This is a genomic window from Treponema maltophilum ATCC 51939 (assembly GCF_000413055.1).
GTDB classification, from domain to species: Bacteria; Spirochaetota; Spirochaetia; order Treponematales; family Treponemataceae; genus Treponema_C; species Treponema_C maltophilum.
The window spans coordinates 1710896-1768566 of the sequence record NZ_KE332518.1 but is presented as its reverse complement, the minus strand read 5'-3'; the positions used below and the strand labels follow the sequence as shown (position 1 = coordinate 1768566).

The window sequence follows — 57671 nt, the reverse complement described above, 5'->3', positions numbered from 1 at the left end:
TGCGCTTTCGGTGGAACGAAACGAATGCGGTGCGCTCGGCCTTTTTTTCGCAGCCGTGCTTTTGTCATAAAACGATTGCATCCGTCGAATTGATTCATTCGCACATTGTGTTCGCGGCCGACCGTGCCGAGCAAACGATTCTGCAAAGCGGCGACGGCATTATCAGCCGCAACCGCGCCTTGGTGCCTGTTATAACCGTTGCCGACTGTATGCCGATTTTTATGTATGAAAGCGAAAGCGGCGTTTTCGGCGTGCTGCATTCCGGCTGGAAGGGAACGGGCATTGCGCTTGAAGCCTTGCGCACAGCCGAAAAAGCATACGGCGTCCGCGCGGATAATTTCCGCTTTATTTTAGGCCCTTCGATCGGAAGCTGCTGTTATACGGTGGACGAAGAGCGCGCCCGCTATTTTCAAAAAGAATTTTGTACCGATTGCGCATTCCGTTCCGAACGGGACGGCTTATTCCGCCTGTCGCTCGAAAAGGCGAACCGCGCTTTGCTTGTAAAGGCGGGAATTCCCGACGAACATATTTTAAGCGTAAACGAATGTACGTGCTGTACAAAAACCGAAGACGGTGCATATACGTACGGATCGTTCCGCCGGCAAGCCTCGGGCCTTCCGCCTTCGATGCCGCTCGAAGAAAAAACGAAGCGCTTTACGCCGATGGCCGCTTTTATCGGTTTTGAAGACGCCGGCTTTACACGCGAAAACCTTCACGCCGCCGGTGCGCAAACCTATTCTTTCCCATGACCTCAGTATGAAAAAAAGTGAGCGCGAATGGCTTATGAGCGAAGCGAATTACCTGAGTTGTCACTCTTTTTCACGCCTTATCGCTTGTACGCTGTTTTTTTTGCCCGCATGTGCTATACTTTTCGCATGAACGTTTACGTAAAGTCCTGCCGCTCTATAAAGGCACAACATATACCTGCCGCCTCGTCGGCTTTTTCCGCATCCGCGCGGCGCTCCGTTGCCGCCGCGCCGATTCTTGTTTTGTTCGCGCTTTTCTTTTTTTTCGGCTGCACGCGAGCACGCACATCATCGCTGATGCTTGCCGTCGGTTCCGAGGACGGGCGCGGCCGTTCTCAAAACGGCGGTGCGGCGGGGCGGGACGGTACAATCGTTCAAGCCGGTGCCGGCGCTTCCGCCGCGGTCTTTTTGCCGTTGGATGCGCTTAACGCGAATGCCCGAAGCGCCCGTATCGGTGAAGGTGCGAAAAGCCCGTATATGTTCTTTGCATTTACCGCAGGCGCCGGCTCAAACGGAAAACAAGCCGCTTTTGCGCGAAAAGGATGCGCCCTTGAACTTGAATTGATCGTTCATGCGGCCGAAGCGCTTTCCCGAAACGGAGAAAACGGAGAGCCGTGTTTTATCGCGTTTTTATACGCCGACGATTTTTCGTCTTCGCGTTCGTTAAAAAAGAATTTGACCGGCCGCAGCGGTGTAAAAGCCTTTATAAAAAAGAACGTGCATTTTAAAGTTTCTCTCGGTTTTGAAGGCGGCGGAACTTTTCCCGATCCCGAATCCGTTAAAGGTTTTATGATCTATTCGGCCGTTCCCGTCGAGCTGAAAAGCGCCGCCGTAACGAAAGCGTACTGCGGCTGGGCGGCCGAGGGTACAATGTGCCGTTTCGGTTTTTCCGCAAACGGCGGCACCGTCGACAGCGCTCTTTTAAATGAAGGAAAAATCCCCGAGCAAACGCTTTTTTCCCAAGTGCCGGTACTTTTGCAAGACGGTGCCCGTGCCGTGCGCATAATGCTGCGGACGCAAAGCGAAGCGGAACCTTCGGTTTCGGCGGCTTCGGCTTTAAGTGCGTCCGACGTGCGCATTGCCTGCGCTTCTGATACGCTGCGCATACGCCGCTCTCCTGCAATCCGTTCCGTTTCAATCGACGAGCGTTCGCTTTCTTCGGCATGCGATTCGGTAAAAATCATTTCGGGCGCCGATTCCGTAGAAGGGATTTTGCTCGAACAAAGAGTGTCGGATGCTTTTACCCCGATTACGGCCGATCCGGGACTTATAACGGCATGGCCGCAAAAAAGATGGCGGAATAAAAATTTCGAATTCTTTTCGTGGGAACAATTCCCTTCGGTACTTATATTCGACTTTGTCGATTATAATGTGCAAAACGCCTTCCTTAAACGGCTTGCTTTTTTTGTCGAAAAAAAAGGCTTTATCGGCAAACTTTTAACCGATGCGCAAATGGCGTCTTCGCACGGATTTAACGCGCACGATTACCGCGCCGAAAGTTTGGCCGCGTTTTTCGATAAAGCGGAAAAAGAGCATTTTGCGCTCAACGAATCGGAACTGCTTTTGCGCGACATTCTCTTTGCAAACGGCGTCATCCTGCGATCCGCTTCCGGTATTACAGCGGGGAGGGGAGCCGTCGTTTCGATCAGCCGCGAATCGCCGCGTTTTTTGCGCGAACGGCTGCTTGTGCACGAAGGGCTGCACGGCGTATATTTTACCGAAGAGTCGTTCCGCCGCGAAGTCGACGAGGTTTTTTATGCGACGGATCCGGTTTCGCTGCGCTTTCTCAAACGCTATTTTGAAGTAAATCCTTCTTTAAATTACAATACGGACGACAGCTATTTGTTTAAAAACGAATTTATGGCGTACACGCTCCAGCAAAGCGTCGGCGAAGTTAAAAATTATTATATCGACAGGCTTGCGCGGATTATCAATTCGGCCGAGCCTGAACTGTGCGCGTACATACGCGATACGGAGGCCGCCGCCTTTACGCAAGCCGCCGAAAAAATGAGCGCGTTTTTAGCCGAAAACTGGGGCATAAACGGCGGCAGAATTTCGCTTATTTCGTTCGAATAGGTGGGGCGGCTTCCGTTTACATATCCAAATTGAATTGCCGTTCGGCGCCGACGGTCGAAGGCGGTCCGTGGCCCGGAAGGATAACCGTGTTTTCCTGCTGCGACAAAATCTTCGATGCGATGTTGGCTACGAGCGTTTTTTTCGCGTAGCTGCTGTTCGTCGGTCCGGCTTGTCCTGCAAACAACACGTCGCCGGTAAACAGGCACTGGCCGATTTTATATACCATCGAGTCGGCGGTGTGCCCGGGAACCGACATGTAGCTTACGTTCAATCCCGCGGCCTTTATAATTCCGTCGCCTTTTAAAACGGACGTTTCGGCTTTTGCCACTTCGTAATCCGCCGCGTAAATCTTGGGCGTGTATATTTTTTGCAGCGTCGTTAAGCCGCGCGTATGGCTTTTGTGATTGTGCGTTATAAAAACGGCGGTTAAAGCGTATTTGTTTTGTTCGATTTGATCGATCATCTTTGTCGTGATTTTTCCCGGATCTATAATGAGCGCTTCTTTTACCGCGGGATTTACAATCAGGTAGGCATTCGAAAAACCTTCAATGTTCAAATGAAAATACACTTTCATTGGTATATCTCCGCAAGTGTTTCGGGGCTGAATAAGGCTTCCCGCGTATTCGACAATTTGAATGAAATATTGTCCTGCACGCTTTCGTAAAAACACACGCGTTTTATATTGCAGTTGCGGAAAGATGTTTGCGAAAGTTTTGCGCGTATAAAGCGCGAATTGTATAAGTCGGAATCGTCGAACGAAGACTGAACGGCGGTTATTCCGTTAAAATTATTGTGAACGAGTTCGGAGTTTGTAAACAGCGCGTGCGAAAAGGCGGCGCCCGCAAACGACGAAAACTGAATGTTCGAGCCGGTCATATTGCAGTCCGAAAAAATCGAAAAATCGAATATCGATATGCGTATTTTGCATTGTTCTGCATGAACGTCGGCAAAGGTACAGTTTTGAAAATTGCATCCGTAAAAGCGCTTGCCGGAAAAATCGCTGTCTTTAAAGTGCATGCCCGAAACCGAAAGTCCGACGATAACGTCGTGCTGCGCGATATAGTCGGCTACAAAGCGGTGAACTTCTTCCGGATTTTTGCAATGCTCGTAGCAATACGATGAAAAAAGTCGTTTTTCGTACGACGTATCGAGATTGTCTTCCGAAGCGCAAAAAACGACCGGTTTATTGCAGTGTTTGTATGCGCATAAATCAAAACTGAACATACGGCTATCCTAAGTTATTGCACTCATTATGTCAAATGGGTATGATGTAATCATGTGTTGGAAATGCGGAACGGAACTCGATTTTACGCCTCCGGTAAGCCGCTCGGAACGGTGCCCGTCGTGCGGAGCCGATGTGCGCTGCTGCCTGAATTGTCTCTTTTACGAAAAGGGCGCGCCCTACGATTGCCGCGAATCGATTGAAGAGCCGGTAACGGACAAAGAACGCTCGTGTTTTTGCGTATGGTTTTCGCTTAACCCTTCATCAGGCGGCGCGTTTTCCGCATCGTCTGCGCGCCTTAAAGCGGAACACGCGAGCGCAAGCCAAAAAGCAAAAGCGGCTTTTAACAGCTTGTTCGGAGATTGAGCGTGAACCTTGTTGCAATCGATAAACCGACAGCGGAACACAAACCGGGCGCGGAACGGAAATCGGCCGCAAAAAAAATACAAAATAAAGAAAATGAAACTTCGCTTGTTCCGAAAAACCGCGTCGATTTTGCCTTTTTGGATTCGGGGACCGGCGGACTTCCGTACTTACTGCATTTAAAAGAAAAAAGTCCGTATTCAAACTGCGTCTATGTCGCCGACACGAAAAACTTTCCCTACGGTGAAAAAGATACGCGCCGGATAATAGAGGCCGCCTGTTCGGCAGCCGAATCGATTATCAAACGCTTTAAGCCTGCCGCCTTTGTCATCGGATGCAACACTATATCGGTTACCGCTCTCGAAGAACTTCGCCGCCGCTTTTTCCCCGTGCCCTTTGTCGGCACTGTTCCCGCAATAAAGCGTGCGGCTTCGCTTACAAAAAACGGCAGGATCGGCTTGCTTGCAACCCGGCGCACGATAGAAGAGCCGTACACCGCCGAACTTGCCGAACGCTATGCGGCAAACTGTACGCTCATAAGCCGCGCCGATCCCGATTTGGTTGATTTTGTGGAACACGGCTTTTTTACCGCATCGGATGCCGAAAAAGAAGAGGCGGTGCGTCCCGCGCTCGACTTTTTTTTGAAACACGATGCCGATACCGTTGTACTCGGCTGTACGCATTTTTTGCATATCGCCGCCGTGTTGGAAAAGCTTGCCGGCGCCGGTATCCGCTTTGTCGATTCCAAAGAAGGCGTTGTGAACCAAGCGCTTCGCATAGTCCGTCCCGCCGCCCCTTCCGCTTCTTCCGAAAGCGCCGCCTCCGAGCCCGCACCGAGCCCTTCGGCCTTTTTTATTACCGGCCCTTTCGGCATCGACGAAGCGCCCTACAAAACACTGTGTGAAGGGTCGGACCTTGTGTACGGCGGTATACTTTAAAGTTGAAATTTGCGGGAAAGCCGGAGTATATCGGTTGCTTATAGTAAATGCAGGTGCACGTTTATGAAAGAGCCGGTTTAATCGGTATCAAATCAAGTTCCGCTATTTGCTTGAATTCTCTATCGGCAGTAACTAACTGAAGATTGTTTTCAATTGCAGTTGCCGCAATGATAGCATCCGGAAGTTTTATTTTGTATGTACGGCGCAATATAACAGCTTTGTTTTTTATATTTTCGGTTAAAAATAAAACGGTACAATCGTTTATGAGAAGCCTTACCCGCTGTTCTTCGGAAGCCGTTATTTCAGGAAAAGAAAGCAATTCCATTTCGGAAATAACGGAGAGACCGATGCGCTTTGATAAATAAGGCTTCATACAAGGATCTCCTGAAAGGAGATAAATGAGCGCATTTGTATCGGCGATACAGTCAGTTCCATTCATTCCGCATTTCCTTTTGTATTGCAAGAGCATCATGTGGTATTTTTATGCTGCCAAAATATTTTGATAAATCGTATGAGGAACTTTTTTCGGTATTTTTCTTGTAACGATACAAAATATATTCAACGTAATTTTCAATATCCGTAAGATATTCCTGCGGTATCGTTTTTATCTGTTCAAAAAGTGTTTCGTATGCCACATTTTACCTCCGGTATTAAAATAATCCATACTTATTATATTATACTTCAAATTTTTATTTTTCGCTACTATGTTGTTTTTACTTTAAGGCGCTTTTGTACCGCGGCGATAAAGTCCTGCGAGTTTAAGACTTCCGTTGCGGCGGGGGAAGCGATACGCGCAAGGTCGGCGGTCATAATGCCGTCTTCAATCGTGTGAAGCGTTGCAGTTTCAAGAGTGCGGGCAAAATTGCCAAGCTCTCGGGTTCCGTCAAGTTCGGCGCGCTTTGCCAAAGCTCCCGTCCACGCAAAGATAAGGGCGCAGGGATTGGTCGATGTTTTTTCGCCGGCCAAATAACGGTAGTAGTGTTTTTGAACGGTACCGTGTGCGGCTTCGTATTCGTATGCGCCCGACGGGGAAACCAAAACGCTGGTCATCATCGCAAGGCTTCCGCAGGCGGACGCGATCATGTCGCTCATAACGTCGCCGTCGTAATTTTTACACGCCCATAAAAAGCCGCCTTCCGACTGCATAATGCGCGCGACCGCATCGTCGATGAGTGTGTAAAAATATTCGATTCCGTTTTCGGCAAAGGCCGTTTTGAATTCCGTCTCAAAAATACCGTGAAAAATCTCTTTAAAACGCCCGTCGTAGGTTTTGCTGATGGTGTCTTTTGCGGCAAACCATACGTTCAGTTTTTCGTTTACGGCGTACAAAAAACAGGCGCGCGCAAAGGCGGTAATGGACGCATCCGTATTGTGTACGCCCTGCAAAATACCCGGTCCCTTCATGTCGGCGATCGTTTTGCGCGTTTCTTTGCCGTCCGCTCCGGTGAACACGAGTTCGGCCGTGCCCGGCCCTTCGACGTAGAGTTCGCAGTTTTTATAAATGTCGCCGTATGCGTGGCGGCCCAAAACGATGGGTTTTTTCCAACAGCTTACGGTGCCGCGTACATTTTTTAAAAGAATGGGTTTTCGGAACACGGTTCCGTCCAATTCGGCGCGGATAATCGCGTTCGGGCTGGGCGTTAAGCGCTGCAATTTATATTCTTCCATGCGCGCTTTGTTTGAAGTAATTGTCGCGCATTTTACGCCGACGCCCAATCGCCGTATCGCGCGGGCGGCTTCATAGGTTACCGCGTCGTTCGTATCGTCTCTGTTTTTTAAGCCCAAATCGTAATATTCGGTTTTTAATTCCACAAAGGGTTCCAAAAGCCGCTCTTTTATAAGGGCCCACAGAACGCGGGTCATCTCATCGCCGTCGAGCTCGGCCACGGCGTTTTTCATCAGTATCTTTGCCATGGCACGATTATACTTTCGATTTCAGGCTCTGTCAAACGAAAGTTAAAAACCTTATCGTTGGTTTAACATCCTAAGCACCAATCCTTCCTGTTCGACACAATTAAATACATCGTTTATATTGCCCCTTTTGTTTGTTTTAATGCTTAGATTTATTATGTTGTCTTTGTTTTTATACAGATATTCCAAGCCTTTTTCGATTTCGTTATTTTTATAATAGTTTTCCGCTATGTTGATATATGCAAGCGATGAAGGACTTTTTTTTAACTCCCGCTCGAGGCGACTGATTTCCTCGGCTGGATCAGCAGTTGAATCTTCTTTATCGATGTCGCGATATGATATAAGTCTTCCGTTTACAATGTAGTACAGCATTGCCCATGAATCGGCAAAGTCTCCGTTTTTTTGAATGATAACTTTTTTGTTAACGTCAAAATTGGAAGTTATCAATAAGGTTTTGTTGTCATCTTCAAATTGTCCGAACGAAAAATATAAATCGGCGTCGTCCATATAATCTTTTACAATAAATTGAACCCTATATTTTTCTTTTAAAGAATCATAGATTATTTTGCACGCTTGCCTGAGCTGCCCTTTGTCAACTTTATTGATTAAATCGAAATTAAAACAAATGCTTTGATAAAAAGCGGCAACGTATTCATACCCGAAGTCTATTTCGGGTATTTGTAGGGATGGTCTGCGTTCTTTGTCGATTTCTATTTGCAGTTTTTCTTCCGAAGATTCCCGTACCAAAACAGGGGACGCTCCTTTTGTGCTTTCACAGCCGCTCGGCGCCAAGAGTGCGGTTATGACAGCCGTCGCGATTGTAAAAATCAACGTTTTTTTCATAATTCCTCCAGTTTTGCGTTATTGTAATATTTCAATCCTCGCTTATCGCCGGCAGTACGCGCAGGCTGTTAAGGTCGAACAGAATTCCCGCCGTATTGCCCGGGCTGTATATTTTTATGCCCTGCGGACAATAGGATTCGACTTTAAGCTGCTGTTCTCCGACCCGGATATCGTATTGAATATAGTTGCCGTAAAAAACGGCTTTTTCGATACGGGCGTCGACAATGCCTTTGCCGCTGTCGCACAGTTTTATATATTCCGGCCGCACGATGATAACCGTATTTTTCGCCGTATCGAAATGCGTTCCCGGATTCGGCAGCGTCATCTTTTTACCGAACACTTCAATATCGGCGCTTCCGTTTTCGTGCGAAAAGACGGTGCAGTTTATAAAGTTCGACTTTCCGATAAATCCGGCAACAAAACGCGATACGGGATTTTCGTAAATATCTTTCGGACTTCCCGTCTGCACAAGCTTGCCCTTGTTCATAAGAACTACATTGTCGGATATTGACATGGCTTCGCTTTGGTCGTGCGTAACGTACAAACTGGTAATGCCGAGCCGCTTTTGCAGGCTGCGCAGTTCGTCGCGCATGTATTCGCGCAGCTTTGCGTCAAGATTGGAAAGCGGTTCGTCGAACAGCAGTACCCGCGGATTTATGACAACCGCCCGCGCGAGTGCAACGCGCTGTTGCTGTCCGCCCGATATTTGCGAAGGAATGCGGTCTTCCATGCCCTGTATTTGCATCAACTCGATAATTTGTCTTGTGCGCTCTTCCAATTCGGGCTTGGGAACTTTTTTTATTTTTAAGCCGTATGCGATATTGTCGAACACGCTCATGTGCGGGAAAAGCGCGTAGCTTTGAAACATCATCGACATATCGCGTTTGTTCGGCGGCACCGATTCTATCGGTCGGTCGCCGAGCAGGAGCGTTCCGGAGGTGATGCTTTCGAAGCCGGCGATCATTCTGAGCGTAGTGGTTTTGCCGCAACCGGACGGTCCCAAAAGCGTCGTCAGTTCTCCGGATTTTATGTCGAGATTCAATTTATCGACCGCGATAAATTCTTCTTTGCCGTCATGGCTTAAAAATTTTTTCGTTATATCAATGAGTTTAAGGCTGCTTGAACGCGCCTTCAGTTTTTCTTCGAGTTTTTTCGTATCGATACTCATCTTTTTCCCCTTTTTGCTTTTTGTCGGTTTTTGCCGAGCGTGTTGACCGCTCTGTCGAGAATAAAAACGGCCGCCATAATCACGATAATCATGACGACGATGTACGCGGCGGCGTCGCTGTATTGGCTCACTTCAAAGAGCGAAAAAATCCGTGTCGTTACGACATTCCACCGCGCGGAAATTAAAAAGATAACGGCGCTGACTGCGGTCATCGATCGTACAAACGAATACACGAGGCCGGAAAAAAACGCGCCTCGTATGAGCGGCAGCGTTATGTCTTTAAAAGTTTGGAAACTGTTTGCGCCCAAAGACGTCGACGCTTCTTCTATCGAAGGATCGATTTGGGCGAGGGCCGACATACCCCCTTCTATTCCGACCGGAATGTTCCTGAATACGAAAACGGCGATAAGGATGACGGCCGTTCCCGTAAGCAAAAAGGGCTTTGCGTTAAAGGCGAGAATGTAGCCTATGCCGATGACGGTTCCCGGCAACGCAAAGGTTAAAAGGGAAGCGAGGCTCATGTATTTTTTCCCGATAAAATCTTTCCGTACCGTAAGGAAGGCGATTACCATACCCAAGATGCCGGCTATCGGCGTTGCGATGATTGCAAGCGTTACGGCGTTTTTAAGCGGTTTTATGCCGATTGAAAAAATATAGCGGAAGTGATTGAGCGTAATCGAATTGTCGACACCCCATACTTTTACAAAAGCGCCGCAGAGCACGGTGCCGTAAAAAAGCAAAATGACGGCGCAAAAAAACAAACACAGCGCAAACAGCGGGTACACGATGTGTTTTTCCGCTATCTTGCCTCTGTTTTGCGTCGGTTTACCCGTAACCGTAATAAAACTTTTTCCGCGTACCCAATAACGCTGGAGCAAAAACGCGATTAAACTCGGCATAAGCAGCATAATCGACAAAAGCGTTCCACGTTTTAAGTCGTATAAACCCGTGATGATTCTGTACGATTCCACACCGAGCGTTGCAAAGTCGCCGCCTATGACGGCAGGATTGCTGAAATCCTGCAGCGATTGAATAAACACGAGCAGCATTGCGCTTACGATTCCCGGAATCGAAAGCGGCAGCGTAATCGTCGTAAATATTTTCAAACGCGAAGCGCCGAGGTTCAGCGCGGCGTCTTCGACCGACGTATCGATCGATTCGAGAATACCCGAAAGCGTCAGGTACGCGATCGGAAAAAACGACATAACCTGAATGACGATAAGGCTTTTCATGCCGTACACGTCAAAGTTCGTAATACCGAGCAGACTGTTGGTAATAAGCCCCTTGCGTCCGAACAAAAATATAATCGAAAGCGAAAGCACAAACGGCGGCGATATTATGGGAAGGGTCGCCATCGTTTTAAAAAACGGTTTCCACGGCATGTTCGTTCGCGTAATCGCGTATGCATACATATAGCCGATAATCGTGCCGATTATTGCCGTGATTACACCGAGTTTCATGCTGTTAAAAAAAGTCGTTCGGTAACTTTTATTTGTAAAAGCCGATACGAGCGTTGAAACGGTGAGTTTTCCGTCTTCCGTCGTAAGGCTGTAATAAAGCATTTTTACAAACGGAAAAATAACAAACAAAGTAAGAAAGAAAAGAAGAATGAGAATAAGCAAAAACAGCAACGGTTCTTTAAGCAGCAGTTTCAGCTTCCATAGAAATTCTTTAAATCTGTTGGTCATAGTTATTCCTGTGTGCCGATTTTTGAAAGAGCCGACCGACTCCCGCCGGAGCCGATCGGACATTCTTTATTTGAGATTATCTTTTGAAGCGATTACTTCGGTGAATTTTTCTATAAGACGGGTTCTGTTGTCGCCGGCCCATATAAAATCGTAATCGATAACTTTTAATTCGCTGATGCTTACCGCTTCGGGCGGGGCGGCCGAAAGCGTGTTTACGGGCAGCCGGTACGAATTGTTTTTTGAATACACGTCCTGCGCCGATTTGCTGAGACACCAGTCGATAAACTTTTCGGCATTTTTGCGCTCGGCCGCAGGCCCGTTTTTAATAAGGGCGACGCCGCCGATTTCGTAGCCGGTACCTTCCTGCGGGAAGGAAAGGGCGACCGGATACCCTTCGCCTGCGGGTTTAAGATTGTCGTGCGAAAATCCTATGCCGATTGCCGCTTCACCGAGTGCCACGTTTTTTGCGGGCGCCGCGCCCGCTTTCGTGTATTGGCGGATATTGTTGTTGAGCTTTTTAAAATATTCAAAGGCTTGGTCTTCGCCCATAAGCTGAACAACCGTTGCAAGAATCGTATAAGCGGCTCCCGACGTTCCCGGGTGCGCCATCGAAATCTCGCCGCGGAATTCGTCTTTTAATAAATCGTTCCATGATGCGGGATAGGCGAGGTTTCTTTCGGCAAACCAGTTTTTGTCGACGACAAAGCTCAGTGCGCCGATATAGATGGGTGACCAATAATTATCGGGATCTTTGTACCTGTCGGGGGTGTTTTTAAGCTCGGGGGAAGCATAGGGTTCAAGCAAGCCCGCTTTCGATGCGGCGATAAAAGTGTCGCAGTTGCCGCCGTGCCAAATGCTTGCCTGCGGATTGTTTTTTTCGACTTTCAGTTTTGAAAAAATCTCGCCGGCCGAAAGCCGCACGAAATTGACCGTAATGCCCGTTTCGTTTTTGAATGCCTCGAAATACATGGGCAGTTCGGTTTCGGGCAACGCGCTGTAAATGTTGAGTTCCTTGGATTCTTTTTGCGCGCAGCCGCTGAAGGCCAAAACGGCGGCCAAAGTTCCCGACGCGATTGCAAAAATCAACGATTTTTTCATAATTCCTCCTGTTGTGCGATTGTAATATTTTGGTAATTTGTGCAGCAAACATACCCACAATACGCATAAATGTTTATTATATTATGATAGGTCATAAAATCCGATTTGTAAACTAAAATATTGTTAAATTCCTCTTTTTGCGCTATGCTGTGTTTCTCTATGAACGGATTATGTGCGGATGCGATAACCGATATCGCTTTAAAAGCGGGCTGCATTGTGCTCGAAAACGGAGGCGAAACCTACCGTACCGAAGATACGATTATGCGTATCGCTTCTTCTTTGGGGGCGTGTTCGCCGTCGTCGTTTGTAACGCCGACGGTGGTAATGCTTTCGTTTACCGATACCGACGGAAAACACTACAGCGCAACGCGCCGCATAATCAGGCGGGGCGTCAATTTGCGCAAAGTCGCCCTCATAAACGAATTGTCGCGCCGGATCGAAAGACGCAAAAAAGAAGGGAGAACCCAAGATCTTTCGCAGATAGAATACGTGCTCAGGCGCGTACATTGTTCAAAGACATACGCTCCCTGGGCGGTTCTTTTATGCGCCGCGTGCAGTTCGTTCGTTTTTGCCCTTATGTTTGCCGGCTCGTTTAAAGATGCCTTGGGCGCTTCGGCGGTCGGATTTGTGCTGCGCCTTATCGTTATGCGGCTCGAAAAAACATCGCTGAACGGTTTTATTTTGTCGCTGGTTTACGGAGCCGCCGTTTCGGTGCTTAGCGAACTTGCTTTTTGCTTGGGCGGCGTCGATTCGGCCTTGACCGTTACGACGGCCGTGCTCATGCAGGTTGTTCCCGGCCTTGCGATTGTAAACGCCATCCGCGATATTATTGCGGGCGATTTGGTTTCCGGAGCGGCGCGCACGCTGGAAGCTTTTATGGTTGCCGCAGGTCTTTCGGCCGGATCGGTTTTGGGTTTGCTCGTTTTTTCGCGCCTTACCGGAGTGCTGCTGTGAACGTTGTAACCTTTGTATTGCCTTTTGTGTGGGGGGCGGCCGCATCCTTTTGTTACGCGCTTATTTTTAACGCCGATTTTAAAGGACTTTTATGGACGCCCTTTGTCGGCGCGTGCGGCTGGGGTTTGTACATGCTTTTATCGACGCTTACCGGATCGGCGGCAACCGCGTATTTTGCCGCCTCCTTTTGCGTCGCCGCTTTTTCGGAGCTGTGCGCCGTTTTGTCGCGGACGCCCGCAACCGTTTTTTTGATTCCCGGCTTGATTCCCCTCGTGCCCGGCGGCGGGATGTTCCAAACCATGCGGGCTTTTGTGCAGGGCGATCCGGATACGGCCGCGCATATCGGCTTTACGACCCTCAGCGCAGCCGGCGCTATCGTTTTGGGAATCGCGATTTCTTCATCCTGCGCCCACATCGTCTTCGTCCTCATAAAAAACGCAAAAATCCGAAAGGCAAAGCGCAATTCGACTTAAAAAATTCTCCGTTTTCTTGTTTTTTCTCATATTTTATGTTATAATACGCATATAACAAAATAACTTTTATTTTTAAATATTCAGGAGTCCTCATGAAAAAGAACAATGCCCGCCGTTTTATATTATTGTGCGCGTTTATTTTGCCGTTATATGCGCTGTCGCTAAGCGGCTGCCGGCAGCCGAGTGCATCTACCGCGCCGGGGAAAAAAGGCGCCGGTTCTTCGTTTCGAAAAAAGCCGCAGGTAAATCACGCCGTCCCGCAAAATCCGTATGAATTGGTTGAAGCGGACGTGCTTGAGGCGTTCGGTTTAACAAAGGGAAAGCAATCCCCGTTTGAAGCCGCCGAAAAAATTGATTCGGGAAATTCAATTCTTCCTTCAATTGTATTTACGCAAAAAGAAGTTACCGCCTACGACGATGAAGCGGGAGCGTTTACCGTAAAAGTAAAAGGAACAAAAAACGGCAAATCTTTTGAAAAAGAAATGACGGTCAGCGGCTTTTCCAATCCCTATGTAGCCAATCCGCAAAGCATAGATACAACCGGCGGCAAGGGCGCGTTAAAGCTCGATGAGGGCATCGAACACAATCATTCAATTGAAAAATATACGGAAAAAGCGAATGCAAATATTGCAGACTTTTTTAAAGCACCGCTTACCGTTTTACTTGAAAACGGAACTTCCGTTACACTCGGCGATTTTCCCGGCTATACATTGACCGCCACCCTTGAAAAAAGGGGAGAGAATAAAATTAAAATCGTGCCTGTGTATACGGCAAAAAGCCATAAAAAGTCAGCCGATGGGACGGAGACGGTAACACCGACACCGCATTATTCGAATTTTACCCGTTTGTCGGAGCTGTTGACAAAAGATTATTTTACCGAAAAAGACGTGTTTGAGTATGTATTAAGCAAAACGGACGACAGTGTTATAAAAGCGTATCCTAATGAATTCGCTTCGTCTTTTTATGCGCTTGCAAAACAGACCGGGGGTTCTCCCGAAGCTCTTTTTGACGATAGTCGCCTTGAACCTTATAAAATACGGTATCAAACTAAAGATGCCGATGAATACATGCAGCTTGATATTACATGCGGTATAAGCAATCCCAAAAACGGCGGCATTAACGCGGACGATTATAAAGGTGAATTGACGGTAAAGTTTTGCATTGCAACACAGGAACAATTGGCAAACCAAGGAGAAATTACGGCGATAAAAACGATAAAAAGGTTAGGTTATGCAAAGATAACAAATGCAGCGGAATTAAAAAATCAACTTTTTTTTGATATGTCATCGAAACCGAATCCGTCAGCTGAGGCTATAAAAACTTGGAAAAGGAAAAAGTTTGACCGCGTGCCTTTATTGCGTATAGGCGATGACGGGGCTGTTGTACTTGCCGCCAATCCGCTTCCCGACGGCCCCGATAAACCGTTTTGTTTATGCATAAACGGCGAGGCAACGCTTTCAAACTACTTGGGCTGCAAAGCATACGGTGCGTCAAAAACAAGAAACAATAAAGTTATTTTTATTGAAAATATTCAGCTGCAAAAAAAATTCGACGAAACCGATCTTCAAGTGAAAGTTCAATTAATGGGTTCCGGTTCCGTATTGACGCTGACAATGAATCCCGGAGGAGCATATAGATAAAATTTGCCTGTTTGTCCATAAAGACGGAGGCTTATTTTAGATAATGCAGTTGGCATTGTCTAAAAACGCTGCGAGTTTCGGTTTGGATATTTAGTTGCCGAAACATCGCATGATTATATACCGTTTCTCGTTTCACTGCGAAACGGCGAATTGAACAGCTTCCAAAATTGATATTTTGTTCAGCTGTTCAATTTTAAGGGACTTTTGTGTAGAAATTATGGAGGCATGATAAATTATGAAAAAGATATTCTTGATCACAACGGCTGTTATAACGTTTGCCGCATTTTTTGCAGGCTGCAAAAACCCGGCAGGGCATAATCCTGTGCCGTCTTCACCGCAGCAAGGGGGCGGAAGCGGCGGCGGATCAACGCCCGCACAAATAACGATAACGGTTGCGGGGGATGAACATGTTATACTCAAACCCGAGCACACATTTGAAGTTGAAAAGGGCAAAAGATGGGATGAAATTGAGTCGCTCGCAAAAACTAAAATTAAAAAATATAAAGACAACTATAAATTTAAAGAATGGCGTCTTACGGATGCTTCAGGTACGCCTTTGAATAATAGCTATACGACTCCGTTTGACAATAATGAAACTGTTTTTGTTGTGTCTGAGCCTGTAATGATAACGCTCTCTATTACCGGCGATCATGTCGATATAGATCCTCCTGCTTCCATTACGGTTCAAAAGGGAAAAACATGGGGCGAGGTTAAGGATCTGGCAAAAGGTCTGCTTCGTTACCACCCAAATTATGAATTCAAACAATGGAGAAGAAATGGCCCAAGCGGAGCGGTATTGTCAGCGGACAATCTTCCTTTAGGAAGCGATATGACAATATATGCGGAAGCAAAACAGATAAACGTTACTATCACGATAAAAAGCGGCGGTCATGTTCAGCTGGCAGCAGATCCTAAAATTACAAAGCCGTATGGTGTAACGTGGGGAGCAATAAAAAACGAAGCAAAGAAAAAAATAACCGGTTACGATACGGGGTTCGTATTTGCCTCATGGAAAAAAGGGAGTACGGACGGAGTCGAATTGGCAAACAGTGATGAATTTGAGGAAGATACGGATGTCTATGTAACAACGCAAGCCGTTCCGGTTTCCGTCGGTGTAAAAGTGCCTGCGGCAACTATTACCGGACAAAATGCTGCTTATGCACTGCCTAAGAAAAACGGTTCGGATACCCTCTGGCGGGGTGTGTTCCCTAGTGGCCGCACAGTCAATTTAAGCGAATATACAATCGGAAAATATGAAGTGACAGTCGAACTATGGAAATCGGTATACGAGTGGGCAAAAGAAAACGGCTATACATTCGAATATGATGATGAAGAAAAACACTATAACGATGCTAAGCAACCAATGACGGATATGAGTTGGCGTGACTGTATAACGTGGTGCAACGCATACACCGAAATGAAATTCGGAAGTACAGAGCAATGCGTATACCGCAAAGATTCTGAAACCGGTGCTGCCGTAAAAGACGCCTATACCGAAGCCGATGATGCTTATTGCAATCTTGCAAAAAAAGGCTATCGGCTGCCTACCGAAGCCGAATGGGAATATGCCGCGCGTTATCAAAACAACAACACCAATGCCGAACAATACGGCGCAGTCTACCTAACCAAATTGGATTCGGCAAGCGGTGCAATAAAACCTATCGGCTTTAAGGGTATGACAGGGTCCCCAGACTACTTTGCCGACTTACGCAAGGAAACGGCACGGGTTGCGGTTTTTAACAAATATTACAACGGTACGACGTTTGTAGAACAGTCTCCGGCTGTAACCGGCTTAGCAGATGTCGGAACCAAAGACGCGAACGCGCTCGGTATTTTCGATATGAGCGGCAACGCTATGGAGTGGTGCTGGGATAGGTATTCTATAACACTGTCTTCCGGTGCAGTAACGGATCCGACCGGCTCCGCATCGTCGGCCGATACTGAACGCGTTTTGCGCGGCGGAAACTGGTCATTATCAGACAAGCCGGTAACTGAAAATGCCGTCTACGGCTGTATGACCGGTAAACGGGATAGCGATAGTTCTCATAATAGTTACGATATCGTAGGCTTCCGCTTAGTGTGGAAAGAATAGCCGATACTCTACGTAACGCAGTTTTGGTTTTTGTCGGTGTGCCGTTTTTACGCGGTGCACCGGCTTTGCGCGGCAGGACGGCAAAGACTTCCGGCTGTTTGCTGAAATTCAACAGGAAATTCTTTTCAATGAATTTATAAACAATTTAAAAATAGTAGGAAAAGTTATAGCTAAACGTATCAACCTGTGCTATAATCAATATGTCAGAAAAATACGGCAGCTTAATTACAAGGAGAGTGCTATGTCGTATGAAGCGCTTGTTGAAAAAGTAAAAGCTTTACCGGAAGTATGCTTGGAAGATGCTTATAAATATATGCAGTTTTTACTTTATCAATATGAACAGGAAAAAATGGTTGCTTTACATGAATCAGATGAAGAATTCGAAACACGCATGAATGAAGGTTTTAACGATATGATTGAAGGACGGGTAACTCCTTTAAAAGAAACCTTTGAAGACATAAAAAAACGCTTTGCCTGATGAATTACAATGTTGTTATTTCAGATCAAGCAAAAAAAGATTTATGTCGTATTTATTCTTATATATCTACTGTTTTAAAATCGAAAGTCAGTGCGAATTCTATACTTAAACGTCTTTATGAAGCAATAGAAAAATTGAATTTTATGCCTAATAGATATCACCGGTATCAAAGTAAACCATGGTTTTCACGAGGAGTAAGGTTTTTTTCTGTAAATAATTATTCCATTTTTTATGTGATTAATGAAAGTACCGCAACCGTTATTGTTATTCATATTATCTATGGAAAGCGAGATTTTGATAAGGTTTTATTTCCTTCAGAATAAACTAAATTAATATCACCGAAGATTGCAGACAATCCGTTTTTATGCTACTATTGCCCATTCGGAGAATATATGCTGACATTAAAATTCGGCGGTACCTCTATGGGCAGCGCCGCACGTATACTTAATTCCGCGGATATTATTATCGACCGCGCAAAAAAAGACCGCGTAAGCGTTGTCGTATCCGCCGTTGCAGGCGTGTCCAATTTGCTTATGGACAGTATAAACGGCTGCTGCGCGGGAGGCGATGCAAAGTCGTTTGTTTCCGCGGTAAAAAAAATCCATTCGGCCGTCTGCGCCGACATTGCCAAAAAGTGCACAGGCTTTGACGCTTCCGGCGTGCTCAAGGGCTTGCAGCCGCTTTTTGCCGATTATGAAAAAATGCTGAATGCGGTTGCCGCGTTCGGCGAATGCCCGCTTTCGGTCCACTGCCGCATTATGGGTTTGGGCGAACTTTTAAGTTCGCCGATTATGGAAGCGGTTTTAAAGGCGAAAAAGCAAAAGGTGTGCCTCATCGATTCGCGCACGCTGATTTTTACAACCGGCTTGCAGCAGGAAGGGGACCCGAATTACAAAAAAACGATGGACGCGTTTGCGCCCTATGTGGACGGCGAAAAGGCCGCCGACGCGCGCATTTTACTGTTTCCCGGTTTTGTGTGTACGTGGGAAAACGGTCAGCCGGGCCTGCTCGGCAGAAACGGTTCGGATTTTTCGGCGGCCATCGTTGCCGTAGGTTTGCGCGCTTCAAAGGTTGAATTTTGGACCGACGTTGACGGTATTTTTACCGCGGATCCGCGCATTGTAAGCGATGCCATTTTGGTCGACGATATGAGCTACGAAGAAGCGATGGAACTTTCGTTTTTCGGCTCGAAGGTGTTGTACCCCAAAACGCTTGCGCCGCTTTCGGCACGCGGCATAGAAGCGTGGAGTTTAAACAGCCACAATCCGTCCGCACGCGGAACGCGAATCGGTGTCGGGCCTTTTCCCTCGGCGGGTGCGGTACGCGGCATAACCTGCCTTAAAAAAACCGCCATGATAAGCGTGTCCGGTTCGGGTATGAAAGACAAACACGGTATTGCCGCGCGCATATTCGCCGCAGTTGCGCGCACGGGCATTTCCATGCTCCTCATTACCCAATCCAGTTCCGAATATACAATCAGTTTTTGCGTTAAGCAGGAATACAGCGCTTCGGTGGAAAAATCCTTGAATGACGAATTCGAATACGAAATCCGCACCGGCGACATTAACACCGTAGAAGTCGTCAACGACTGTGCTATCGTGTCGATTGTCGGCGACGGCATGAAAGAAAAACGCGGCGTTGCCGGAACCTTCTTTAACGCGCTCGCCTGTCAGGATATAAATATTTTGGCGATTGCGCAAGGTTCTTCGGAGCGTTCGATAAGTGCGGTTATAAACGGAACCGACGGCGATACGGCCGTGCGTTCCGCACACCGCTTCTTTTTCAATACCGCGCAAACGATCGAATTATTCATCTTCGGTACCGGTACTATCGGCGGCTGCCTCATCGAACAAATCCGCAGCCGGCAAAAAAAACTTGCCGCCCAGAATATCGACATAAAAGTTATGGGAATCGCGTCTGCGGACGGCATGATGCTCAGCGAAGCGGGCATCGATTTGGCTTCGTGGAAAAAGTCGTTCCCGAAAAAAAAGACGAACGTATCGGTTGACGGCATGCTCGATTTTGTATCGCGCGTTAAACCGCTGAATCCGGTGTTCGTCGATTGTACGGCATCTTCGGAACTTCCGCTGAGATACCTCGACATATTCAAAGCGGGCATGCATATTGCAACGCCGAATAAGCGCGCCAATTCCATGGACATGAACTTTTATAAAGAACTGCGCCGAACGGCGAACGCCATGCACCGCCGCTTTTTATACGAAACGAATGTGGGCGCAGGACTTCCGGTTATGGATACGCTGCAAAACCTTATTAAAAGCGGCGACAAACTTGTCGGCTTTTCCGGCATTATGTCCGGCTCGCTTTCGTACATATTCGGCCGATTGGACGAAGGCGTTCCGTTCAGCCGCGCGGTTGCCGAAGCGAAGAAAAAGGGCTTTACCGAACCCGACCCGCGCGACGATTTGGCGGGCAAAGACGTTGAGCGCAAAGTACTCATCATCGCGCGTGAAGCGGGAATTTCCTGCGAGCCTGCCGATATCAAAACCGAATGCATCTTTCCGGCCGGCTTTGACGATTCCGGTTCGGTAGACGAGTTTTTGCAAAAGCTCGCCGGGCTTGACGATTATTTTAAAGATAAAATCGAAAAACTGAAAGCGAAGGGCAGGGTGCTGCGCATGGCCGCTTCCATCGAAAAGGGCGTGTGCCGCGTCGGCCTTGTCGAAGTTGGCGCTTCGGATCCTTTGTACGGCATACGCGACGGAGAAAACGCGTTCGTGTTCCGCACCGAGCGCTACGCTCCCATTCCGCTGACCGTTCACGGCTACGGAGCGGGGGCCGAAGTAACGGCTGCCGGTGTGTTCGGCGATATTTTGCGTACGGTTTCGTGGAATCCCGAAGCCTAAGGACAGCATATGGTTATCGTTCTTGAAAAAAATATTTCGGCAAAGCAAAAAGAAAGCCTTCGTTCTTTCCTTGAAGAGAAGGGCTTCCGCGTAAACGAAATACGCGGCGAAGAAGATACGATTTTCGGTGCGGTCGGCAAACTTTCGATCGATCCGCGTGAAGTTGAAATTTTAAACGGAGTCGAGCGCGTCATTCCGATTTCCAAGCCGTATAAAATGGCGAGCCGGGAATTCAAAAAAGAAAATACCGTCGTCGAAATCGTGAACAACCGCGGTCAGGTTATCCGCATCGGCGGCTCGCGCTTTGTGAGCATTGCCGGCCCCTGTGCGGTTGAAAACCGCGAGCAAATGTTCGACGTTGCCCGCCGCGTTGCGCAAGCCGGAGCGGTTATGCTCAGAGGCGGTGCGTATAAGCCGCGTACGAGTCCCTATGCGTTTCAAGGCTTGGGAGCCGAAGGCGTAAAGCTTTTAAAAGAGGCGGGAAACGCATTCGGTCTTCCCGTCGTTACGGAAATCGTTTCGGCCGACCACATTCCCGATATGATCGATTACGTGGACGTCTACCAAATCGGCGCGCGCAATATGCAGAATTTCGAACTTTTAAAAAAGGTCGGCGCCTTGGGAAAGCCGGTTATTCTTAAGCGCGGCCTTTCGGCAACGATCGAAGAATGGCTTATGGCGGCCGAATACCTGCTTTCTTCGGGAACCGATGACGTTATTTTATGCGAGCGCGGAATCCGTACTTTTGAGCGGGCGACAAGAAATACGCTCGACCTTTCGGCCATTCCGATTGTCCGCTCGCTGACCCACTTACCGGTTATAGTAGACCCCAGCCATGCGGTCGGAATCCGCGACAAGGTGCCGCCGATGGCGCTTGCGGCGGTTGCCGCCGGTGCCGACGGCATTATCGTCGAAGTGCACTGCAATCCCGATAAGGCGCTTTCCGACGGTGCCCAATCGCTGTATCCGGAACAGTTCGAAAAGCTTATGCGCGACATAGACGTGCTTGCTCCCCTTACCGGAAAAGAAACGCTTCGCATAAGGCCGCAAGCCGACCGCGGCGAGCACTCGGCGGATTCAAAAAATCGGTGCGGCACAAAAATGTCCGCCGGCGGACAAAACGCTTGTATCGATTGCGCCTTTGCAGGCTCTCACGGCGCATATGCCGAACAAGCCGCCCGCCGTTATTTTGACGCTCGGGTTGAAACCGTTCCGTATCCGAATTTCCGCAGTTTGTTCCAAGCCGTAAGCGAAGGGCGGGTTTCGTGCGCAATCGTTCCGATCGAAAACAGCCTTGCCGGTTCCGTATACGAAAATTACGACAACCTCATCCGTTTTTCGGATGTCGCCGTTGCAGGCGGCATTAAAATGCGGGTCGAACATTCCCTGCTTGCCTGTAGCGGTGCAAGCTTCGATACGATACAAACGGTGTATTCTCATCCGCAAGCGCTTGCCCAGTGTTCCGACTTTTTGGCATCGCACCCCGATTGGCGCCTTGTTGAATGTTCTTCAACGTCCGATGCGGCCGAAACGGTCGAACGTAAAGGAAGCGTACACGATGCCGCAATCGCTTCGCAGGATGCGCTTCGCTGCGTTAAGGGCGGCGCAAAACTGGAAGTGCTTAAAACGGGTATAGAAAACAATCCGCGCAATTATACGCGCTTTTTGATTATCTGCGCGCGCGACGCCGCTCAGGCAAAAGACGGCACGGAGCTTTACCGGCTTTCGCTGCAAAACAGCGGCGTTTTAACGGCAAGTTTTGCCTTTGTCGCAAAAAATGAAAGCGGCGCCTTGTACCGCTGTCTCGGCGTCTTTGATCGTTTGCGCGTAAACCTTACGCGTCTTGAATCGCGTCCCGTACAGGGGCAGCCGTGGCGCTATATGTTTTACGCCGATGCGGAATTGACGCGCGGCGGAACGAACATCGACGAAAAAGAGGCGCAAGCGGTTGTTGCCGATGCGCTTTCGGGCTTGCAGGAATTTTCCGATGAAGTCCATCTTTTGGGTCTGTATACCGAATCCTTTTGAACGGGGAGGGCGTTTATGAATTCCGATACTATGAATCAGGATAACGTAAAGCGCTATGTTTTGTCCGTGTTGGTTGAAAATCATACCGGCGTTCTCAGCCGTGTTGCGGGCCTGTTCAGCAGACGCGGTTATAATATCGACAGCCTTACCGTCGGCGAAACTTCCAATCCCGGAAAATCGCGCATGACGATTGTCGTTCGCGGCGACGAGTACATTTTGGAACAAATCGAAAAACAGCTGGCAAAGTTGGTGGAAGTTATCTCGATTCGCCACTGTAATCCCGCTCGTACCGTTATGCGCGAAACGGCGCTCATTAAAGTGGCGGCCGTCGGCGAAAAACGGCTCGGAGTTATCGAAACGGCGAATATTTTCAGAGCGCGGATTGTCGATGTCGCTGCTGATTCCCTTATTATGGAAGCGACCGGAAGTGAAGATAAAATAACGAGCCTTATCGGCTTGCTCGAACCCTTCGGTATTATAGAAATGGTATGTACGGGGCTTACCGCAATGAGCAGAGGAGCCGAGGTTTTATGAACGATACTGCAGCCGTAGAAATTCTCGATTCGACTTTGCGCGACGGAGCGCAGGGAGAAGGAATCAGTTTTTCCGTTCAGGATAAACTGCACATTGTGTCGGCGCTGGATGAACTCGGCGTCGCCTACATCGAAGCGGGCAATCCCGGCTCGAACCCGAAAGATTTGGAATTCTTTCAGCAGGTAAAAAAGCTGAAGCTTAAGCACTCGGCCGTGTGCGCATTCGGCGCGACGCGGCGCAAAGATATAAACTGTGCCGAAGACGCCAACCTGCAAAGCCTTTTGGCTGCGGGAACCGATACCGTCGTCATCTTCGGCAAAACATGGGATTTTCAGGTAACCGAAATTCTGAAGGCGACACTTGAAGAAAATCTTTTAATGATAGAAGAAACCTGCGCGTATTTGTGCGAAGCGGGCCGTTCCGTTATATACGACGCCGAGCATTTTTTTGACGGTTATAAAGCGAATGCCGATTATGCGCTTAAAACGCTTCGCGCCGCCGCAAAAGGAGGCGCCCGCACCTTAGTGCTTTGCGACACAAAAGGCGGCACCATGCCCGCCGATGTTGAAAGCGCCGTAAAAACCGTCTGTGACATTTTTAAAGATACCAAAACGCCGGATAAAAAGTCCGTGCGTATCGGCATTCACACGCACAACGATTGCGCTCTTGCCGTCGCAAATTCGCTTTTAGCCGTAACGGCGGGCGCCTCTCACGTGCAGGGTACGCTGCTCGGTTTCGGGGAGCGCACCGGCAACGCGGAACTGTCTTCCGTTATCGCCGACTTGCAGCTTAAAATGGAAAAGGTGTGTATTCCCGAAGAAAACATAAAAAAACTTACGCCCCTGTGCCGCAAGGTTGCCGAAGTCGCAAATATTTCGCTTCCCGCGGGCGCGCCGTACATCGGTTCGAGTGCCTTCGCGCACAAAGCGGGCATGCATATAGACGGCGTTACGAAAAATCCCGCCGCATACGAACATATTAAGCCCGAAGACGTCGGCAACGAACGTGTATTTTTAATGAGCGAAGTTGCCGGCCGTTCGATGATTATCGAAAAAATCCGCAAGTTTGAACCGTCGATACAAAAAGACAGCCCGCTTGTTTCCGAAATTACGCGGCAGGTAAAAGAGCTTGAACACGCCGGCTATCAGTTTGAAGGAGCCGACGGCAGCTTTGAACTTTTGGTGCGCAAAATAATCGGAAAATACAAGCCGTTTTTTAACCTGCGCTATTATAAAACGCTCGGCGAGCAGCCCCGCCTTGATGAAACGCTGTGTTCTTATGCGCAGCTGAAGATTGAAGTGGACGGCCAGCTTGAAGTAACGGCGGGCGAGGGAGACGGTCCCGTTCACGCGCTCGATACCGCTTTACGCAAAGCGCTGGAACGCTTTTATCCTGCCGTAAAATCCATACGCTTAACCGATTATAAAGTGCGCGTATTGGATTCGCAAAGCGCGACCGCCGCAAAGGTGCGCGTTTTAATCGAAAGCTCGGACGGAAACGATTCGTGGACGACGGTCGGCGTCTCGGCCGATATTATGGAAGCCTCGTGGCTGGCCTTGGTCGATTCGTTCGAATACAAATTCATCCGCGATATGGAAAAAAAGTACAAACCTTTTTTATAAAAAAGGTTCTATAAAATCTATAAAAGATGAACGATTGGAGAGAGTATGAATAAAAAAATAGCGCTTATTCCCGGCGACGGAATCGGCCCCGATATTGTTGAACAAGCCGTACACGTTATGGATGCCGCGGCAAAAAAATATTCGCACCGCTTTGAGTATACAAGCGTTTTGGCCGGCGGAGTCGCGATCGATTCTTGCGGCAAACCCCTGCCCGAAAAAACGCTTGAAGTATGTCTTGCATCCGATGCGGTGCTGTTGGGAGCGGTCGGGGGTCCCAAGTGGGACAATATTCCCGGCATACGCCCCGAACAGGCTTTGCTCGGTTTGAGAAGCGGCATGAACGTGTATGCAAACTTGCGTCCGGCCCTTATCTTTGAACAGTTAAAAAACGCCTGCCCCTTAAAAGATGAAATTACCGAAGGCGGTTTGGACCTTCTTATCGTGCGCGAACTGACCGGCGGCATTTATTTCGGCGAACGCGGACGCAGCGCCGACGGAAGCGAAGTGTGGGACACGGAACGCTACAGTGTGCATGAAATCGAGCGCATAGTCAGGCTCGGTTTTGAAGCTGCCGAAAAAAGGCGTCAAAAGCTGTGCCTTGTCGATAAAGCGAATATTCTCGAATCGAGCCGCTTGTGGCGCGAAGTTGCCGAGCGCGTAAAAAAAGAATACCTTTCGGTTGTGCTCTCTTATTTGTATGTCGATAATGCCGCAATGCAGCTTGTGCGCAATCCGCGCCAATTCGACGTTATCGTTACAAGCAATATGTTCGGCGATATTTTGTCCGACGAAGCGAGCCAGATAACCGGCTCGATCGGCATGCTCGCATCGGCTTCGCTCGGAAAACCCGGAACGCCCGGCTTATACGAACCCATTCACGGCTCGGCGCCCGACATTGCCGGAAAAGATATTGCAAATCCTTTGGCGACGATTTTATCCTGCGCTCTTATGTTCCGCTACAGTTTCGGCGCCGAAAAAGAAGCGTGCGCAATCGAAAAAGCCGTAAATGCCGTCCTCGACGAAGGCTGGCGTACCGCCGACATAGTGGGAAGCGATGCCGACTCCTTAAAAGCGGCCGGCAAACTGGTCGGCACAACGGCGATGGGAAAGCTTGTCGCCGAAGCGCTGGAAAATATCTGAAAATTCAACAGCCGCATAAAAACAATTTGACAGCGCATTTTTTATCGTATATAATGGTTGCATAAAATAAATTTTAGGAGGCTTTGAGCAATGGCTAAAGTTGAACTCAAAGGTATCGGAAAAGTATACGACGGAAACGTGCGCGCGGTAGATAATGCGAACATCGTCGTAGACGACAAAGAATTTGTGGTTTTCGTAGGCCCGTCAGGCTGCGGTAAATCCACAACATTACGAATGATTGCCGGATTGGAAGACATTACCGAAGGCGAGCTGTACATCGACGGCGAATTGATGAACGACGTTCCGCCGAAAGACCGGAACATCGCGATGGTTTTTCAAAACTACGCTTTGTACCCGCACATGTCCGTGTATGACAACATGGCGTTCGGTCTTAAAATCCGCAAAGTAGATAAAGCCGAAATCGACCGGCGCGTTCATGAAGCCGCCCGCATTTTGGATATTGAAAAACTGCTCGACCGCAAACCCAAAGCGCTTTCCGGCGGACAGCGCCAGCGCGTCGCCGTAGGCCGCGCCATCGTGCGCAATCCGAAAGTATTCCTTTTCGACGAACCCTTGTCGAACTTGGACGCAAAACTGCGCGTTCAAATGCGTGCCGAAATTTCGGATTTGCACCACCGCTTAAACGCGACGATGATTTACGTTACGCACGATCAAATCGAAGCTATGACGATGTCCGACAAAATCGTCGTTATGAAAGACGGTAAAGTGCAGCAAATCGGTTCGCCTTTGTATTTGTACAATCACCCGATCAATAAATTCGTCGCGGGCTTTATCGGTTCTCCGCCCATGAACTTTTTGAACGTTAAAATCGGTGAAAAAGGCGGCAAGATTATTGCCGACGAAGGAACTTTCGAATTGACCGTTACCGACGATCAGGCGAAGATTTTGAAAAATTATGTCGGAAAAGAAGTGTTTTTCGGAATCCGTCCGGAGGATATGGAATACAGTTCCTCACCCGCCGCCGCAAACAATATGCAGCTTAAAGTGTCGGTTATCGAACCGCTGGGCGCCGAAACGCACTTGTTCCTCAACACGAAAACCCAGTCCATGGTTGTGCGCACGGCTCCGGACGTTACGTTCCAAATCGGCGATACGGCAAACTTTGTTCCGGTTATGGCAAAGGCCAAATTCTTCGACAAAGATACCGAATTGAGCATTTGCGACGACGTAAAAGCGCAGTAAATTGAGTGGCTGCAAAGCCGGCATATTCAATTAAAAAGAAACTGCCGAAAAGCGGCCGTACACGCGGCCTTTTGCGGCGGTCTTTGGGAACCCTTTTAAGAGTCGTTTTACGGCTTCTTAAAAGGGTTTTTTGTTTTTAGGACAGTTTATAAAGGGCGTATTGATTGAGCGATACCCCTTCTTTTTCGGCAGCTAATGCAAGTTTTTTGTGCAGCGTTTTGGGGATACGTAAGACAAATTTACCGCTGTAGTTATTTTCTCCTAGAGGTTTGGGGACTTCGAATCCGTTTTCAAGTTTTGTTTCTATCCAGCCTTCCATTGCTTCATAAATGTTTGTATAGGCTTCTTCAAAAGAATCGGCGGTACTTTGGCAGCCTTCAAGTTCCTGAACGGCAGCGTGGTAATAGGTGCCGCTTTCATCGGTGATTTTCTTAATAATAATAGAATACGGTAAATCCAAATAATCTTGTACTTTCATTTAGTACTCCTTACATACGCTTTAAAATATCTTTTATATAGCAGGCTTTTAGTGTATTGTCGGCCTTTATCGTGATAACATCTCCTTCGGTATTGATGTATTGTCGATGAGACCCCTTTTGTCTGTCAAATCTATAGCCGATAAAATGCAAAACTTTATCGGCTTCTTGTAAACGAATACCGTTAGGCTGGTTTTTCATTTTGTCGATTATTTTCTCTATGGTTGACATAAATAAATGATACTGCATTTAGTACTGCCAGTCAACTGTTTTTTTCACTATTCTGTGGTTTTATGTGAATCGTATGCCGAAAAAAAACGATTGAAAATTGTTTGCGCTACGCTTCTTTTACCGGGACATAGGTTGCAGTCAATTCGGGAATGTTGATGCCGGCTGGCTGTACGTATACGGTGTCGTTGAGCGTTTTGCCCGGAACAAGGGGAATGAGGGCTTCCTGAGCCAGCGCGGGGATGATGACGACGGCTTGATTTTCCTTTATGTCCACAATAACGGCTTCGAAGCGGCTGTCTTTATGCTGCAAAAGATATACGAGCGTCCAATGCAGGTTGCTTTTGCGCTCGGCTTTTACGGCTGCCGAAGCTGCGGCATCTCCTTCGCTTATGCGTTCAAGAAGGCTGTCTTTGCTTAAAAGCGGCCGCCCGTCCAAAAACGCGTGCAGCTGCTCGTGCGCTGCAAGGTCGCTGTAGCGGCGCAGGGGACTTGTTACCTGGCTGTACATACCGAGCCCCAACCCGGCGTGTGCAAGAGGCGAGGTACTTATCGTGCGGCTTTTCATGCAGCGGCGCAGCCGGTACTGCCCCGCTAAACCTTCGCTCAGGCTGCGCGGTATTTCGGGCTTTTCCTGACACACGAAGGGGAAGGGGATGGCGTTTTTAAACGCGAAACGGGCGGCCGCTTCACCGGCTAAAAGCATAAATTCGCGTACGAGTTCCGTCGAGCGGCAGCGCATAATCGGTTCGATACGTACGGCGGGTTCGCCGTTTGCCGCACTTGCCGAATATTCCAGAGAAATATGGACTTCAGGCATTTGAATAAACACCGCGCCCGCCGCTTTGCGCCGTTCGATATTTTTATCCGCAATTTTAAAAAGCGCCGCCAAATTGCCGGAGCTTTGAGCGTCCGCCTGAGCATAGGTGAGCCTTTGTACGCGCACCTTTGTTTTTAAAACCGCCGTTTCTTCTATTGCGCCATCATCATTCAATTTGATGCGGAAAGAAAGCGCGCGCGAATATGCGCCGCCTGTTGCGGCTTCTCCGTTTTCAGGCAAACCGAGCGCGTAATCGGACAAGGATTCTTCGGCAAGCATGCGCGAAGCTCCTTCGGGAATATACAGCGTTGCGCCGCGTTCCCGCGCCGCCTTGTCTATGGCCGAGTCGGGCAGCACCGTGTCGGCAGGGTCGGCGATATGTACCCACACATAGGTTCCGTCGAATGCGATCGCATCGTCGGGGTCGGTGCTCCATTCGCTGTCTATCGCGTATGCGATATGGTCGACTTTTGTGCGTTTGCTTTCCTGCGGACATCTCAAGCGTTCGGTTGCCGACTGCGTCGATAAGCCCCATCGCGACGGATGGGGGTTGCGGTATATTGTCCATATACCGCAGTCGAGCAGCAATTTGTGAGCTTTTTCGGGGGAAGCGCTCATTCCGGCTTCCTGCATGATTTTCGATTTATCCGTTTTGCCCAAGGCGAGGGCTTCCACTTCGCCCATAAAAACGCCGTCCTGCGGCAAAAGGAGCCGCTTTTTACGCAGCCGTTCTATAAAGGCTGAACGTTCTTCTTTTTCGCGTTTTTTTTCGTCCTGCTTTGCGAGCAGCTTTTGCGCTTCTTCGCTGCTGCGCAGGGAAAAGCGCGGCTGTTCGGGAGGATTCGGCGGCACAAGCGAAAAATGCGGATGTTTTGCAAGCGCGTCATATATGCGCCATGATTTTTCAGGCACAAAACCGCCGAAAGCCAATTCGGCAATTTCGGCAAGCGAAAACGACGGACGGTTTTCGTCTTGTAAAAGTTCCCACGCTTCGTTTAGAGCGGCGTTCAGTACATCGCGCTCTTCATCCTTTTGTGCAGACGGCAAGAGGGCGGACAGGGAAGGAAGCGGGCCTTCGTGAAGCAGGCAAATATCTTTTTCGCGCACTTTTTGCGTTCCGATCGCGTATTCGATCGTATATTTATCGGCACATTCACGGATGAGAGCGGGCCTGTCTTTATATAAAACGATGTTTCCGATTTTCAGCATGAGCGAAGTCTAATGTATATTGTAGCGATCGACAATACGTCTGAATAACAGTTTATAAAATTTTGTATACTTTTTAGCGGAAAAATATAAAATTAGCGAAAAATTAACTTTCTTTTTTTGACATATGGGTTATAATATACGATGGAGAGTGTTTATGGACTTACAAAAGATACTGCCGCTTTTTTTTTATGTCTTATTCACAATCTACGTTACCATAGGTTCTTACGTAATCTTTTTTAACGTTAAATCGCTGCCTAAATATCTGTTTTTTATTATTTGTATGATTTTATCGTTGTGGTGCTTTGCCTATGCATTTACGATAACTTCATACGATCCTGATAAAGTTTATTTTTGGCAGTATTTTTCGGTTCTCGGCTTCGGCACTTTGTATTTTGCGTACTTTTTGTTTGCGGCGGCATCGGTTCAAGATACGCTTATGCTTAAAAAGCGCGCGTATATACTGATGTCGATTCCGTTCTTGTTTACGGGATTGCTCGTTTGTTTGTATCCCCAAGTTTTTCATGCCGCGTATGATGCACGAAACACCGCATTCGGTTACCTTTTTTTTGTACATACGGGAAAGGGCTCGCTGTATTTAACCGCATATTATCTTTTATATTTGCTTACAACCATAGTGCTGCTTTTTAGCGCAGTTAAAAAAACGCGTTCACCCGTGCAAAAAAAAGAGCGGCTTTTATTGCTTACGGCATTTTCCGTAAGTTTGCTTCTCAACATCCTAAGCAATGCTATTTTATTGATCTTTCATTCGCGAATTTTATATTCGGTACATTTGATAACGTCGCTTGTGCCCGTATTGGCGATACTGTACAATTTCAGAGGCTACTATCTTGTCCAGCGACAATTCGACTCGATTGACGACAACGTTTTTTACAACAATAAATTGTCGTCAAAAAAACAAATATTTTTTACGCTTGCCTTTTTGTACATCCTATTCGGCTTGCTGCATTTGGGCATGGCCTATATTATCGTTAAAGTGTTTGTTGAGGAGGGAATTTTTGCCGGCACATATGCGCTTATTTCGGGATTGGTGATTTTCGCGTTTCAGCGAAGCAAAAAATTGGAGCGCTATGCGGATACGGTTTCGGTTGTACTTATCGTTTTATCCGTTCCGGTTATTTTATTTGCGTTCCGCGCTCTTGCGGCCGTTACGGTGTGGGTATTCCCGCTGGTTTTGCTGTTTATCAGTATTTTATTTAAAAGAACGCTTTTGCTGCGGCTCATTGCAGTTGTATCTCTTTTATGCTATGTATTTATCGCCGCAACTCATTCGACGATAGTAATCCCGCTGCATAAGGACGATCACGTATTCAGAATTCTGTTTTTTTTGGTAAGTACTTATGTCGCGTATTACATTCAGCAATCGTATCTTGCGCGCTTTGTGGAAATTCAAAGAAAAAACGACAATCAGCGCACTATTTCCGAGATTTCAAACATTCTGCTTCGCGGCAACGCATCAAACATAGAAGAACATATTTTGTCGGCTTTAAAAGTTGTCGGAAATTTTTTCGGTGTAGACCGGGTTTTTTTATACCGATTTTCGGAGGATAAAAAGAAAGCGCTTTTCGTACATGCGTGGGACAATCCCGACTCAGCCGTTCAAAACGGCAAGGGCGCTTCCTTCGGCGATTTGCCGCCTTTTTGCGTTACGCAGCTGAAAGCGAAAAAAAAGATTGTGTATTCGGATATAAAAACTCATGTTTCTTTAACCGATCGCGAAAAAAAGTTTTTCGGCAAACGCGAAATCCTTTCCACTCTTTGTTTTCCGCTCATAGAAAACGAAGCCGTCGCGGGCTTTTTGGGCATTCATGATTTTCGGCACAAAAAGGCGTGGACGGAAGACGATTTGCAGATATTCAGAATTTTTACCAACCTGTTTTCTACGGCCATCTTGAAAATCGAAAATGAAAGATACATCGAACATATGGCCTTCCATGACGTTTTAACCGGTTTGCCGAACCGTATGTATTTTAACCGGTTTGTATCGCGTCAGATAAAAAACAATGCGCCCGATTTTGCGGTTCTTTTTATCGATTTGGATTCTTTTAAAAATATAAACGATTCCAAAGGTCATGAGTACGGCGATAAGGTTTTGCTGCAAACGAGCCAGCGTTTAAAAAAAGAGCTGCCGTCTTCGGCGGTCATATGCCGATTCGGCGGCGACGAGTTTTTGATTTTTTTACCTGCGGTAAAAACGAATGACGAAATTAAGGTTATCGTTAAGCGGCTTATGAAAGGGCTGGGCCAACCGATGGGCATAAACGATGACGTGTTGTACGTAACGTTCAGCTGCGGCATTGCGCTGTTCCCGAAAGACGGCAAAACGGTAAATACGCTTATAAAGTACGCCGACAGCGCCATGTACGTAGCGAAGTCGAAAGGGAAAAACGGCTTTACGTTTTGCAATCCCACGTTGAAAAAAAACATCGCAAAAAATATAGCAATGCACCAGCGGCTGTATACCGCCGTCGAAAAAAACGAATTGGTTTTGTATTATCAGCCGCAAATCGATTTGAGTACCGGAGAAATATTCGGAGTGGAAGCATTGCTGCATTGGGCGAATAAAGATTTCGGGATTGTTTCTCCGAACATTTTCGTTCCGCTGAGTGAGCAAACCGGCTTAATAGAAATAATCGGGAATTGGGTGCTGAATAAAGCCTGCGAACAGCTGCACTTGTGGCGTGAAAAAGGCATTGAAGGAATTTCGATGGCGGTAAATATTTCTCCGCGCCAATTCGAAAATTCGCAGCTGAATTCTCTTATCGGCGGTTTGTTGGAAAAATACGATTTGCCGCCTTCTTATTTGAATTTGGAAATCACCGAAGGCGTGTATTTGTCGCAAAATGTCGGTGTTGAAAAAATCATGACCGATTTGAAAAAACTCGGCGTAAAAATTTCAATAGACGATTTCGCTACGGAATATTCCTGCCTGATGCGCTTAAAACATACGCCCATCGATAAAATCAAGCTGAGCGACACCTTTGTAAAAGGAATCGGCCAAGACAAAACGGACGAAGCGATTATACGCAGTATGATTATCCTTGCCGAAAATCTGCACGTAAAAGTCGTCGCCGACGGCGTTGAAAAAAAAGAGCAGTCCGATTTTTTAAAACAAAACGGATGCACTTTGGTGCAGGGCTTTTATTTTTACAAACCGATGTCGGCCGATGATACCGAACGGATTTTGAAGTCGAACCCGTTACCCCCCCCCCCCCCCCTAAAAAAAGTCGGCGCAGGTACTACGGCATAGGCCGGGAAAGTAAATCCACTTATGATAAAAGCGTGAAAAAAGAGGACGTGAACGGCTTGTGAGCAAAGCGAACTGCCTGAACGGCCTCTTTTTTTCACGGCGGTTGATTCGTGCGGAGGGTTTAATACCCCGGCGCGCTGCGCCGTAATAAAGGGTATTAAACCCGACTGCAACCGCCTTATGAGAACAACAACCCCGATGCTCTGCGTCGGGGTTGTTGATTTTCCTTCGTTCATTCGATACAATCGGTTGCATGATTGTAATGAAATTCGGAGGCTCTTCCGTCGCTTCGGCCGAACGTATCCGGCACGTTGCGTCGATTATCGGAGCGTACAAAGACAAAAAGCCGGTTGTCGTATTGTCGGCAATGGGCGACACAACCGATCATCTTTTGCGCGCAGCCGATGAAGCGCTTGAGGGCAAGGCCGATATCCGCAGCATTCAAAAACTGTATACCGATACCGCGCGCGATTTGGGTTTGGACGAACAGACGCGGAAAAATATAAAAGAACTTTTCGACGAACTGAAAGCGCTGTTAACCGGAATTTCCATGCTGCGCGAATTGACCAAGCGTACCCGCGATTATTTAGTGTCGTTCGGAGAACGCTTGAGCGTGCGGATTGTCGCTTCTTTTTTGAACGTGCAGGGAATAAAGGCGCGCTTTTACGACGCATGGGATGTCGGTTTTATATCCGATTCTTCTTTTATGAATGCGGAACTTTTAAAAGACGTGTGGCAAAGAATTCCCCAAGCGCTCGGTAACTACCGCGACGGAAAGGATGGTGCAATTCCCGTCGTAACCGGTTTTATCGCAAAAGATGCGGACGGCTGCATTACGACGCTGGGCCGCGGCGGAAGCGATTTAACTGCAACCATGATCGGAGCCGCGATGAAGACCGACGAAATCCAAACGTGGAAAGACGTTGACGGTATTTTAACCGCCGATCCGCGCATTGTAAAAAATGCAAAAACCGTTCCGTTCGTAACTTATGAAGAAGCCGCCGAACTCGCATATTTCGGCGCACAGATTTTGCATCCGCGTTCCATGGCGCCCTGCCGCAAAGCCGGCGTTCCCGTGCGCGTAAAAAATTCGTATAACATACAATCGGAAGGTTCCCTTATTACGGAAAAACACCGCAAAAAACCTTCGCCCGTGCGCGCCCTTACCGCGGTAAAAAACAGCACGCTCATCGACATCGTTTCGACGCGCATGCTCGGCGCTTCCGGTTTTTTGGCGCATATTTTTAACGTGTTCCTTAAATACGGCATAAGCATCGATGTTATCGCGACAAGCGAAGTGTCCGTTTCGCTTACGGTACATACGGACGCCGATTTGTCGGGCTTGCTGCACGAACTGAACGGAATTGCCGAAACGAAGATAAAAACGGGAAAATCCATTATTGCGATTATCTGCGATGCGGCACATTCAAGTTCCATTCTTGCATCGGCTTTCGGCGCGCTGGCAAAAGAAAATATAAACCCCGAAATGATAAGCCAGGGGGCGTCAAAGGTGAACATAAGTTTTATCTGCGATGACGCCGTTGCCGATAAAACCGTGAAAACCCTTCACGCCGCTTTTTTTGAATAAAGGATTAATAAAGAATTTTTTTACGGGAGAAGTTTGTGAAAATTGCATTATCCGGTTACGGAAAGATGGGACGCATGGTTGAACGCGCGGCAATCGATCGCGGCCATACGATTGTGCTGAAAGCCGATACAAACGCCGCCGATGCCGACAAAATATCGTCCGCTGCGGAACTTGAGCGGGCGGTAAGCGCAAGCGGCGCCGACGGAGTAATCGATTTTACGCATCCTTCCTGCGCTGCCGAGAATATTTTTTCTCTTGCGCCGTTGGGGCTTCCGATTGTCGTCGGTACCACCGGCTGGTACGATAAACTGGAAGAGGTGCGTGCCGCTTTAACGGAGGGCGGAAGTACGCTTTTTTATTCGCCGAATTTTTCGATCGGCGTTAATTTGTTTTACCGCATAGCCGAATACGCTTCACGCTTGATTTCCGCTTATGACGAATACGATACGGCTGTCCTCGAAACGCACCATCGGCACAAAGCCGACAGTCCGTCCGGCACCGCGCTGGAAATAGCCCGCGCCCTTATGCGCGCAAATCCGGCAAAAAAAGAAATTACGCTCGACGTTCTGCACGGCGCGCCGAAAAGCGAACAGCTTCACGTTGCGTCTCTGCGCGTCGGCAGCGTTCCCGGAACGCACAGCGTGTTTTTCGATTCGCCCGCCGATACTATTGAATTAAAGCATTGCGCGCGCAGCCGCGAAGGTTTTGCTTCCGGAGCGGTACGCGCCTTTGAATGGCTCGTCGGCAGCCTTAAAAACGGCAGTGTGCAAAAAGGGCGCGCGTACACGATGGACGACATGCTTTCGTCCCTGTAAGGGCAAAATGACGGAAGGCGGCGGAACGGAATATGCTTGCAAAAATATTTTTACGGCCCAAAGAAGAAGTCGAAATCAGACAGGGCTTTCCCTGGGTTTTCGATAACGAAATAGCTTATATAAAAGAAAACAAAGATGGCGGAAAAATTCCCCTCGCCGAAAGTTCCGTTGCCGACGGGTGCGCGGTGAATGTATTTTCATCGTCGGGGCAATATGAAGGAACCGGCATTTTAAATAAAAAATCGAAAATCGCCGTGCGCTTTTTAGCCAAAGATTCCTCTTCGACCGGTGTTTTTGACCGCGCGTTTTTTGAAAAAAAAATCAACGATGCGCTTTCCCTTCGTGCGCCGTTTTTTGCAAGCGAAGATTCCTGCCGTTTGATTTTCGGTGAAGCGGATTTTTTGCCCGGTCTCATCGTCGAGCGCTATGTCGATATCCAAAACCGCATATACCTTGTCGTTCAGTTCTTGGCGTTGTGCACGGAAACATATCGGGATATTATTATCGATATTTTGAACGAAACCTGTCGCCCCTTCGGCATATACGAGCGCAGCGATGCGAACATACGTTTAAAGGAAGGCTTACCGCTTCGTGCCGGCTGGATAGGCGATGAAAGAAGCGGCGTCATTACGATTCGCGAAAACGGCGTTCTGCTGAACGTCGATATTGCCGCCGGACAAAAAACGGGATATTTTTTGGATCAAAAGTTTAACCGTCAACGCGCCGCAGTTTTGGCAAAGGATAGGGAAGTGCTCGACACCTTTACGCACACGGGTGCTTTCGGTTTAAACGCCGTTGCAGGCGGTGCAAAAAGTGTAACCGCCGTCGACATATCCGAAGATGCCGTTAAAACGGTAAAAGAAAATATCGCCCTGAATAAGGCCGAAAGCCGTATGAACGTTATTCAAGCAGACGTATTCGACATTCTCAAAGAATACGAACAAAACGGCCGCTTGTTCGATATGATTATTTTGGATCCGCCCGCTTTTGCAAAAAATGCAAAGGCGCTCGATAAAGCGTACGGCGGCTATAAAGAAATAAATTTGCGCGCGATGAAGATTTTACGCTCCGGCGGCATATTGATAAGCTGTTCGTGTTCGCAGTTTATGGATTCGGCTTTGTTTTATTCCATGCTTACGCATGCCGCATCCGATGCAAAACGGACGGTACAAATTGCGGAAAAGCGCGGCGCGGGCCCCGACCATCCCGTTCCCTTGGGCTATCCGAAAGCCGAATATCTTACGTGCGCAATATGCCGGGTGCTTTGACGTGGACAGGCCGATTTTGCCCGAAGGCGCCGATTGCATCGCCGTTTTGGGACCTACCGCAGTCGGAAAAACTCCGCTTGCCGTCCGCCTTGCCGAGCATTTAAACGGGGAAATCCTTTCGGCCGATTCAAGGCAAGTGTACAAGGGCTTGGACATCGGTTCCGGAAAAGATTTGGACGAGTACACGGTGCCCTATCATCTTATAGATATAACCGATCTTTCGCATGAATATTCCGTTTTCGATTATCAAAAAGATTTTTTCCCCGCCTTTACCGATACGCTTTCGCGCGCAAAAATTCCGGTCATTGCCGGCGGTACGGGGCTTTATTTGGATTCGGTTGTGCGCTCTTATGCGATGCGCCGCGTTCCCGAAAATCCGGCCCTGCGCGAAAAACTTGCCGCTCTTTCCATGGACGATTTGACCGCGCTCCTTTATAAACTGAAGGCTGCTGCGGGAAGCAAGGTTCACAACAGCACCGACACCCTTAACCGACCCCGCCTTGTGCGCGCCGTGGAAATCGAAACCTATAACGCGGAGCAAACTGCTTTGCGACAAGTTCCGCAGCCTGGACCGCAGCGGGCAATACATCCCTTTGTCGTCGGTACGACCTTTCCGCGCGATATGCTGCGTTCCCGCATACGCAAGCGCTTAAAAAGCCGGCTTGAAAACGGCATGATAGAAGAAACCGAAGCGCTTCACCGTTGCGCTCCCGGCTTGAGCGAGGGCGCAAGTTGGGAACGCTTGGAGCGCTTGGGCTTGGAATACCGCTTTGTATCGCAGTACCTCCGCGGCCTTATAGCTTCCCGTGAAGAATTGGAAACGAAACTCGGCATTGCGATCGGACAGTTCGCCAAACGGCAGGAAACATGGTTCCGCGGTATGGAAAAAAAAGGCGTGCCCATTCATTGGCTCGAGCACGACGGAAGCGAAAAAGATTGTTCCGTCGAACGCCGCTTTGAGCAAATCGTCCGGCTGCTGCAAACCGGTTCCGGCGGCGCACTTTAGCCGATACGTTCGGGAAATGACGGGAAGAGAGTGAAAGACGTTATCGCCTTATACAACAAAAAGCGCTCCGTATTCGCATCCGGTGCGGCACCGTGTGTCCCGTGTGCGCCCGCACAGGATACGGCCGCGCCTGCGCAAAAAATGCGCCCCGTTGCGATCGTCATTCCCGCGTGTGCCGAATATCCCGATATACTCGACACCTTTGACAGCATAGAACGCTCTATTGAGTGCGCGCGCGGCGAATCGGACGGAACTCGCAGCGGTGCGGCCAATGGCGGCTGCACTGTCATCTGCGTTGTAAACAACCGCACAAACGCAAGCGATGAAATAAAAGAAAACAACCGTACACTTATAAAAGCCGCAGTCGAACGCGGTATTACCGTGCTCGATGCCTGTTCGAAGGGGTACGAACTGTCCGAAAAAGAAGGCGTCGGTACGGCCCGGCGCATCGGCATGGATTATGCGCTTAAAAACGGGGCCGACGTGATTGCCTGCATGGATGCGGACACGCTCGTAAGTTCCGAATACATTTGCGCTTTGCATGATTTTCGTTTACAGTGTGCCGATGCGCTGCTTTGCGGAAAGTTGCCGCCTGCAGGAGCGATAACCGGTTTTACGCACCAAAAGGCTCCCGATTCGGATATTCAAAAGGCGATAGATTCGTATGAGTTTTTTATAAAAGAACACGGCGCGCGTTTATTCAAAACAAAAACGCCGTTTTATCCGTACGCTTTGGGTCCGTCGATTGTGTGCTCGGCGTGGGGCTATGCGGCTTCGGGCGGCATGCCGAAACTTCTTTCCGGCGAAGACTTTTATTTTTTGCAATCTCTTATAAAACTGAATATTCAGCACGCTGCAACGGCAGGTCAAAGTACTGCAACGGCGGCAGGACAAAACGATGCGCCGCCTTTTGTGTTTCCCGAACTTACCTGCACCGTGCATCCGCAAGCGCGCCTTTCGCAGCGCACGCTTTTCGGCACGGGACAAAAACTCGGCGCACTTGTCGAAGTACGTGCCCTTGTCGAAGCAAATGTCCTTGTCGGAGGCTCGGGAAAAGGCTTAAGCGCGCATACAGGGGGACAGGCGGCAGGGCAATCGGCCGACCCGACGGCTGAGCAGGTGGCCCCGCCGACGGCAAAAGGTGCGCTGCTGTATCCCGATTTTGTATATGAAAGGATTAAAGATTTTATCGGCCTGTTTTATGCGTCGGCGGATACAGCGGATAGGAGCAAAGCTTTTTTATCCGAGTGTAGGTCCGCGTTGCCCGATGTGTACGATTTTTTGGAGCGGGAACGCTTTCCCGCCGTGTGGGAAAAGATGTGCCTGCAAAACCGCAAAAACCGAATCGGGCTTGAGCGTGCCTTTCATATTTGGTTCGACGGCCTGAAGATTTTGCGGCTCATTCACTTTTTGATGCGTGCGTAATTTATGCGCTGACGACCGCGGCTTGCGGAATTTCAATTTCGGTTAAATAACCGGTTCTGATGCAGCTGTCGAAAAGTACTTTGCTTATAAAATCGGTTACGATCTCTTCGTACCCGTCTTTATCGCGGACTATGCGGATGACAAAGCCGTCGTCAAGTTCTTTTTCAACGGTTAAATAATCGTTCGAATTGTGACTTTTTAATGCGTAAGACTTTTTCATACTTCCTCCCGATATTACATTACACTTTTATTTTCGGATTTTGCGGCGCGGATGTTAGCCTTTTTTCGGTTATTTGTGATATATTCATAGTATGATTTTTGCCGATGCTCACCTTCACATTACGGATTTGGCTTTTTGGCGGCCGCTCTCGGACGGACAGGATATTTCTCCCGTATGTTCGTGCGCCCATTCGGAAGATGAATGGAATCGGCTTTTGCGCGTCGCCGAAAACTACCCCGGCCTTGTTTTGCGATCGGCCGGCGTTCATCCCCAAAATCCCGATAAAAAGCATATGGCCTTTGTACTCGGCGCGCTTGAAAAAAACGAAGCCGATGCGATAGGGGAGACGGGCTTCGATCTTTACAGCGACGAGTTTTCTTCGCGCGTGAAAGAGCAGGAAGAAGTATGGGCTTTGCAGCTTGAAGCGGCACAACGGTATGAAAAACCGATGGTGATTCATTGCAGGCGCGCGCTCGACAGGATTTTCCGCGATGCGAAAAAATTGGCAAAGTTAAAATCGGTGGTATTTCATTCGTTTGCGGGCTCCGACACCGAAGCGCTTTCTTTAATTAAGCGCGGCGTGAACGCGCATTTTTCGTTCGGCAAGCCGCTTTTAAACGGGAACAAGCGCGCCCTGCGCTGTGCGGCACACCTTCCTTTCGACTTGCTTCTTGCCGAAACGGATGCGCCGTGGCAAACTTTAAAAGGCGAAACGGCCACCGACCCTGCGGACATAAAAAAAGTGTATGAAAAAATCGCGTCTTTGCGCGGCGAAAATCCCGCAGCGGTATGCGAACGGCTGTATAAAAATTTTAAAAACGCGTACGGATTAGTTTAAATTCCTTTTCGGTAGAATCGTAGACAGACAGCAATTCTTCGATATGTTCCCGTACATTACCCTGCGTTTTGCCGCGCAAAAGATTTTCGGTTTTTTGTGCCGTTTCAAAAAGCGCGTGAGCGCCCAAAGAACCGGCCGCTCCTTTTACGCGGTGAACGTAGGCTGCGGCTTCCGACAAATCTTCCTTTTGACACAACTTTTCGAGCACCGCCTTGTCGAGCTGCATTTCCGAAAACCAGCAGTCGAGCAAATCCTTGTACAAACTTGCGTCGTTGTCCAAATCACGAATTGCCTGTTTGTAATCGACCAAAACGAATTCATCCGTCATCGGAACACCTTCCTTGATAAAATATTCTAGTATATATTCGTTTTTTTTGCTATACTCGCCTGTATGAAAACGAAGCTGATTGTTTTAAACTACACGGTGCATGCGCTGTGCGCCGTTTTCGCTCTTTTACAATTTTCTGTTGCCGCCGATATTTCCGCAGCGGCTTTTATTTTGTGTGCGACCTTTATCGCCTTTTTAACGATTACATCCTCCGCCGTGTTCACGCTCAAAAAAGTAAAAAATTATCCGATTGTATATAAATTGTATCAATACGTTCCCTTTGTGCTTTTGGCGGGCTTTATTATGCGCCGTGCGGGCGGCACGGCTTTGCCGTATGTGCAGGATGTGATTTCCGTCCTTTTGTGGCTTGCCGCTTCGATTGTATCCGTAACGATGTTGTATCATTTGAATTCCAAGCGCGTGTTTGTTCAAAATCCGGATTTTGCTCGAGCCGCAGCGGAGGCCGGTTTGATTTCCGCGAAAAACGAACTGCTGCCGAAAAAAAGGCGCGGGGGCGCGAAATTCATTTTTGAGGCGCTCGATTGGATTGACGCAATCGTGCAGGCCGTGTGCACGGTCGTTTTAATCAATATTTTTATTTTTCAACTTTACGTTATTCCGTCGGAATCCATGGTGCCCGAATTTTTAATAGGCGACCGGGTCATCGGCTTTAAAACCGCGTCCGGCCCGAAGTTTCCCGTGTCGGATGTCGGACTTCCGGTTTTGCGTTCGTACAAGCGCGGCGATATCGTCATTTTCCGCAATCCGCGCTATCCGCAGGACAATAAGTCGGAAGTCAAAACCTTTATTTCGCAGATGGTGCTTATGTTTACGTTTACAAAGGTGAATTTAAACGTCGACGAATCGGGCGAAATAAAAGCCGACCCGCTCGTAAAGCGCGTTACGGGGCTTCCGGGAGAACAGCTCGTTATGCAGGACGGCGTACTGTACAGCCGCACCGCGGCGCAGGCCGAATTCCGTCCGGTGGAAGAAGATGCGCGCCGGGCTGAATGGAACCTTGCTTCGCTTCCTGCCGGAACGCAAAAGAAAATCCGCTACATTCCTTTCAGCGCCGAAGAATACGAGCGCATGACCGCGATTGAACAAGAACGGCGGGACATGAACTATGAATCCGTTATTGAAGAAGCGCGCTCGCTGAGCCGCCGTTTTGCCGCCGAGAAAAAAAGCCTGTCTTCTCTTTCGCCTGCCGGAACGGGCGTTCCCGACCTTGTGAGCGAAAACATGATGGAAGTGCTTTCGTTTTTCAGGCAAAGCGACACGCTCATCCGAAAGCTTTTGCTTTCCGACGGCGGCGAACTGTGGTTCGATTCGTTTATGACCGACTGGGCAAACGGTTTCGATTTTGCTTCGGGCGGCACTTCCGGCGCCCGATCCGATATGTATACCGAAGCGATGTTCCGCCAAAACCTCGCGTTAAAACTGGCTTTCGGCCGCATCGCCGTGCGCACCGCCGATTTGATGAACAAGGGCGTGAGCGCCGCACAGCAGGCGAGCGATCCGGAGCGGTTGCAGTATTTAATGCATGCGCAGGATTTGGTTGTGTATATTTCGTATATCAACGATAAACGCAATATGTGCGTGTTCCCGCCGAATAAAGAAGACGGAACGGCTTCGTTTATTCCCGAAAATAATTTTTTTATGATGGGCGATAACCGCTTTAATTCGCTGGATATGCGGCATTCGCTGCAAAAAAAGCGTACGCCGATTACCGCGTTCGATGCGCGGACTTTATATTACGATTCGGATTTGGAGCCGCAATACGTTCCGCGAAAAAATATTTTGGGAACTCCCGTTTTGCGCTTTTTCCCGCTCAGCCGTTTCGGTGTACCGGGAAAGTAAAGAAAATACAATCGTATTAACACTGGTTCGGGTACCGTAAAAAAAATGCCCGGAATCTTTCGAGCCCGGGCGCACATTTTTAGCTGAGTCTCTTTTTATATTTTTCTGTACGCAAACCACCAGTCGAAGGCGTTTGCCATGCCGCGACGTTCGGCTGCAGTCGTTTCATCCGAAGCGGGCGGGATAATTACCTGATCCTGAATCAGCTCGTTGTTGGGCCAGTTTGCGGGGCAGGCAACTCCGTGCTCGTCGCTCGTTTGCAGCGCTTTAACCGAACGCAAAATTTCGTCCATATTGCGGCCGATTTCTTGCGGATAATAAATAACCAAACGAAGCACGCCGTTCGGATCGATAACAAATACGGCGCGTACGGTGTTCGTTCCTTTTCCGGGGTGAATCATTCCCAGCTTTTCGGCGACCTTTCCCATGTCGTCGGCGATAACGGGAAATTCGATTTTTGTGTGCAGCTTGTCGTTCATAAATTCGGTCCACTTAATGTGGGACTGAACCTGATCGATGGATAAGCCCAAAAGCTCGCAGTTTATCGCTCTGAAATCATCGTAGTGTTTTTGAAACGATACGAATTCGGTGGTACACACGGGCGTAAAATCCGCCGGGTGCGAAAAAAGCACGAGCCATCTTCCCTTGTAATCTTCGGGTACATGTTTTACCCCGTGCGTTGTTTTTACGATCAGCGAGGGAAGCTTATCTCCCAATAAAGGCATTCCGTTTTCCATAACATTTGACTCCTTAAAAATAGTTTGTAATAACTATATTAAAATTGTAATTAATACAAAAATAATAATATAATAAATTTTATACTATGTCAATATTTTATATGAATTTTTATAAAAATTTTTTCGAAAGACTCTTTGGTATAATGCGCAATGTGTCCCGCCGGATTACGAATACGGAATATAAGCCGTCGGTGGTTAAGTCCGGTCGTATGCTAAATCAAGGAAACAGGGATTGTCTTATCCGTGCTTATTTCCGCTGTAACCGCCGCTTCCCACCTGTTGCCTTTGCGTTCAAAAATCGTGATGTTATCGACCGGAAAATCTTCGACAAGGTTCAGCTCGTTCATAACCTGAAGCGCCTTTGTCATTACGCCTGCGGGAATATCCCGATTTGAAACGGTGACGTGAGGACGGAAAGGTCTTCGGTCTTTTTTAGTACAGCCGGGACAGGTGTTCAAAATCGCTTTTACCGTTTTATCACGGAGTTTTGTCCACGTATCGCCGGCAACTACGTTTGCAAAAAGAGTCCGGTCACCGAAAGCATCAAAATTATCGATATGTGCCGTAAAGCCCAAACGCTTAGGCAAGACTTCTTTTTCAATCGCGCTTATTAAATCGGCTGTTGCATATTCTTCCGGCAGTTTGAACGGCGGAACAAGCGTAACATGGATCGGCGTTCCGTGTCCGGACTTACAGCCGTAAACCTCGTTCATATAGCGCCGGCAATCTTCAAGAGTAAGGGTTATATCTTCCGGAAGGAGAACGCCGATAAAATGCGTTTGCTGCAGAATATTGTTTTGTTTCATGCCTGTAATTATAGCACGGATATTGCATCGGCGTCTTGTCCGCCACTTGCGCGTAACGGATAAATCGTCTACGATACAGCCGGAAGGATATTTTCGGAGGTGCGTATGAAAAAAGACGGAAGTAAGGCGCCGCATGTCGTACGCGTGCTGTGCATAAAAATCGGAGCCGCTCTTTTGTGCGCGGCGCTCATCGGCGCGGCTTTGCTGTATACGTACAAACAATACGAAAAGTATAAATTCACCGCTTTATCCGCTTTGATTTCGAGCGAACTTATGTACTGCGCCGAGCTTACGACCGTAAAGGCCGTATACAGCGACGTCGTAACCCTTAAACGGCGCCACGTACTCGGTTTGGCAAAAAGCTACAGCATCGTGCGTTATTCGGGTGTCATACGGGCGGGCATTGCGGATATGGGCGGCGTAACGTTTACGCTCGGCAGCGATCGCACGTCGGTTACCGTACGGCTTCCGAGCGTTCAAATAATCGGGAACGACATCTCTGCCATGGAAGTATTCGACGAGTATAAAAACATCTTTGCGCCGATTTCTTCGCAGGAAGTGTTTACCGAAATTCTTGCCGCAAAAGAAAAAGCCGAGCAGTCTTTTATTGCGCGCGGATTGCTTCAGGATGCGGAACTGCAATCGCTGCTTGTCGTCAGGCGGGTACTGTCGGCTATGGGTTTTAAACACATAGCGGTCGGTTTTGCGGAGTAACGATGTTTTACGCGCACCGAAAAAGCCGCTCAAGAGCGGTTTTTCGAGATGCCTTATGTTGTGTTTTTGTTCGGACTGTGTTATAGTCGGCGCCATGAACATACATAAAAGTATCGCTGCATTGATAGGAAGTACTCCCCTCGTGGAGCTTGTACGTATAAAAGAGCGGTACGGCTTTGCGGCAACCCTTGCCGTAAAGATCGAATTTTTGAATCCCGGCGGCAGCGTTAAAGACAGGGCGGCGCTTTTTATGTTGGAAGAAGCGGAAAAAAACGGAACGCTTGGCGAAGGTTCGGTTTTAATCGAACCTACCAGCGGCAATACCGGAATCGCTTTGGCGGCCCTGTGCGCCCGTAAAGGTTATAAGTTGATTTTAACTATGCCCGAAAACATGAGCCTTGAGCGGCGCATGCTGCTTAAAGCCTACGGGGCGGAACTCGTGTTAACCGACGCAGCGCAGGGAATGGGAGGCGCAATCGCAAAAGCCGAAGAATTGGTGCGTACAGTGCCGTCGGCTTTTATGCCTTCGCAGTTTACCAATCCGGCAAATCCGCGCGCGCACTTTACGACGACCGGGCCCGAAATATGGGACGATACCGACGGAAAAGTCGATATCTTTGTTGCGGGTGTCGGAACGGGCGGCACGCTGAGCGGAACCGGAAAGTACCTTAAATCGAAAAAAGATTCCGTGCGCGTATATGCGGTCGAGCCTGAAAATTCGGCCGTTCTTTCGGGAAAGCCTAGGGGAAAGCACGGCATTCAGGGAATCGGCGCGGGCTTTATTCCCGACAACCTCGACAAAGGCGTTTATACCGGCGTTATTACGGTAAGCGACGAGGATGCAAAAGCGGCCGCCTGCGAGCTTGCACAAACGGAAGGTTTGCTGTGCGGTATTTCTTCCGGAGCCGCTTTGTGCGCGGGAATTAAACTTGCCCGAAAAGAAGAAAATGCGGGGAAACTCATCGTTGCCCTCTTGCCCGACGGCGGCGAGCGCTATTTGTCGGCCGGTTTGTTCGGAGCATAATATGATTTTTCCCGACAGAAATGAGATTGTCCGTATCATAAAGGATCTAAAAACCGTTCTTTTTCCGCACCATTTTACGGAACAAAAATACGGACTTCCGGTTCTTAAAAAAAAGCTGCAAAAACAAATACAAACCGCTTTGAGCGCTGTCCCCGATTTGTGCGCTACGTCCGCCGCCTCCGGAGATTTGTCCGCCTTCGACGATGCGCCCTCTTTCGGCCGTGCGGATAACAAACAATCGGATAAAACGGATGAGCAAAATGCCGAAAAAGCGGCGCGGATAACCGATGCGTTTTTTTCGTCGCTTGATCGTACACGCGAAAAGCTTATGCTCGATGCGCAAGCCGCATTCGACGGAGACCCCGCAGCGTACAGCATAGACGAAGTTATTTTAACGTATCCGGGATTTTACGCCATTTATATATACCGCCTTGCGCACGAACTGTATAAAGCCGGCGTTCCTTATATTCCTCGTTTTATGAGCGAATATGCGCACGGAAAAACCGGCATAGATATAAATCCCGGCGCTCAAATTGGCGAATATTTTTGTATCGATCACGGAACCGGCATTGTTATCGGAGAAACGGCCGTTATAGGCAGGGGCGTAAAGATTTATCAGGGCGTTACGCTCGGCGCTTTATCCACGCGGGGAGGGCGGCAGTTAAAAAACATGCGCCGCCACCCGATAGTCGAAGATAACGTAACCGTGTACGCGGGAGCGACAATTCTCGGCGGTCAAACGCGCATCGGAGAAAATTCGGTTATCGGCGGCAATGCCTTTATAACCGAATCGGTGCCCGCGAACTCGAAAGTGTATATGAGGTAACTTTTGAATAAGCGCGTTTTGCACCGACGTTTCGCGCTGAAGCCTTGCCGATATTCGTGTGCCCGTTTTCAGCCGAAACGCTGAGCCGGGCTTACAACCCATAGGGCTTTCATAACGCCTTTTCCGACGTTCGACAGCGTATGCGGTACCGACGCCGAAAACGAAATACTGTCGCCTTCTTCGAGCGTGTAGGTTTGCGATTCGTATTTAAATCCCGCTTTGCCTTCCAGAATAAAGCCGAATTCGGTACCCAAGTGTCCGTAAGAGCCGCGGTGCGTATGGTCGCCTTCGGGAATGGTGATAACGTATGATTCTATCGAATGTATGCCGTCGGATTCGGAAGGCTTTGCAAGTTCTTCGTACCAAACGGTATCTTCTTCTATTTTGCGCCGCTGATCGCCGCGGATGATTTTTACCGGACGGCTGCGCCTGAATTCGTCAAACAGAAATTCGACGTTTATATCCAACACGTCGGCAAGGGTTAAAAGCGTATCGATTGCGGGCGACACCTTATTGCGTTCTATTTGCGACACAAGGCTTTCGCTCACGCCCGCACGCGAAGCGACGACTTTTAAAGTGTAGCCCTTGCGCTCGCGTACTTGGCGCAGTTTTTCGCCGAAGTGATAGGGTCTTTTCTTTTGCGTTTCGTTTTTTTTCAAAGTACGGCTCCCGGAGTTAACCTTGTTCCTTTTGGGTTTCCAATATAAAGCGCATGTAATGGTCTTCGAGCGTGTAGTGCGGGCCGGGCAAATTGAGCCGTAAACGCGCCCGCGCGTTGTCGCGCCGCACCGAATACAAAAGGTAAAAATCGCGCGGCTCAAACACGTCGGTTTTCGGCTTAAAAGCGTCGGCCGGCCTTCCCAAAATATGAGCCGCTTCTTTGCTGTCTATGGCACTCACTTTTTTATCGTAAATGTTTTGCTTTACCTTTTGAATCTCTTCCCATGAAATGCCGAATAAAAATTCTTCCATCGCCATGGCGGCGTCTTCGTTTCCCATGCGCGAAGAAATAAAGCGGCACCACTGGTCGTCCATTGCCATCGACAAAATCAAAAGTTCGCTTGTGCCAACCATCGTGCCGAACGCGGGGGCAAGATTGCGCCGCGCATTCCATACGGCGTCCAAAACGGGCGCCATTTCGATTACCTTTTCGTCGCTGCGGTGTTCCCACAGCATAATCAGTTCGTAAGCTATTTTTTCCCGTATGCTTATGGCGATGGTTTCGTTGTCGAGCAGGCTCAAATACACGTCTTCGGCCATTATCGTAAACAGGATGCCCAAGCACGCCCTTCGGAGTCTTTTCAGCAGGGCGTCGGGAAAATTCGAGGATGTTGCGATTTTTTCCATGGCGGCAAAGGTATGAAATTTGGCAACCGAAAATCCCTTACCCAAAATAGCCTTCGACGGCAAATGAAGCGTGCGGTCGCCTTCACGCCGTATAAGCAGGGCTTCAACCAGCGTATTCATGCTGCGCACGGCCGAACCTTGTTCCTGCGTTTGTTTTAAAGACGGAAAGTGGGCAATGTTTAAAGTGAGCTTTTCGAGGTCGGCCAGGCGGTCGGCCAATACGGCCAGCGTTTCCGGCGACACCGTTCTCAGCCGTTCGAATACGGAATTGACCAAGTCCTGTTCCGTGTTCGTAAGAACGATGATGTTTGTAGAGTTTTCCTTTTGCGTTCGGGACATTTCGTCTTCGTCGTAAAACTCCTCAAGCGGTACCCGAGTAAATCCGTCTTGTGCGGAGTTGTCTTCATGAGTTGTCACAATTATATATAGTATATCACAAATTTCAAAAAAATCACACCGCAACTGTATAAATAATACATTTTTTTACCGATAATGAAGTATGCTCCGCAATAAAAAAACGTTTTGTCTTTTTTTTCTGTTTTTTTTCGCGTGCCGCGCCGGTTTTCGAAATGACTGCGCAAACGGAGCTTTCGCACAGCCGGTAAACGCCCCGGTCGGAACGGACGGTTCTGCCGGCGAACGTTCCGGCGAAAACCCGGCATTAAAACTGAGCCTTTCCGACCTTCTTTTAAAACCCGATGCCGAGGGCTGGCACTTGTACGTGCGGCACAAAGAAGGACTTTCTTCGGTACTGCTGACCGAAACGACAAAGGATCCCGCCGGAAGGGCCGACAGCTATGCGTACCGCGCCCTTGAATTCAACGACATAAACGGAAACGAAAAGCGGCTTTTAAACGGCGTTTTTTTGGATTCCGAATACGGCCGCTACGGTATAATCGATTCGACGCCGGAAAAAGAAGCGGATTTCGGGAACGCCTTTCATCTTTTTATTCCGAAAAAAATCGTGTACGGCTATCCGTGGAGCCGAAACGGCGAAGTTAGCGTTGAAGAGGGAACCTTTATAAATATCCGTACGTTTGAAAAACCCTATGCCGATTACGGCGGCGCTTACGCGGATAATCCTTTTATGTTCGGCTTTAACGCCGCGCTCACCGACGAATACAGTCCCGCAGCCGCCGAAGCTTTTAAAGACATTGCAAGCGGCATACTGATTTATTCGCACGGCCCCGATACGATTGTAGAAGACGTTATGCGTTCGTTCAAAGAGCTGCCGAAAGATCAAAACACCGACGTCGTTTTTGCCGTCGATGCGACCGGCAGCATGTGGGACGATATACAAAAACTGCAAAAAGAATTGATTCCCGCTTTGGCTTCCGAGCTGCACGGGCGGGCCGAAGTGCGGCTGGGGCTTTTATTTTACCGCGATTATACCGACGATTTCCGTTACCGCGGGCTTCCCGTTCAGTTCAACGATTTTACACGGGATGCCGAAGCGTTTTTTTCCAAACTGAATGCGATGCACATTCCGCGGCATTCGCTTATCGGCGGCGATACGCCCGAAGCGGTGTACGAAGCTTTGTACGCGTCGCTGGAATTTTACCGCTGGAGCCCCTTTGCGCACAAGAAAATCATTTTAATAGGAGACGCCGAACCGCATCCTTCGCCGCGGGCCGGCAAGGGTATATCAAAAAAACTGGTCGAAGATACGGCGCGCAAAAAAGAGGTTACAATCGACTGCATTATTATTCCCGACGGTAAAGCCGGCACGCGTTAATCCGCGTCTTCGCACTTTTTCAAGTCGATTTGCGCAAGCTTTTTATACGCCGGCGGCAAAAGCGCGGCGTTTTGCGGATTGTTATAATACGACAGAATTTTTTCCAGCGCGGGCTTTGCTTCTTTATAGTGCCGTCTTTTAATCAAAATGTGGGCAAGCTCGTACTCGGCTTGGACCGTTGAACTTATATTCGAACCGTACAATTCTATTACTTTGTTGTAATAAAATTCGGCCGCTTTATAGTTGCCGTTGTCCAGCGAGTTTTGTCCCAGCTGCAAAAGTTCGGCTTCGCTTATGCCTTCGGCAACCTTCGTCGGAACCGAATAACACGACATAAAGCCGAACGCCGCAAACATCGATATATACAAACAAATAACAAGCGCTGTCTTTTTCATACGCGGTACTTCACAATAAACATCACACATAATTTTACCTCTTAATATTTATATTAACTCAGAGAATAAATGTTGTATATATTCCGACGGACGTTTTAATCGAGTTTTTCGGAAAAAACTTGAAAGTTGTCGAGTTTTCAGAACAGAGGTCTGCTTCTTTTGTATACTTTTTATTCAAGTGTTTTACTTGGTACAAAGAACCATTGAACTCGAAATATCCTCCGATTTTAAATCTTTTTACACAAAACTCAATTTGCGGACGAAGACCGATTCCCTGATAGAAAGTGAATGCTGAAGAGTCATATGTTGAAGCACCGGCATTCATAAATTCTTTTGTTACATTATTCCAATTATAAAAATACCCACATCTTCCAGACATTTTTGTACTATCAAAAGAAAATGTTACTGGAATTCCTAATCCTACTTTACACGTTTTATTACCGGTCATAAAAGAAGGAACGGCACGATACTCTGTAAGAAAAAGGGTAGAACTATCTATGTTTTCAACAATAAAAATTTTTTCTTGTATATAATGAGAGGTAGTAGCATAATCTTTACAGATATCTAATCCTGTTCCACTTTGAAATGAAACTTCATTTGCTATAGACCACCCAATTATAGCTTTTGGCATTTGATAATCTTTGAAAATATCAAATTTTATAAAAACACCTAAACTTGTAATATTTGGTGCAAGTATGTCTTTTTTTAACTTTGTTTTCATATTTGTACTTTTATTAAGTCTTTCTGGTATATTTTCATTTTTCAAATTTTCTTTATAAAAAGAAGACTTAAATCCTCCTCCTATAGACATTCCGATACCGTCTGCAAATGCTGCACTTAAAATAAACAATGTTACAAAAATAATAAAAATCTTTTTCATGTATAAACCTCCAAGTTTTAATTATTTTTTCAAAGATTTTTTATATCTAAGAAGAAACGTGCGTTTTTTACTCGGTAAATATACTACGTTTTATTCGGCTTGTAAATCGCGTAAAATGGTATCCTCGTTTTCTTTTACGGCCTTTAGTCATGCCGAAGCCCTGTCCTCTTATACGGGAAAGAAGAATTTCTCATTCAAAATCCACGTAATTCAGACTCAAAAAGTTCTATCCTTTTGTCTTATGCTATACCAAACTTTTCATGCTGAATCCCTGTTTATGCAATCGGATGCCCTGTACCTTTTTCGGCGTACGGTGTATAGTAGGCGAGGGGGAACATGGTGCGCTTATACTTAAAAAATATTTTCAGTCTTACATCGACATTCGTGCTTATGTATTTATCGTTGTTTTCTCTTGCGCTTACGGTTGCGCGGATTGCCTTTACGCAAAAAAACGTTTTTTTGTTTATGGTATGGAACCTCTTTTTGGCCTTCGTCCCGTGGCTGCTTTCTTCGTTTTTATACTTTCACAAAATCAAAAACAACATCGTGCTTGCCTTAATTATGTTCGTGTGGATGCTTTTTTTCCCGAATGCGCCTTATGTGCTCACCGATTTGCTGCATTTGCGCAAAGACCTTTCGGTTCCCGTGTGGTACGATTTTATCATGCTGTTAAGCTACGCTTTTACCGGTCTTTTGTACGCTTTTGTGAGCTTGAATTTTATTGAAATCAGGCTCAACGAAAAATATAAGCCGGCCGTAATTAAAATACTGGTTTGTCTTATGATATATGTGTCGTGCTTCGGCGTGTACATCGGCCGCTTTTTGCGCTGGAACAGCTGGGACGTGTTTGCAAATCCCGTTTTGCTTTTCGGCGACGTATACGAACGCATAGCCAGTCCCGTCCGGCACTTGTCCGCATGGCTGTTTACCTTTTTGCTCGGCACCCTTTTAAACCTCGTATATGCCGCGTTTAAGCAAACGGGCAGGACGCCGGACAAGCCGTAAGTGCGCGATGTTTTAGGCTGAAGCCTGAAACTTGCGATGAAAAACATACAAGGATGTACGTTTTTCATGACTCTGGACAAAAATCTTTCAGATGTATAAAATAAGGCTTTCATAAAGAGGTTTTTATGTCGGAACTGTGGCCGGCCGGTCCGTATGAGAGCGCGCTTTCGGTGCGCGAAACGGAACACGCCATTGTCATGATTAAGGATTTTTTTCAGCTTGCCTTATCGACTGAATTGAATTTAACCCGCGTTACCGCGCCGCTTTTTGTGCAGTCGGGTACGGGCTTGAACGATGATTTGAACGGCGTGGAAGAACCCGTTTCGTTTACCGCGCCGGGCATGAATAATGCGCGCATGGAAATCGTGCATTCGCTTGCAAAATGGAAGCGCATAAAACTTGCCGATTTGAAGCTGAAAGAAGGTTTCGGCATTTATACCGACATGAACGCAATCCGCGCAAGCGAAGAGCTGGACGCCGTTCATTCGCTGTACGTCGATCAATGGGATTGGGAAACGGTTATCGGCGAAAACGACCGCACGATCTTTTTTTTGCGCGATACGGTTAAAAAAATTTACCGCTGCCTTAAACGGACGGAATTTTATATTTACGACCATTTTCCCGTTATCGCGCCCGTGCTGCCCGAAAAACTTACCTTTGTGTTTTCCGAAGATTTGCAAAAACGCTATCCCGATTTGACGCCGAAAGAGCGCGAAAACGCGGTTTGCCGCGAATACGGCGCCGTTTTTATCGCCGGCATCGGAGCCCCGCTTGCCGACGGCAAACCCCACGACGGGCGCGCCCCCGACTACGACGATTGGATAACCGAAACGGGCGACGGGCACTGCGGCTTAAACGGCGACCTTTTGGTGTGGAACCCCGTTTTGCAAAACGCGCTCGAACTTTCCTCGATGGGAATTCGCGTGTCGCCCGAAACGCTGAACCTTCAGCTTGAGCAGCGCGGTTGTACCGAACGCAAAAAATTATACTTTCATAAACGCCTTTTGGCAGGAGAATTGCCCCTGTGCGCAGGCGGCGGCATCGGGCAATCGCGTCTGTGCATGTATTTTTTGCGCAAAGCTCACATCGGCGAAGTGCAAGTCAGCTCGTGGCCGGACGATATGATAAAAAAATGCAAAAAACGGGGTATTCCGCTTTTGTAGCGGAATACGGCAAAAAAATTTCGTTTGCTGTTGACGATAAGCCCTTACCGTTAGTACCTTAAAAGTATCATTATACAATAGGATTTGTAATGAGCACAAAAGAAACGAAACACAAAGAAAACGAAGAAACCGTAACCGAAAATCCGCAAACGGCCTCTGAAACGCAAAGTGCGGACGCAAACGGACAAACTTCAAAAGAACAAACCGCCGAAGAACGCATCGCCGCTCTCGAAGCGGAAAACGCCGACTTGCAGGATAAATATCTTCGTAAATCGGCCGATTTTGAAAATTACCGCAAGCGCATGGTTAAAGAAAAACAGGAAATCTTCGATTATGCGAATGCCAATCTACTTACCGACTTAATCGGCATACTCGACGATTTTGACCGCGCCCTTGCGGCCGGAGTAGACGCCGAAGGCAAACCGCTTGCCGACCTCAAGCCGGTTGTCGACGGCATCGCCATGATCAACAAGCAAATGCACAGTCTGCTCGAAACGAAGTATGACTTAAGCGTCTACGGCGAAAAGGGCGACCTGTTCGATCACGACAAACACGAAGCGATTGCGACGAACAAGGGACCTGTTGCCGAACCGGTTTGTTCGGAAGTATATTTAAAGGGATATATGTTAAAAGATCGGGTTATCCGCCACGCGAAAGTGATGGTAACGACGCCCGACGGCACGCAAAAAGAATCCGGCGCTTCCTGCGAAAGCGATTCCGCTCAAACGTCCGATTCCGATTCGGCTGCCGAATAATAAATAAAATAAACTAATTTGTAGGAGAAGAAGACTATGGGAAAAATTATCGGTATTGACTTGGGAACGACCAATTCCTGCGTAGCTGTTATGGAAGGCGGCGAGCCTGTCGTTATTCCGAATTCGGAAGGCGGAAGGACAACCCCGTCCATTGTCGGCTTTACATCAAAGGGCGAGCGCATTGTCGGTCAGCCTGCAAAAAACCAAATGATTACGAACCCCGAAAACACGGTATATTCGATAAAGCGCTTTATCGGGCATCGCTACAGCGAATTGTCCGGAGAAGCAAAACTGGTTCCGTATAAGGTTGTCGATCACGGCGAAGACGTCAGGATCGCTATTGAGGGAAAAGAATATTCGCCGCAGGAAATCAGCGCGTTTATTTTGCAAAAAATGAAAAAAACCGCCGAAGACTATTTGGGCGAACCGGTTACCGAAGCGGTAATCACCGTTCCGGCATATTTTAACGATGCGCAGCGCCAAGCGACCAAAGACGCGGGAAAAATCGCGGGTCTCGACGTTAAGCGCATTATCAACGAACCGACCGCCGCTTCTTTAGCCTACGGTTTCAGCAAAGAGCAAAAAAGCGAAAAAATAATCGCCGTTTACGACTTGGGCGGCGGTACTTTCGATATTTCCATCCTTGAATTGGGCGACGGCGTATTCGAAGTAAAATCGACAAACGGCGACACCCACTTGGGCGGCGACGATTTCGACCGCAAAATAATCAACTGGCTCACCGACGAGTTTAAAGCCGACACGGGCATCGATTTGTCGAAAGACCGCATGGCTTTGCAGCGTTTGCGCGAAGCCGCCGAAAAGGCGAAAATCGAGCTTTCGTCGCAGTCGTCGACCGAAATCAATCTGCCCTTTATTACGGCGGACGCATCCGGTCCCAAGCACTTGCAAAAAACGTTGACGCGCGCAAAATTCGAACAAATGACCGAAGATTTGCTTGAGCGCACCAAAGAACCCTGCCGCAAAGCGTTAGCCGATGCGGGAATCGACGCGTCGAAAATCGACGAAGTGCTTTTGGTCGGCGGATCTACCCGTATGCCCAAGGTTATGCAGACGGTAAAAGAGATTTTCGGCAAAGAAGGTTCAAAGGGCGTTAACCCCGACGAAGCCGTTGCCATAGGCGCTGCAATACAGGGCGGTATTTTGGGCGGCGATGTAAAAGACATTTTGCTGCTCGACGTTACGCCGCTGTCGCTCGGTATCGAAACGATGGGCGCCGTCTTTACAAAACTTATTCCGCGCAACACGACGATTCCTACGCGCAAAAGTCAAATCTTTTCGACTGCCGCCGACGGACAAACCGCCGTATCGATCCACGTATTGCAGGGCGAGCGCGAAATGGCCGCTCAAAACCGTACGCTCGGGCGCTTTGACTTGGTAGGAATTCCTCCCGCACCGCGCGGTGTTCCGCAAATTGAAGTAACCTTTGACATCGACGCGAACGGTATTGTGCACGTATCCGCAAAAGATTTGGGTACGGGTAAAGAGCAAAGCGTGCGCATCGAATCTTCGAGCGGTTTGAGCGAAAGCGAAATCGAGCGCATGGTAAAAGAAGCCGAAGCGAATGCCGAAGCGGATAAAAAAGAACGCGAAAAAGTCGATGCGCGCAACGAAGGCGATTCGATGGTGTACGCGACCGAAAAAACGCTTAAAGAATTGGGCGACAAGGTAAACGCCGCCGAAAAGCAAAAGATAGAAGATGCGGTCGCAGCCCTTAAACAAGCGCTTTCGGGCGACAATGTTGAAGATATCAAAGCCAAAACCGAAGCTTTAAAGCAGGCGTCGTATAAGATCGCCGAAGAAGTGTACAAGCAGCAGGCGGCGGCTCAGGGTGCCCAAGGGGCGGCTCAGGGTTCGTCTTCCGGTTCGAGCGATTCTTCAAGCGCGGGTTCAGGCAATAGCAATGGCGGAGCCGCTTCGGGCAAAGCCGACGATGTGGATTACGAAGTGGTAGACGACGACAAATAAATGGCAAAGCGCGATTATTACGAAGTTCTTGGCGTCCAAAAGGGCGCCACGAAAGAGGAAATTAAAAAAGGCTACCGCAAGCTGGCCGTCATGTATCATCCCGATAAAAATCCCGGCAATAAAGAAGCCGAGGATAAGTTTAAGGAAGCTACCGAAGCATACGAAGTGCTTTCGGACGACCAAAAACGTCAGATATATGATCAATACGGCTTTGCGGGGCTTGAAGGCATGGCGGGCGGAAGCGGCGGAAATCAGGGATATTCGCACGCCTTCCATGACTTTGAAGACTTGTTCGGCGGCTTCGGCGATGTGTTCGAAAACCTTTTCGGCGGAGGCGCAAGTTCAAGTCGGCGCAGAAGCGGAGGTCCCGATCACGGGGCCTCTTTGCGTTACGACCTTGAAATCTCGTTTAAAGACGCCGTGTTCGGTACCAAAGCCGAAATATCGTTTCAGCACAACGAGGCATGCGAAAGCTGCCGGGGAACCGGCGGTGCCGAAGGTTCAAAACGCAAAACCTGCCCGTCGTGCGGCGGTGCGGGGCAGATCCGGCGCAGCGCGGGATTTTTCAGCGTGGCGCAAACATGCCCGACCTGTCAGGGCGAGGGAACGGTCGTCGACAACCCCTGCAAGGTTTGCGGCGGTTCCGGCTTGCAAAAAAAACGCAAAAAAATCGTCGTTACGATTCCTCCCGGAGTCGACAACGGCAAGCGCATAACCGTTCCCAACCAAGGAGACGCCGGGCGAAACGGAGGTCCTGCAGGCGATTTGGTGATTATTCTCCATGTAGCGCCTCACCGCTATTTTGAGCGCAACGGACAGGACTTGTACTGCGCGATTCCCGTTTCGATGACGCAGGCCGCCTTGGGTTCGGAAATTACCGTAACGTCTTTGGACGATAAAAAAATCAAAATGCGGATTCCCGCCGGCACACAGCACGGAAAGCTTTTGCGCTTGCGCGGCGAAGGCGTACCCTACGGCACCAGCGGCCGCAACGGCGATATGTACATTAAGGTTTTAATTACCGTACCGACCAAACTTTCGGTAAAAGCAAAACAGCTTTTGGAAGAAGTGGCCGCCATACAAGGCGAAGACGCCAACCCCAAACCTGTCGCCATCTCCGATTTGGGGAATTAAAGAAGATCCGTACAATCATTTAAGAAGTGCGGCTATGTCGGGCCGTTTCCAGCGGACGGCGGTGTCGTAGGCAGTTTCGCCCGAGATGTTTTTGACGGTGCGGTCAATGCCCATCGACAAAAGACGCTGTACGGTTTGAGAATCGGCTTCACGTGCCGCGTAGTGCAGGACGGTTTCTCCGGCGATGTCGCGCTTTGCGCCCGCTATCTGTACAATCATATTCAGCATGTCGGCGCTGTGCTTTAAAGCATAGCTTACGGCGCATTCGGACGAATTATCTTTAGCGAACGGATCGGCGCCTTTTTGCAAGGCTATGCGGGCAAGGTCGGTTTTTCCCTGTTTAACCGCAAGCAAAAGGGGCGTAACGCCTTCCCTGTTGCGCCGATCGACCGGATAGCCGGCTGAAATCAATTCTTCGAATACGCGGGCGGGTACCGATGAATTTACCGCTATATGTGCGGGCGTATTTCCGTCCGAATCGGCGAGGTTCACATCGGTTCCCAGCACGGCGCGGATAACCGCCATGTCTTTATGCAAAACGAGGGACAGCGGCGTTCTTCCGTGTATGTCACGCGCGAGCGGGTTGCCGCCCGATTTTCTGAGCAGACGGATCAAGTCGATGTTGGCCGTTTCCGCCGCGTCGTGGTAGGCGGTGCGTCCGTACATTTCCTGGATCGAAGGACTTGCCCCGTTTTTAAGAAGCAGATCGGCCATGCCTATGTCTTCGCTTTGTA

54 protein-coding genes (2 of these 54 running past the window's edge) are annotated in these 57671 nt (G+C 48.4%); 33 read left to right on the top strand and 21 right to left on the bottom strand.

From position 1 onward, the window contains the following. Both HMPREF9194_RS08075 and HMPREF9194_RS08070 read left to right on the top strand, forming a co-directional pair. A protein-coding gene (locus tag HMPREF9194_RS08075; protein ID WP_016525880.1) for a purine nucleoside phosphorylase YfiH/LACC1 family protein crosses the window boundary here: on the top strand, window positions 1-749 show its 3' portion. Its footprint begins 46 nt before the window's first position; the window shows 749 of its 795 coding nt (coding positions 47-795); its start codon lies off the left edge, out of view; it ends in the stop codon at window positions 747-749. A 126-nt stretch (window positions 750-875) separates the two neighbouring features. Next, window positions 876-2822, top strand: coding sequence for a hypothetical protein (locus HMPREF9194_RS08070; RefSeq protein ID WP_156828017.1), 1947 nt, complete (start codon window positions 876-878; stop codon window positions 2820-2822). A gap of 16 nt (window positions 2823-2838) precedes the next feature. On the opposite strand, the gene HMPREF9194_RS08065 is transcribed toward HMPREF9194_RS08070, so the two are convergent. Together HMPREF9194_RS08065 and HMPREF9194_RS08060 are read right to left on the bottom strand one after the other, a co-directional pair. Continuing rightward, window positions 2839-3396 carry an MBL fold metallo-hydrolase gene (locus tag HMPREF9194_RS08065; RefSeq protein WP_016525878.1) on the bottom strand — a complete coding sequence of 186 codons (558 nt, stop codon included), beginning with the start codon at window positions 3394-3396 and terminating at the stop codon, window positions 2839-2841. Beyond that, window positions 3393-4046, bottom strand: a complete 654-nt coding sequence (locus HMPREF9194_RS08060; protein WP_016525877.1) for a pentapeptide repeat-containing protein — start codon at window positions 4044-4046, stop codon at window positions 3393-3395. Before HMPREF9194_RS08060 ends, HMPREF9194_RS08065 begins: the two co-directional genes overlap by 4 nt. Window positions 4047-4098: 52 nt before the next feature. Here HMPREF9194_RS08060 and HMPREF9194_RS08055 point away from each other — a divergent pair, with 52 nt between their 5' ends. Both HMPREF9194_RS08055 and murI read left to right on the top strand, forming a co-directional pair. After that, a complete protein-coding gene (locus HMPREF9194_RS08055) occupies window positions 4099-4410 on the top strand; it encodes a hypothetical protein (RefSeq protein ID WP_040846275.1) in 312 nt (103 codons plus the stop codon). A 2-nt stretch (window positions 4411-4412) separates the two neighbouring features. Continuing rightward, on the top strand, window positions 4413-5345 hold the full coding sequence (murI, locus tag HMPREF9194_RS08050; protein ID WP_016525875.1) for a glutamate racemase: 933 nt from the start codon (window positions 4413-4415) through the stop codon (window positions 5343-5345). Window positions 5346-5406: 61 nt separating this feature from the next. On the opposite strand, the gene HMPREF9194_RS08045 is transcribed toward murI, so the two are convergent. The 7 genes from HMPREF9194_RS08045 to HMPREF9194_RS08015 all read right to left on the bottom strand — a co-directional run bounded on the left by HMPREF9194_RS08045 (window position 5407) and on the right by HMPREF9194_RS08015 (window position 12053). Continuing rightward, a complete protein-coding gene (locus HMPREF9194_RS08045) occupies window positions 5407-5784 on the bottom strand; it encodes a type II toxin-antitoxin system VapC family toxin (RefSeq protein ID WP_040846274.1) in 378 nt (125 codons plus the stop codon). Continuing rightward, the gene (locus tag HMPREF9194_RS08040; protein ID WP_016525873.1) at window positions 5771-5980 is read right to left on the bottom strand and encodes a hypothetical protein; all 210 of its coding nucleotides are present in this window, start codon (window positions 5978-5980) and stop codon (window positions 5771-5773) included. Before HMPREF9194_RS08040 ends, HMPREF9194_RS08045 begins: the two co-directional genes overlap by 14 nt. Before the next feature lie 67 nt (window positions 5981-6047). Then, entirely contained in the window at window positions 6048-7259 is a 1212-nt protein-coding gene (locus HMPREF9194_RS08035; RefSeq protein ID WP_016525872.1) for an NADP-dependent isocitrate dehydrogenase, read from the bottom strand. A 51-nt stretch (window positions 7260-7310) separates the two neighbouring features. Further along, window positions 7311-8099 carry a hypothetical protein gene (locus HMPREF9194_RS08030; protein ID WP_016525871.1) on the bottom strand — a complete coding sequence of 263 codons (789 nt, stop codon included), beginning with the start codon at window positions 8097-8099 and terminating at the stop codon, window positions 7311-7313. Window positions 8100-8130: 31 nt separating this feature from the next. Then, window positions 8131-9267: an ABC transporter ATP-binding protein gene (locus HMPREF9194_RS08025; RefSeq protein WP_016525870.1), complete on the bottom strand. Its 1137-nt coding sequence runs from the start codon at window positions 9265-9267 to the stop codon at window positions 8131-8133. Next, complete coding sequence (locus HMPREF9194_RS08020) at window positions 9264-10955, bottom strand: ABC transporter permease (protein ID WP_016525869.1); 1692 nt, start codon at window positions 10953-10955, stop codon at window positions 9264-9266. The genes HMPREF9194_RS08025 and HMPREF9194_RS08020 overlap by 4 nt, the downstream gene beginning before the upstream one ends. Before the next feature lie 66 nt (window positions 10956-11021). After that, window positions 11022-12053, bottom strand: coding sequence for an ABC transporter substrate-binding protein (locus HMPREF9194_RS08015; RefSeq protein WP_016525868.1), 1032 nt, complete (start codon window positions 12051-12053; stop codon window positions 11022-11024). A 159-nt stretch (window positions 12054-12212) separates the two neighbouring features. Between HMPREF9194_RS08015 and HMPREF9194_RS08010 the strand changes: the two genes are divergently transcribed. The 12 genes from HMPREF9194_RS08010 (at window position 12213) to HMPREF9194_RS07960 (ending at window position 27081) form a co-directional block, all read left to right on the top strand. After that, on the top strand, window positions 12213-13007 hold the full coding sequence (locus HMPREF9194_RS08010) for a threonine/serine exporter family protein (protein WP_156828015.1): 795 nt from the start codon (window positions 12213-12215) through the stop codon (window positions 13005-13007). Then, window positions 13004-13480, top strand: a complete 477-nt coding sequence (locus tag HMPREF9194_RS08005) for a threonine/serine exporter family protein (protein WP_016525866.1) — start codon at window positions 13004-13006, stop codon at window positions 13478-13480. The genes HMPREF9194_RS08010 and HMPREF9194_RS08005 overlap by 4 nt, the downstream gene beginning before the upstream one ends. A gap of 92 nt (window positions 13481-13572) precedes the next feature. After that, window positions 13573-15120: a lipoprotein 17-related variable surface protein gene (locus tag HMPREF9194_RS08000; RefSeq protein WP_016525865.1), complete on the top strand. Its 1548-nt coding sequence runs from the start codon at window positions 13573-13575 to the stop codon at window positions 15118-15120. 235 nt (window positions 15121-15355) lie between these two features. After that, window positions 15356-17212 (top strand): formylglycine-generating enzyme family protein, encoded by a 1857-nt coding sequence (locus HMPREF9194_RS07995; RefSeq protein WP_016525864.1) that lies wholly within the window; start codon window positions 15356-15358, stop codon window positions 17210-17212. Between the two features lie 241 nt (window positions 17213-17453). Further along, window positions 17454-17690 (top strand): hypothetical protein, encoded by a 237-nt coding sequence (locus HMPREF9194_RS07990; protein WP_016525863.1) that lies wholly within the window; start codon window positions 17454-17456, stop codon window positions 17688-17690. Then, complete coding sequence (locus HMPREF9194_RS12120) at window positions 17690-18013, top strand: type II toxin-antitoxin system RelE/ParE family toxin (RefSeq protein WP_084663103.1); 324 nt, start codon at window positions 17690-17692, stop codon at window positions 18011-18013. Before HMPREF9194_RS07990 ends, HMPREF9194_RS12120 begins: the two co-directional genes overlap by 1 nt. 69 nt (window positions 18014-18082) lie before the next feature. Further along, window positions 18083-20554, top strand: a complete 2472-nt coding sequence (gene thrA, locus HMPREF9194_RS07985) for a bifunctional aspartate kinase/homoserine dehydrogenase I (protein WP_016525862.1) — start codon at window positions 18083-18085, stop codon at window positions 20552-20554. 9 nt (window positions 20555-20563) lie between these two features. Further along, window positions 20564-22582: a 3-deoxy-7-phosphoheptulonate synthase gene (gene aroF / locus HMPREF9194_RS07980; RefSeq protein ID WP_016525861.1), complete on the top strand. Its 2019-nt coding sequence runs from the start codon at window positions 20564-20566 to the stop codon at window positions 22580-22582. 15 nt (window positions 22583-22597) lie between these two features. Next, window positions 22598-23116 carry an acetolactate synthase small subunit gene (ilvN, locus tag HMPREF9194_RS07975; RefSeq protein WP_016525860.1) on the top strand — a complete coding sequence of 173 codons (519 nt, stop codon included), beginning with the start codon at window positions 22598-22600 and terminating at the stop codon, window positions 23114-23116. Then, on the top strand, window positions 23113-24738 hold the full coding sequence (cimA, locus tag HMPREF9194_RS07970; protein WP_016525859.1) for a citramalate synthase: 1626 nt from the start codon (window positions 23113-23115) through the stop codon (window positions 24736-24738). Before ilvN ends, cimA begins: the two co-directional genes overlap by 4 nt. Window positions 24739-24783: 45 nt before the next feature. Continuing rightward, window positions 24784-25878, top strand: coding sequence for a 3-isopropylmalate dehydrogenase (gene leuB, locus HMPREF9194_RS07965; protein ID WP_016525858.1), 1095 nt, complete (start codon window positions 24784-24786; stop codon window positions 25876-25878). Window positions 25879-25968: 90 nt separating this feature from the next. Beyond that, the gene (locus HMPREF9194_RS07960) at window positions 25969-27081 is read left to right on the top strand and encodes an ABC transporter ATP-binding protein (protein ID WP_016525857.1); all 1113 of its coding nucleotides are present in this window, start codon (window positions 25969-25971) and stop codon (window positions 27079-27081) included. Between the two features lie 136 nt (window positions 27082-27217). Here HMPREF9194_RS07960 and HMPREF9194_RS07955 read toward each other — a convergent pair whose 3' ends face one another. The 3 genes from HMPREF9194_RS07955 to HMPREF9194_RS07945 all read right to left on the bottom strand — a co-directional run bounded on the left by HMPREF9194_RS07955 (window position 27218) and on the right by HMPREF9194_RS07945 (window position 29814). Then, window positions 27218-27559, bottom strand: coding sequence for a type II toxin-antitoxin system HicB family antitoxin (locus tag HMPREF9194_RS07955; protein ID WP_016525856.1), 342 nt, complete (start codon window positions 27557-27559; stop codon window positions 27218-27220). Window positions 27560-27569: 10 nt separating this feature from the next. Then, the gene (locus HMPREF9194_RS07950) at window positions 27570-27788 is read right to left on the bottom strand and encodes a type II toxin-antitoxin system HicA family toxin (RefSeq protein ID WP_040846824.1); all 219 of its coding nucleotides are present in this window, start codon (window positions 27786-27788) and stop codon (window positions 27570-27572) included. 106 nt (window positions 27789-27894) lie between these two features. Next, entirely contained in the window at window positions 27895-29814 is a 1920-nt protein-coding gene (locus HMPREF9194_RS07945; protein ID WP_016525854.1) for a ribonuclease catalytic domain-containing protein, read from the bottom strand. A 154-nt stretch (window positions 29815-29968) separates the two neighbouring features. On the opposite strand from HMPREF9194_RS07945, the gene HMPREF9194_RS11930 reads away from it, so the two are divergent. The 6 genes from HMPREF9194_RS11930 to HMPREF9194_RS07915 all read left to right on the top strand — a co-directional run bounded on the left by HMPREF9194_RS11930 (window position 29969) and on the right by HMPREF9194_RS07915 (window position 39184). After that, complete coding sequence (locus HMPREF9194_RS11930; protein ID WP_016525853.1) at window positions 29969-33082, top strand: EAL domain-containing protein; 3114 nt, start codon at window positions 29969-29971, stop codon at window positions 33080-33082. A gap of 253 nt (window positions 33083-33335) precedes the next feature. Further along, window positions 33336-34670, top strand: a complete 1335-nt coding sequence (locus HMPREF9194_RS07935) for an aspartate kinase (RefSeq protein ID WP_016525852.1) — start codon at window positions 33336-33338, stop codon at window positions 34668-34670. 35 nt (window positions 34671-34705) lie between these two features. Further along, entirely contained in the window at window positions 34706-35485 is a 780-nt protein-coding gene (dapB, locus tag HMPREF9194_RS07930) for a 4-hydroxy-tetrahydrodipicolinate reductase (RefSeq protein ID WP_016525851.1), read from the top strand. A gap of 32 nt (window positions 35486-35517) precedes the next feature. Then, on the top strand, window positions 35518-36753 hold the full coding sequence (locus HMPREF9194_RS07925) for a class I SAM-dependent rRNA methyltransferase (RefSeq protein WP_016525850.1): 1236 nt from the start codon (window positions 35518-35520) through the stop codon (window positions 36751-36753). Between the two features lies 1 nt (window position 36754). Next, complete coding sequence (miaA, locus tag HMPREF9194_RS07920; RefSeq protein ID WP_016525849.1) at window positions 36755-37759, top strand: tRNA (adenosine(37)-N6)-dimethylallyltransferase MiaA; 1005 nt, start codon at window positions 36755-36757, stop codon at window positions 37757-37759. Between the two features lie 30 nt (window positions 37760-37789). Next, window positions 37790-39184, top strand: a complete 1395-nt coding sequence (locus tag HMPREF9194_RS07915) for a glycosyltransferase (protein ID WP_016525848.1) — start codon at window positions 37790-37792, stop codon at window positions 39182-39184. A gap of 1 nt (window position 39185) precedes the next feature. Here HMPREF9194_RS07915 and HMPREF9194_RS07910 read toward each other — a convergent pair whose 3' ends face one another. Continuing rightward, complete coding sequence (locus tag HMPREF9194_RS07910) at window positions 39186-39404, bottom strand: hypothetical protein (protein ID WP_016525847.1); 219 nt, start codon at window positions 39402-39404, stop codon at window positions 39186-39188. 91 nt (window positions 39405-39495) lie between these two features. On the opposite strand from HMPREF9194_RS07910, the gene HMPREF9194_RS07905 reads away from it, so the two are divergent. Continuing rightward, a complete protein-coding gene (locus tag HMPREF9194_RS07905) occupies window positions 39496-40242 on the top strand; it encodes a TatD family hydrolase (protein WP_016525846.1) in 747 nt (248 codons plus the stop codon). Here HMPREF9194_RS07905 and HMPREF9194_RS07900 read toward each other — a convergent pair. Beyond that, the gene (locus HMPREF9194_RS07900) at window positions 40217-40570 is read right to left on the bottom strand and encodes an Hpt domain-containing protein (RefSeq protein WP_016525845.1); all 354 of its coding nucleotides are present in this window, start codon (window positions 40568-40570) and stop codon (window positions 40217-40219) included. The genes HMPREF9194_RS07905 and HMPREF9194_RS07900 overlap by 26 nt on opposite strands. Before the next feature lie 63 nt (window positions 40571-40633). Between HMPREF9194_RS07900 and lepB the strand changes: the two genes are divergently transcribed. After that, window positions 40634-42430 carry a signal peptidase I gene (gene lepB / locus HMPREF9194_RS07895; protein WP_016525844.1) on the top strand — a complete coding sequence of 599 codons (1797 nt, stop codon included), beginning with the start codon at window positions 40634-40636 and terminating at the stop codon, window positions 42428-42430. A 95-nt stretch (window positions 42431-42525) separates the two neighbouring features. Here lepB and HMPREF9194_RS07890 read toward each other — a convergent pair whose 3' ends face one another. Beyond that, window positions 42526-43167: a peroxiredoxin gene (locus HMPREF9194_RS07890; RefSeq protein WP_016525843.1), complete on the bottom strand. Its 642-nt coding sequence runs from the start codon at window positions 43165-43167 to the stop codon at window positions 42526-42528. Between the two features lie 212 nt (window positions 43168-43379). Continuing rightward, entirely contained in the window at window positions 43380-43973 is a 594-nt protein-coding gene (locus tag HMPREF9194_RS07885; RefSeq protein WP_016525842.1) for a 2'-5' RNA ligase family protein, read from the bottom strand. A gap of 105 nt (window positions 43974-44078) precedes the next feature. Here HMPREF9194_RS07885 and HMPREF9194_RS07880 point away from each other — a divergent pair, with 105 nt between their 5' ends. The 3 genes from HMPREF9194_RS07880 (at window position 44079) to HMPREF9194_RS07870 (ending at window position 46537) form a co-directional block, all read left to right on the top strand. After that, window positions 44079-44687, top strand: a complete 609-nt coding sequence (locus tag HMPREF9194_RS07880; RefSeq protein WP_016525841.1) for a DUF4230 domain-containing protein — start codon at window positions 44079-44081, stop codon at window positions 44685-44687. A 94-nt stretch (window positions 44688-44781) separates the two neighbouring features. Continuing rightward, complete coding sequence (gene cysK / locus HMPREF9194_RS07875; protein WP_040846821.1) at window positions 44782-45711, top strand: cysteine synthase A; 930 nt, start codon at window positions 44782-44784, stop codon at window positions 45709-45711. 1 nt (window position 45712) lies between these two features. After that, the gene (locus HMPREF9194_RS07870) at window positions 45713-46537 is read left to right on the top strand and encodes a serine O-acetyltransferase (protein WP_016525839.1); all 825 of its coding nucleotides are present in this window, start codon (window positions 45713-45715) and stop codon (window positions 46535-46537) included. A gap of 68 nt (window positions 46538-46605) precedes the next feature. On the opposite strand, the gene HMPREF9194_RS07865 is transcribed toward HMPREF9194_RS07870, so the two are convergent. Together HMPREF9194_RS07865 and HMPREF9194_RS07860 are read right to left on the bottom strand one after the other, a co-directional pair. Beyond that, complete coding sequence (locus HMPREF9194_RS07865; protein WP_016525838.1) at window positions 46606-47196, bottom strand: helix-turn-helix domain-containing protein; 591 nt, start codon at window positions 47194-47196, stop codon at window positions 46606-46608. A gap of 16 nt (window positions 47197-47212) precedes the next feature. Beyond that, window positions 47213-48301, bottom strand: a complete 1089-nt coding sequence (locus HMPREF9194_RS07860; RefSeq protein ID WP_016525837.1) for a hypothetical protein — start codon at window positions 48299-48301, stop codon at window positions 47213-47215. Between the two features lie 82 nt (window positions 48302-48383). Between HMPREF9194_RS07860 and HMPREF9194_RS07855 the strand changes: the two genes are divergently transcribed. Beyond that, window positions 48384-49619 carry a vWA domain-containing protein gene (locus tag HMPREF9194_RS07855; protein ID WP_016525836.1) on the top strand — a complete coding sequence of 412 codons (1236 nt, stop codon included), beginning with the start codon at window positions 48384-48386 and terminating at the stop codon, window positions 49617-49619. Here the strand turns inward: HMPREF9194_RS07855 and HMPREF9194_RS07850 are convergent. Next, complete coding sequence (locus tag HMPREF9194_RS07850) at window positions 49616-50014, bottom strand: outer membrane protein assembly factor BamD (RefSeq protein WP_051127868.1); 399 nt, start codon at window positions 50012-50014, stop codon at window positions 49616-49618. The genes HMPREF9194_RS07855 and HMPREF9194_RS07850 overlap by 4 nt on opposite strands. 58 nt (window positions 50015-50072) lie before the next feature. Beyond that, a complete protein-coding gene (locus HMPREF9194_RS07845) occupies window positions 50073-50894 on the bottom strand; it encodes a hypothetical protein (protein WP_016525834.1) in 822 nt (273 codons plus the stop codon). A 336-nt stretch (window positions 50895-51230) separates the two neighbouring features. Here HMPREF9194_RS07845 and HMPREF9194_RS07840 point away from each other — a divergent pair, with 336 nt between their 5' ends. From HMPREF9194_RS07840 to dnaJ, 5 genes are all read left to right on the top strand, one after another. Beyond that, entirely contained in the window at window positions 51231-51899 is a 669-nt protein-coding gene (locus HMPREF9194_RS07840; protein WP_016525833.1) for a DUF1361 domain-containing protein, read from the top strand. Window positions 51900-52024: 125 nt separating this feature from the next. Beyond that, a complete protein-coding gene (asnA, locus tag HMPREF9194_RS07835) occupies window positions 52025-53062 on the top strand; it encodes an aspartate--ammonia ligase (protein ID WP_016525832.1) in 1038 nt (345 codons plus the stop codon). An 89-nt stretch (window positions 53063-53151) separates the two neighbouring features. Then, complete coding sequence (locus HMPREF9194_RS07830; RefSeq protein WP_016525831.1) at window positions 53152-53817, top strand: nucleotide exchange factor GrpE; 666 nt, start codon at window positions 53152-53154, stop codon at window positions 53815-53817. Window positions 53818-53853: 36 nt separating this feature from the next. Beyond that, entirely contained in the window at window positions 53854-55803 is a 1950-nt protein-coding gene (gene dnaK, locus HMPREF9194_RS07825; RefSeq protein WP_016525830.1) for a molecular chaperone DnaK, read from the top strand. After that, window positions 55804-56937: a molecular chaperone DnaJ gene (dnaJ, locus tag HMPREF9194_RS07820; protein WP_016525829.1), complete on the top strand. Its 1134-nt coding sequence runs from the start codon at window positions 55804-55806 to the stop codon at window positions 56935-56937. 15 nt (window positions 56938-56952) lie between these two features. Here dnaJ and HMPREF9194_RS07815 read toward each other — a convergent pair whose 3' ends face one another. Then, window positions 56953-57671 carry the 3' portion of an ankyrin repeat domain-containing protein gene (locus HMPREF9194_RS07815; protein ID WP_016525828.1) on the bottom strand. Its footprint extends 2068 nt past the window's final position, so 719 of the gene's 2787 nt are visible here — the last part of the coding sequence; its start codon lies beyond the right edge, outside the window; its stop codon occupies window positions 56953-56955.

What these genes read in the sequence shown, in the direction of transcription:
- HMPREF9194_RS08000 (WP_016525865.1), top strand. Translation starts at nt 13,573, where the DNA reads ATGAAAAAGAACAATGCCCGCCGTTTTATATTATTGTGCGCGTTTATT.
- HMPREF9194_RS12120 (WP_084663103.1), top strand. Translation starts at nt 17,690, where the DNA reads ATGAATTACAATGTTGTTATTTCAGATCAAGCAAAAAAAGATTTATGT.
- HMPREF9194_RS08060 (WP_016525877.1), bottom strand. Translation starts at nt 4,046, where the DNA reads ATGTTCAGTTTTGATTTATGCGCATACAAACACTGCAATAAACCGGTC.
- HMPREF9194_RS08020 (WP_016525869.1), bottom strand. Translation starts at nt 10,955, where the DNA reads ATGACCAACAGATTTAAAGAATTTCTATGGAAGCTGAAACTGCTGCTT.
- HMPREF9194_RS08010 (WP_156828015.1), top strand. Translation starts at nt 12,213, where the DNA reads ATGAACGGATTATGTGCGGATGCGATAACCGATATCGCTTTAAAAGCG.
- HMPREF9194_RS07890 (WP_016525843.1), bottom strand. Translation starts at nt 43,167, where the DNA reads ATGGAAAACGGAATGCCTTTATTGGGAGATAAGCTTCCCTCGCTGATC.
- HMPREF9194_RS07850 (WP_051127868.1), bottom strand. Translation starts at nt 50,014, where the DNA reads ATGAAAAAGACAGCGCTTGTTATTTGTTTGTATATATCGATGTTTGCG.
- HMPREF9194_RS07945 (WP_016525854.1), bottom strand. Translation starts at nt 29,814, where the DNA reads ATGCTGAAAATCGGAAACATCGTTTTATATAAAGACAGGCCCGCTCTC.
- HMPREF9194_RS07845 (WP_016525834.1), bottom strand. Translation starts at nt 50,894, where the DNA reads ATGAAAAAGATTTTTATTATTTTTGTAACATTGTTTATTTTAAGTGCA.
- dnaJ (WP_016525829.1), top strand. Translation starts at nt 55,804, where the DNA reads ATGGCAAAGCGCGATTATTACGAAGTTCTTGGCGTCCAAAAGGGCGCC.
- HMPREF9194_RS07885 (WP_016525842.1), bottom strand. Translation starts at nt 43,973, where the DNA reads ATGAAACAAAACAATATTCTGCAGCAAACGCATTTTATCGGCGTTCTC.
- HMPREF9194_RS08025 (WP_016525870.1), bottom strand. Translation starts at nt 9,267, where the DNA reads ATGAGTATCGATACGAAAAAACTCGAAGAAAAACTGAAGGCGCGTTCA.
- HMPREF9194_RS07880 (WP_016525841.1), top strand. Translation starts at nt 44,079, where the DNA reads ATGAAAAAAGACGGAAGTAAGGCGCCGCATGTCGTACGCGTGCTGTGC.
- HMPREF9194_RS07960 (WP_016525857.1), top strand. Translation starts at nt 25,969, where the DNA reads ATGGCTAAAGTTGAACTCAAAGGTATCGGAAAAGTATACGACGGAAAC.
- HMPREF9194_RS07900 (WP_016525845.1), bottom strand. Translation starts at nt 40,570, where the DNA reads ATGACGGATGAATTCGTTTTGGTCGATTACAAACAGGCAATTCGTGAT.
- HMPREF9194_RS08015 (WP_016525868.1), bottom strand. Translation starts at nt 12,053, where the DNA reads ATGAAAAAATCGTTGATTTTTGCAATCGCGTCGGGAACTTTGGCCGCC.
- HMPREF9194_RS07925 (WP_016525850.1), top strand. Translation starts at nt 35,518, where the DNA reads ATGCTTGCAAAAATATTTTTACGGCCCAAAGAAGAAGTCGAAATCAGA.
- HMPREF9194_RS07840 (WP_016525833.1), top strand. Translation starts at nt 51,231, where the DNA reads ATGGTGCGCTTATACTTAAAAAATATTTTCAGTCTTACATCGACATTC.
- HMPREF9194_RS07910 (WP_016525847.1), bottom strand. Translation starts at nt 39,404, where the DNA reads ATGAAAAAGTCTTACGCATTAAAAAGTCACAATTCGAACGATTATTTA.
- HMPREF9194_RS07955 (WP_016525856.1), bottom strand. Translation starts at nt 27,559, where the DNA reads ATGAAAGTACAAGATTATTTGGATTTACCGTATTCTATTATTATTAAG.
- HMPREF9194_RS07905 (WP_016525846.1), top strand. Translation starts at nt 39,496, where the DNA reads ATGATTTTTGCCGATGCTCACCTTCACATTACGGATTTGGCTTTTTGG.
- HMPREF9194_RS11930 (WP_016525853.1), top strand. Translation starts at nt 29,969, where the DNA reads ATGGACTTACAAAAGATACTGCCGCTTTTTTTTTATGTCTTATTCACA.
- HMPREF9194_RS07830 (WP_016525831.1), top strand. Translation starts at nt 53,152, where the DNA reads ATGAGCACAAAAGAAACGAAACACAAAGAAAACGAAGAAACCGTAACC.
- aroF (WP_016525861.1), top strand. Translation starts at nt 20,564, where the DNA reads ATGGTTATCGTTCTTGAAAAAAATATTTCGGCAAAGCAAAAAGAAAGC.
- HMPREF9194_RS07995 (WP_016525864.1), top strand. Translation starts at nt 15,356, where the DNA reads ATGAAAAAGATATTCTTGATCACAACGGCTGTTATAACGTTTGCCGCA.
- cimA (WP_016525859.1), top strand. Translation starts at nt 23,113, where the DNA reads ATGAACGATACTGCAGCCGTAGAAATTCTCGATTCGACTTTGCGCGAC.
- dnaK (WP_016525830.1), top strand. Translation starts at nt 53,854, where the DNA reads ATGGGAAAAATTATCGGTATTGACTTGGGAACGACCAATTCCTGCGTA.
- HMPREF9194_RS07855 (WP_016525836.1), top strand. Translation starts at nt 48,384, where the DNA reads ATGCTCCGCAATAAAAAAACGTTTTGTCTTTTTTTTCTGTTTTTTTTC.
- asnA (WP_016525832.1), top strand. Translation starts at nt 52,025, where the DNA reads ATGTCGGAACTGTGGCCGGCCGGTCCGTATGAGAGCGCGCTTTCGGTG.
- leuB (WP_016525858.1), top strand. Translation starts at nt 24,784, where the DNA reads ATGAATAAAAAAATAGCGCTTATTCCCGGCGACGGAATCGGCCCCGAT.
- HMPREF9194_RS08065 (WP_016525878.1), bottom strand. Translation starts at nt 3,396, where the DNA reads ATGAAAGTGTATTTTCATTTGAACATTGAAGGTTTTTCGAATGCCTAC.
- ilvN (WP_016525860.1), top strand. Translation starts at nt 22,598, where the DNA reads ATGAATTCCGATACTATGAATCAGGATAACGTAAAGCGCTATGTTTTG.
- HMPREF9194_RS07935 (WP_016525852.1), top strand. Translation starts at nt 33,336, where the DNA reads ATGATTGTAATGAAATTCGGAGGCTCTTCCGTCGCTTCGGCCGAACGT.
- HMPREF9194_RS07950 (WP_040846824.1), bottom strand. Translation starts at nt 27,788, where the DNA reads ATGTCAACCATAGAGAAAATAATCGACAAAATGAAAAACCAGCCTAAC.
- HMPREF9194_RS08070 (WP_156828017.1), top strand. Translation starts at nt 876, where the DNA reads ATGAACGTTTACGTAAAGTCCTGCCGCTCTATAAAGGCACAACATATA.
- lepB (WP_016525844.1), top strand. Translation starts at nt 40,634, where the DNA reads ATGAAAACGAAGCTGATTGTTTTAAACTACACGGTGCATGCGCTGTGC.
- HMPREF9194_RS07990 (WP_016525863.1), top strand. Translation starts at nt 17,454, where the DNA reads ATGTCGTATGAAGCGCTTGTTGAAAAAGTAAAAGCTTTACCGGAAGTA.
- HMPREF9194_RS08045 (WP_040846274.1), bottom strand. Translation starts at nt 5,784, where the DNA reads ATGAATGGAACTGACTGTATCGCCGATACAAATGCGCTCATTTATCTC.
- HMPREF9194_RS08030 (WP_016525871.1), bottom strand. Translation starts at nt 8,099, where the DNA reads ATGAAAAAAACGTTGATTTTTACAATCGCGACGGCTGTCATAACCGCA.
- cysK (WP_040846821.1), top strand. Translation starts at nt 44,782, where the DNA reads ATGAACATACATAAAAGTATCGCTGCATTGATAGGAAGTACTCCCCTC.
- HMPREF9194_RS08055 (WP_040846275.1), top strand. Translation starts at nt 4,099, where the DNA reads ATGTGTTGGAAATGCGGAACGGAACTCGATTTTACGCCTCCGGTAAGC.
- HMPREF9194_RS08035 (WP_016525872.1), bottom strand. Translation starts at nt 7,259, where the DNA reads ATGGCAAAGATACTGATGAAAAACGCCGTGGCCGAGCTCGACGGCGAT.
- HMPREF9194_RS07870 (WP_016525839.1), top strand. Translation starts at nt 45,713, where the DNA reads ATGATTTTTCCCGACAGAAATGAGATTGTCCGTATCATAAAGGATCTA.
- thrA (WP_016525862.1), top strand. Translation starts at nt 18,083, where the DNA reads ATGCTGACATTAAAATTCGGCGGTACCTCTATGGGCAGCGCCGCACGT.